The organism is Legionella quinlivanii (genome assembly GCF_003265995.1).
GTDB lineage: Bacteria > Pseudomonadota > Gammaproteobacteria > Legionellales > Legionellaceae > Legionella_C > Legionella_C quinlivanii_A.
Genome location: NZ_MVJN01000001.1, coordinates 115,344 through 173,014 on the forward strand (window position 1 = coordinate 115,344; position 57,671 = coordinate 173,014).

A 57,671-nucleotide genomic window follows, 5' to 3' on the forward strand; every position below is an offset into this window, starting at 1 on the left:
CTCTGTCAGTAGCGAGATAAGTCATCTGCTTCACTCGATCCATAATGGAATCAAAACTTGGACCCACATGAGCCTCGCAACCTACCGCATCGATACAGCGCTCCGGGCCATGCCCTCGGGTCATTACCATCAGCGCATCATAGACGTCTTCTTCCTGAAAATTGATGGTTTCCGCTCTGCCAAGATTTTCAGCCAGAGTCAGGCGCTCGGGAACACAGTCGATAGCAATTACACGCGCAGCACCAAGCATCCAGGCGCTTTGAATAGCAAATTGCCCCACAGGACCGCAGCCCCATACAGCGACTGTGTCGCCGGCCTGTATATCGCAATTTTCAGCCGCCATGTAACCAGTGGGAAATATGTCCGATAAAAACAGAAGTTTGTCATCAGCAATGTTATCAGGCACTTTGATAGGGCCTACAGTCGCAAAGGGCACCCTCACGAACTCTGCCTGCCCGCCTGAAAAGCCACCCAATAAGTGAGAATATCCAAACATGCCAGAAGGCGATTGGCCCATCTGATTTTTAGCCATTTCTGCATTGGGATTTGAGAGCTCGCAGCAGGCAAATAATTTTTTCTTGCAAAATTGACACTTTCCGCAGGAAATGGTGAATGGAACGACAACCTTGTCGCCAACTTTCAGCTTTTTATTTGCTGAACCTAATTCGACTACTTCCCCCATAAACTCATGACCTATCACATCACCCGATTCCATAGCAGGCATTAATCCATTGTACAAATGAAGGTCGGAGCCGCAGATTGCGGTTGCAGTGACACGAATAATTGCGTCCTGCTCATTAATGATTTCCGGATCAGGGACATTTTCAATACGTACATCCTTTTTTCCATGCCAGCAGATTGCTTTCATTTCAATTTCCTTATCGACTGAACCCAGTAGAAGTGGCGATTTTTGAAAAAACTGATATGGGAATAAAGAAGAGCAACAAAGTTCGCCCATATCTTTAACAGATAGGATATTTTTTGAATTATTGCAACTCAAACCCGAACGGTATATTGTAAATTGACAAAGCTTGCTTTAACTTTTAGCGTAATAGGGATGGGCAATAATGCTGCATATCACAAAAGATTTGGAATTTCCTGACTCCTTAGTTCCTTTATATAACAAAGCGATTAAATATGAGTGGATTTCATTGCTATATATGATAAGCACCACATTTTTTTCCTTTATCGTAATGTCCAATTCCCAAACAATGAAAACTATCTGGCTGGAAGATACTTTGGGTATTATTCCCCCCGCTTCATTTCTGGTAGCAAGCCGGATTATTCAATGGAAAGCCAACAAAAAATTTCCCTATGGTTACCATAAAATAACGGGCATGTCTTACTTTGCCAGTTCACTTGCTTTGTTTTTCCTGGGTGTATATTTACTGATTGATGGAAGCCTGGTGTTGCTCAAGAACGAGCATCCCAACATTCCGGATGTATCCTTTTCAGGTTATTCCATTTGGCTGGGCTATATCATGATTATTGCCCTTCTATGGTCAAGCCTGCCATCTACTATTCTCGGCCACCTTAAAATCCCCCTGTCGCTCAAGTTGTATGACAAAATATTATTTGCCGATTCCAAAATGAACAAAGCCAGTTGGATGAGCGGCTTTGCAAGCATTATTGGTATCATTGGTATTCGAATGGGATTCTGGTGGGCTGACGCAGGCATAGCCATTCTGATATCTTTTAGCATCATTAATGATGGTTATAGTAACCTGAAGAACTCCATATTGGATCTCATGGATGAGGTGCCTGAAACCATTGAAAAAAACAAAACGGATCCCCTTCTTTCCGAGGTGCGGGCCATAATTAAAAACGAAGACTGGGTTAAATCCTTTGAGATGCGATTTCGTGTAGTTGGCCATTTATTCTTTGGCGATATTTTTATTATTGCCAGAACAAAAACGGTTGCTGTTGAAAAAATTCAAAGTCTGCGCGACAAAATTGAAGATCGCAACTGGCGCTTGCATGATATTACAATCACCGTGTTACCTAAGTAACTTATGACCCGAAAATATCATCACAATGAACAGACATTTAAATTTTTGGTCAAACTGGCTGATGTGTTCTATGCTTAAAAGAGGAAAATAAAAAAACAAATACAATTAAGGAAATACTATCATGAGAACCCTACTCTTACTCATGTTAGCAGTAACGTCTTCCAGTTTTTCTCTCCCATCGCCCGTTCTCCACTCACAAAATCAAATTGAGCAAACTGTCTTTGAAGATATTATTTCTTTAATTAATCCTGAAGTGGATTTCCCTCCCCCACCAAGCCTTGGGGAAATTCAAAAAATGCTCAAAGAGCAGGCACCGGATTTACGGCCGGAAGTGGTGAGTAAAGTCCTGACCACCTTACGCTGCACACGTGAATTTAAACTGCCATACAATAGGAATATACTGACGGTCATCGATTACTCTCTGCCTTCAAGCGAGAAGCGTTTCTGGGTTTTTGACTTATCTCAGCAGCGATTATTATTTCATACCTACGTTTCGCATGGGATTACTTCCGGCAGCCTGAATACCAATTATTTTTCCAATAAATACAATAGTAAGGCAAGCAGCATCGGCGTTTACACGACTGATCAGGCTTACTATGGCCGCGAAGGATTATCCTTAAGACTGGATGGCCTTGATCGCGGATTCAATGACAATGCATCCAATCGCGCAGTGGTTATGCACGGTGGCTGGTATATGGCAGAAGATTTTATTAAAAAGTATGGCCGCCCGGGGCGAAGTTGGGGCTGTCCGGCTTTGCCAATGGATAAAACCGTTCCCATCATTAATACGATCAAGAATAAATCCCTGTTTGTCATTTACTATCCCAGTGACAGCTGGTTTGTTCGTTCCAAGTTTCTTAACTGCAGCCGGTTTAACCTGGCAAAGCAGGCTAAATCTGAACTTGAAATCAAGCCGGCGGAAGAAGAGCGTGAAGCCATTCTCTTTGTCGACAACAATAAGAACAGTTCTCGCCAGGAAGAGGAGCCTATTGCGGTCATTGATGCTGATAGTTATGTCCGTATTTTTAAAACCAAAGCGCCTCTGGAAAGAATGCTGCGACGACAAATCAATCACATGGAGTATATCGCCTTAAGCAATGCGGAATTCAACAGCCTCATTTCCAGTAATGACAAAGTTCTGAATGTCAATAATAATTTGGAGGAAGTGTCGTTTGTGATACCGGTTATCAAGATGGTCAGGGGCTATTATGAAACCGAAATGCATGTGGTTCCTTTGGGCAAAATAAAAAGTGTGGAGGTTAATTCAGATCCTTCGCGCACTGACGCTCTGGCCAAAAGCTATACGGTTCATTTTGATAATAAAACAGTGAATCTTAAGCCGAGCAACCAATTTATCCGCTGGCTGGGATTATAACATTAAGGATCGCTATGGAAACCGGAAGTAGTTGCAGCCTTTCAAGTTTTGATAATGTGGTGAATCGACGAATTGTCCTGGTTTTGCAGGGAGGCGGTGCGCTGGGTGCTTTTCAGGCTGGCGTGTACGAAACCCTTGAAAAAAACGATTATATTCCCAATTGGATAGGCGGAACTTCTATTGGAGCGATCAACGCCAGTATCATTGCCGGAAACCGTCCTGAAAACCGCTTAAAAAAATTGCAGCAATTCTGGCAAACGGTCACTCAACCGGATATCTTTCAATTCAGCGATGATATGTCCGAAGGGCTTCGACGTTTCTTCATGCAAATCCAGTTTCAAATGCTGATTCTCTCCGGGATCCCGGTTTTTTTTAAGCCGCAGATAAATAGCTTTCTCAGCTGGATGCAAGGAAGCTTCAACAGCTTTTATGATACGAGTCCATTACGCGATTTTTTAAACGAATTAATTGATTTTGACTATTTGAATCGCCAGGAAATACGGCTAAGTCTTGGAGCAACCAACCTGCATACCGGGCAAATTCGGTATTTTGATTCCCGATTTGAGAAAATTGGCCCTGAGCATGTAATGGCTAGCGGCGCCCTTCCTCCTGCATTTCCGCCTATCCTTATTGATAATGAATATTACTGGGATGGCGGTATTTACTCCAATACGCCTTTATCAATTGTCCTGGACGATTTTCCCCGCGTTAATTCGCTTTGTTTTATGGTTGATCTCTGGAGTCCTGAGGGCGCTCTGCCAGGAACCCTGGACGAGGTCCGCAAAAGAAATCTTGAAATTATTTATAGCAGCCGTTATGAAGAGCACCGAAAAAACTATGAGGCCATGCACAACATGCGTCGGGCTATTCGTGCTCTGTATAGTCAGTTACCCCCTGAGAAACAGCAGGATCCCGAAAATCTGAAATTAGTATCACTGGGATGCATTACCAGCATGGACATTGTACAAATCCAGTATGAACAAAAACCCTGGGAATCCTCAACCAAAGATGCTGATTTTAGCGCTTCATCCATTAAGTCACGCTGGGAACAAGGCAAATTAAAAACGCAAATGCTGCTTGATAAAAAAACATTTGCAGAGCCGCATCCCCCTAATGTAGGCGTAGTGATTCATCGATAAAAGCAGGCTGTTAAAATAACCAGGTTATTGTTATCCTAAAGCATACTCCATGCAGGGACCAAGTCATTTTGAAACCTAGTTTATCCAAGTTATCCGTTTTTATTGCGCTGATTTTGGCAGCAAATACTTTGGTTGCAGCAAACGGCCTCCAAAATTCTACGCATGCCCGCGAGGAACGCCACAATCTTCTGGGTGTATTTGTTGGCGGCCATTATGTTGAACATAACGATCATTTCACCTACGGTCTGGAATATCATCGCGTAGTTTCCTTTCCTTTCGGATTTAGTGTGATCGCTGAGAATACCCCTATCAATAAAGAGCACAATAGTGAAACCGAGTTTTTTGCATTAGCGACCTATAATTTTTTTGAATACTTCACAATGGGAGTGGGACCTGGAATCAAATACGAAAAAGAAGAACCTAACCGAATGCTGGGCCGGGTTACTCTTGGTCATATTTTTCATATCAAGCCCGACATGGAAATGACGCCGAATGTGGATTTTGATGTAAGTGAGAAAGGCGGCAGCAAATTTGTGTTTGGTGTTACGTTTGGAAAGCAGTTTTAATTTGGAGAGAGTTCAAATAAAAAATGAACTCGTCAGGTTAATGCCTTGACAGCTTGTCCAGGCGGTTTAATCCATTCAATAAAACCTCCAGCGCTCTTTTTCCCATTGGTTCCTGCGGGCAAAAAGAGATTGAAGCCGCAAAACCAATGTCATCCTCCAGCTGCTCCCAATGTTTAGCCTGATGCAGAATGGGTTCGATTTTTTTATAAAGTGCTTTCATTGCCATATCATCCACAGACAGGCTTCGATGCCGGGAGCGGGTCAGCATTGTCCATAAGCTTTGGTGTAAGGCATACTTCAAAATATAAATTGCCTCATCAAATCCCGGAAAATCATTTTCCAGATTGATAAATGAAGTCTCATTATAAAGGTGAGTGAATTGATAGTCATAGGAGGAAAACTCACTGTCAATCGTATCCTGAACCAGAGGACTGGAATATTGGCAGCGGAATAAATAAAGAATGCTCTCCCCGCTCGCATCCTCGGTGAGCCTGAAGCATCCCTGAAAAATAAACGGCTGCTTCCATACTGCGATCAATATCAGGGTTTCTATGGAGATTGCGGTTATTTTAGATTTATTGGCTACCAAAGAGGTAATTCCTTAGGCATACGCAGCCAGTTACTGTCGGGATAAGGGCAGGAGGCATCGATTGCATGCAAGGTATAGGCATGGCGGGATTTGCTCGAGTGATTGGCATCACTTTTATGCGGTAAACGACCATGAAGTACTACCAGGCTGCCTTTCTTTACTTCCAGAGGCATACTGTATTTGTCCTGCCAGATTAAGGGATAATAATCTTCAAACTCGATGGTATCTCCCTTTCTAATCATTTTTCTTGATAAGGGAATCGTTGCAGGACTTGGCATAACCTGCAAACAGCCATTCTCAAGTGTAGCATCCTCCAGAGCAAACCAGAACCCCAGAGCATCTTTCTGGCTATGTAAAAAAGTAGAATCCTGATGGCAGCCCACTTCACCGCCTATACCGGGTTGTTTAAACAGATACATTGATTGCAGCAAACCGGGTTTCTCAAATCCTAATTGATGGCAAATGGTTTTAAGACGCTCGCTTCTTGAATACAACCGGAATATCGGATCAAGCACATGCAGGGCGTGTCCAATTTTGTTTAAGGATTTTTCCAGTGGCTTGGTCATATTCCCCTGCTCGTCAAAAGCCTCCGGTTCAAAGAATAAACGAATTTTATCCCCCGAATTTAAAAAATACTCTGTTTTGGCATGATCCTGGGTTTCAGCCGTGAATACGGTCACCGGAATTTCCTGCTGATATTCATTAATTATAAAATTAACTCTATCGATGAGCGTTTCACAAATTGAAGGAGTAAAAAACTTTTCGATCACCAGATAGCCATTTGTGAGAAAATGATCAAGTTGCAGAGCCGACAATTCCATTACATACACCCCTTACAGCATTCCATGCTATTAACTACCTGTTATCATACTGAGTAAGCTTTTTATTAGCAAATTTAATAATATTCCAGAAGCCTTATTTTCAAGCTATACTAAGTGATAGGATTTTTTTTAGGCCACCCGTTTTATGAAAACATCAGGATTTACCCTCATTGAACTATTAATTGTTGTGGTGGTCATAGGAATTCTTGCCACCATTGCAGTTCCTGCTTATCAGGATTACACGATCAGATCGCGCGTCACTGAAGGGTTGAATTTAGCCAGTGCCGCAAAACTGGCAGTATCGGATACCACTCAGGTTAAAAACGGTGTGCTCCCGGCTGATAATAACGCGGCTGGGTACTCGCCTCCGGCGGCCACTCCTTCTGTTTCTTCCATTAACATTGCCAATGGCCTGATTACTATTGCCTATACCGCTTTAGCTGGCAATGGCACGATTATACTTACCCCCACGGTACAGTCCGCAGGCGAAATTACCTGGGATTGCAGAGGAGGCACTCTTCTCGATAAATACCGCCCTCCTATTTGCCGTGGAGGGAATGTGGCTCAGGGTGGAAGCAGCTCTGGAGGTGGAAATACCAGCTCTGGAAACTCTGGAAATAGCGGCGTTGGTCCAGGAAATAGCGGAGGAGCCGGCAACAGCGAAAACTCAAATTATAATCAAAATCCAGGTAACAATGGTAACAATGGTAACAATGGTAACAATGGTAACAATGGCAACAATGGCAACAATGGCAACAATGGCAACAATGGTAACAATGGTAACAACGGTAACAACGGGAATGGCATCAACAACGCCAATGAAAACGCCAGCTTTAACGAAAATACTAATGATAATTCCGGTAATTAGACTAGGCTCAAAGCAAGCAAGGAGGCCTCAATGAGAAAGCTCGGTTTACTAGCAGGTTTTTTATTTGCAGCAGTTACCTATGCCGCGGATGGGATCCCGGAAGTGCAGATTCAGGATCAGGATGCCGATCAGAGTCTTTGCGTACAAAAAATAGTACAAAAATGCATTAGCAAGTGTGACAGTGCCGGTGATAAGGATTGCGTACAGCTTTGTAATGAAAATGCGAAAAACGAGTGCCGTCAGGCAGGTGAATAGAACCAAGCAACTAACCTGTTGGGCGCTTTCGCCCGACATTTCTGCGAAACCATCTTATTCCCTTGATTTTGGTAAAAAATGAAATGTCGGGCGAAAGCGCCCGACCTACGGAATCTTACACTCCACAAACACTGGTATTAATCCCAACTTCCCCCATAACCGCTCTAACCAGATTCGCATCTTTTCCAAGATCATTTGCAGCGTAGATCACACCACAGGCTGCTTGTGTAAAATCCGTATTGGCTGTCCAGTAATGACTATTTGCCTGGATCATCAAATGATAGGCGTCTCTGATTGGCATTTTCTGTGACAATAGGAAAAAAGCCTTGTTGAAAATACCGCTGGCGCTGTGAACAAGATAGCTTTGCCTTTCCATTGGATTAGGAAATTGTTTTTGAACCGATGCAAGTAATTCGGAATAGCTAATACGGCAACTGGCCCCATTTTGCATGGCAACCGATCGATCCAGACAATCCGCGGAACTTCCATCCTCGGAAGGATTATCCATAAATCTTAAAGCCTTACCGTAAGAATCACGCACCACTGTTTCTCCAATTCCCCAGGTTATCTCGCCGTTATTTGCATATACTCTGCTATATAATTGCGGATAAGTTTCGAGAAGATAAGCACGAGAAGCCTGTCCCGCCATGTCTGACATCGATTCATTCAAAGCACCTGATTCATCATGATATTCAAGCCCTGCATGCTGTTCCGTAAAGCCGTGGGTCACTTCATGACCTGCAATGTCCAGGGAAACTAAAGGATAAAACTCATCGCCGTCACCAAATGACATGGTTTCTCCATCCCAGAAGGCGTTATCATAACTTTTGCCAAAATGAACCCGCATAATTAAGGTCATCGGTCTGCCATCCACCTGCTGCAAGGCAGGCAGGCTGTACCAATTCTTATACATATCTACAATCATATGTCCAAAGTAGTACGCATCATTACGAGTCCCATAAGCACCATTAGTCCACTCTTCCTGATTATCGCCGCAAAGATATTGAAACGGACGCAGATTTCTATTATCCCAGTCCCATTTTGAATTTAGATCAACCAGACGCACCACACTATCATCCATAATGCAGCGTTCACCCTGTTGCGCCACTTCCAGGCCAGGCAATCCGTCTTTGCCATACCAATATTCCTGAACTTTGCTATTCCCTCCCGCGCCAGTATCGGTGTAATTCTTAAGATTATTCCATTGGCTGATGATATTGCCGCGATGAGCATCGATCAGATAGACTGGTTGAGCAGGCTGCTTCTCTATATTCAGAGTATTAAAACGGGTTAAGTAGACAAGTTGCGGTTCATTATTGTCGCTAATCCGAATCTGCAGCTCAATTTTTTCCTGCTGAATTTCAGCGCCTGGATTGGCACCAAGATATTCCTTTTTAGCCAGCTCGAGCGCATTGCTCCTACTGATGGAAGCTTGTACATCCAGCTCGATATCCTCAATAAGCTGGCCATTTACCTGTGCCTGCTGACCCATACGCACTGAAGAGGCATTGCTGCCGATAACGATGGCTTGCCCGCCAATAACCGGCAAACCCTTATAGTATTGCTGATACCGGCTTACGGTATTCTTTTTTTCAATGGATTCACTGATTATTTTAAGCTCATCAATCGAAGGTGAAGCGGCATTGACTGCCCGTTTATTTTTAAACTGCTTTTCCAGTTTAAACTGGCCCAGATTGGATAAAGGGGCGTGATGTAAGTTTATCACTTCGGCAGCGCTAACACCTAAGGGAATTGACAGCGAAGAAATAACAAGCAATCGTTTCAACATTGATAGCCCTATATGTACAAAAACACTACTTTATCAAATTCAGGTTAATGTGCAAATAAAATAGTAACTTCCCAGTTGTGGGTAAGTTTGATTTTAATTCAATCAAATCGTCTCAACGTCATCCTGAACGCAGTGAAGGATCTCTTGAATCTGGCTCAGTTCCAAGCAGTTTGAGATCCTTCGCTACGCTCAGGATGACGTACCTGAAGAGCTCATAAAATAATCAGTTTTTAAGTTTCAATTTTCCATTCATAACCACACCACGAATCGAGGTCTGATCGCAGCAATAAATCAGAGTGGATAGACGATTCTGTCGACTGGTTGATTCAAGCCGCGGGTGCTTATTATTAATAACCAGACAATCCAGAAATGAACCCTTACTTAGAAAATCATATCCCCATGCTCCTTTTGCAAGTTGACCTCCTTTAAGCACCTGGTTGAATAATATATTGCCGCTATTACCTGCTTTACCCAGGCAAATCAAATTTCGTTTTCTGGCTAGTAAACGTTGTCCATAATCAAGCCAGCGCAACTCTTCAAAAGGGGAAAGGCCAATATGGCTGTCTGTGCCAATTGAGAAACATCCCTGATGCTCAAGATAGGGAATTAAAGGGAAGTAACCATCTCCCAAATTGCCTTCCGTTGAAGGACAGAGGACGACATTCGCTCCACTTAAAGCGAGCTGTTCTACTTCATACGGCACAAGATGAGTAGCATGCACCAGATTATAATGCTGATTTACTGCAACCGAATTTAATAACCATTCAACAGGTCGTAATCCCAGCACTTGCATACATTGCTCAACTTCCCCCGTCTGCTCGGCAATGTGCATATGAACAGGAACAGTTTGGTCGATGGATTGACTGAGCTCAATAATTTGCTCAGGAGAAACAGCGCGAATGGAATGAATGCCTACTCCAATGTTCGCTCTCGAATAATGGCTGCAAGCGGCTTTTGAAGCCTCGTATAACTTCCAGTAATCATTCAGGCTTTTGGATATAAACCGTCTCTGCTCGGGCTTAGCCGGATTTTTTAAATCATATTGCTGGTATAAAACCGGAATCAGAGTAATTGCGATGCCTGCCTGCTGTGCGGCAGAGACGAGACGCTCTCCCATTTCCGCGAGATTTCCGTAAGGTTTTCCATCCTTATCATGATGAAGATAATGAAACTCCACCACCGCCGTATACCCTTGTTGGACTAAGTCTCGATAGAGCCGAAAAGCAACGTCTTCCATTTTATCAGGAGTCATTTCCAAAGCACTGCGATACATCGCCTCGCGCCAGGTCCAAAAATCATCGCTTTGAGCCTCTTTGGAAAGGAATTCGGCAGTTCCGGCCATTGAATATTGAAATGCATGGGAATGAGCGTTGACAAAACCTGGGATAGCCCAACCTTTTATTTCCTCCACCTTCATTGACTCATCAGCAATGGCCGAGGTTTTCAGGATTTTTCCCTCGCTATCGAGATAAACATAATGATTATCGAGCCAATCATTTCCATCATACAAGCTTTCAAACTTTAAGAGGCGCATTGTAATTCCCAGACAGCCAAACTGATTTATTAGACTGTGGAATCATCAATTAATCAATGATCTTTTGCAATTTCATTATCAGAATTGTTAGGCTACACTTGAAGTACAACACTATTGAGCTATGCCACGTACCTTGGGAGAAACTGCCATTAAGTTAAGAAATTTTGTCATATCAGCAAAATGTTGCATAAACGAAGATAGGAACACAAAAACCGTCTTTGCGAGCGTCAGCGAAGCAATCCAGCTCCTAACTTTGTTCTAGTTCAAGTTGGATTGCTTCACTTCGTTCGCAAAGACAAGGGTTTCTATTTATGCAACGATGCCTTGCGGGGATGACAGTTTAAATATACATAACCCCTTCACTTAATGGCAGTTCCCCTGCGGGAATGACGAGATACTTATGAACTTTCATGAGTTGTCTACAACGATTTTATTAATTTCCAGTCTTCTTCTGGCGGTGAGCTTTTACAATTTTATTCTGAAAAAATTCGTGAAAGAGATCAATCATCACAAACTCTTATTTACTTCCGGTGTTTTTATTTTTTTCAGTGTCCTGTTTGCATTTGAAAGTACGATTACCAGTTGGGTTAATCATAAGGACACTCAATATTTTATTAAAATCGTACTGGAGTGTTTGTGGTGGTTTTCTCTTTTTTTCATCGTCAATCAGATTATTCATATTTTCATCTGGAAACGATTATTAAGGCAGTCAGGCATATTAATTCCCAAAATTTTTAAAGACCTGGTTTCCCTGCTCTTTCTAATCCTCACCGTAGCGGCCATTGTCCATTTTGTGTTTGCTAAATCTGTTTTTGGTATTTTTACCGCATCAGGCGTTATGGCTATTATTCTCGGCTACTCCGCTCAAGCTACGTTAAGCGATGTCTTTGCCGGTATCGGACTGAATACAACCAAACAATTCAGTGAGGGCGACTGGATTGTGGTCTATGGCGAAATGCAAACCCTTACCGGGAAAATTATTGATGTGAATTGGCGCTTTGTTAATTTACTTAATATTGAAGGAAATATTTTATCGATTCCCAACTCGGTGATCTCCCAGTTATTCATTGAAAACCTGTCTCAACCGCATGGTATCAACAAGCAATCGCTGACCATCTCAATCAGTCAGCCCCTCTCACCGTCTCGATTTAAAAATATTCTGGTTGAAACTGCTCTGCAGTCTTCCAAAGTGCGTAATGAACCTAAACCGCATGCGGCACTCATCGAGTGCAACCAGGATACAAGCACCTATCATCTGGAATACTCCACCTCGGAAGTTAATCCCATCCTCATTAAAGATGAAATCTATTCAGCGCTCTGGTATCGCTGTCTTCGCGACAATATCCTGTTAACCGGTCATAAACTGCCGGAGAAACCTGTACTTACTCATGATGAAATCAGCCAGTTTTTACGGCAAATTGATTTATTTCATTTTTTGCAAGAGGAAGAAATTGAGCTTCTGACTCAGCATAGCCGCTATGGACTCTATGGCCCCCCTGAACGGCTGCTCATTGAGGGGGAACACAATCACTCCCTTTTTCTTGTGTATAGCGGCTCAGCCTCTCTTTATATTAATAGCCAGACTGAAAAACCCGTGTTTTTTGAAGCCTATGAAACAGGGGATTATTTTGGCGAAATATCAATGCTCACCGGAGCGCCTTGTCGAGGTTCTCTTTTTATAGATGAAGAAAGCATAATTATTGAAGTCACCCATGGCAATATCGCCAAGCTATTTAAGCAAAGACCCGAGCTCATGGAGAAAATGAGCGCGGTGGTTGTAAAAGGCGTCAAAGCTATAGAAAATCTGCGGCATGCCCAAATTCCGGTTGAAGGAACGGACAGGCACAGCCTGTTACAAAGTTTGCTGGCGCATGTGCGCTATTTTTTCAAACATTAGGTCCTGAAGGCGGGCGCTCCGTTAGTAACCATTCGTCATGAGGATCCGGTGCTTTCTCCTCCTGAAAAAAGCTGCAACAAAGCCGGTCAAAAAACGAGGGCTCGGATTTCGTCAAATATTCTCTTTTTCTTCTAAGCGCTTCCATGTCTTGTTTAGAAACCCGTTCGGGTGCATTTTCCGGTGGACATTTTGCATAGTCAAACACAAAAAAATCCGCTGAGCATTTCGAATTTTTGATTACAAAATCGAGGACTTGCTGAGCGCTTGGCTCAAAATAACCCCCAAGTGTAGCCGCTTCCACCTGGTGCATGGGATCATATTTAACCTCTCCTTTAAAATATCTGGCTAGCTCGTTCTTATCATAGATATAATTGATTGGTTTGCCTCGGAGACAGACGGGCTCATTAGCAAGCTCCCATAATAATGGGCACTCAAGCCATCGGCTCTCAATATTGAGAGCTTCAAGAATATGAGAGAGAATTACCAAAGTTGTAGCAGCATTGGGTTCAATCACCACCACACCAAGAGGAACCGTGGATAAATCATATAGCCTTTTTCCTTTATCACCCTGTAAATAAACAAAGCTCACGGCAAATCATCCTTTATCGTTTTCAGCGATTATAAAAGGAATGATTAATTCTAGTCAATTAGAAAAATATTGCTCCTTTTGTACTATATATTGAGCTATTGATAAAACTCAATGCTCTATGCCTCTATGTAACTCCCCAGCTACGTCATCCTGAACGAAGTGAAGGATCTCTAACTGCTTAGAGCTGAGCCAGATTCGGGAGATCCTTCACTCCGTTCAGGATGACGTGAGACGATTTGATTGAATTAAAATCAAACTTATTCACAACCTGGGGAGTTACCCTCTATTTGAAATGTTAAAATAACGATAAATTTGAGTGAAATCCTGGCCATTCATTAAAAACCTGCACTATATTTAGACAATATATTCCATCAATTAACAATCAATAAGGCAGACATGGCATCGCAGGCAATTTCTGGTGAAGTACAGGCACTTCAAGGTTTGCTGGTTCGTACGAATGAGAACGGACAATGCAAGATTCTTAAACAAGGCTCCCTCATTCATGCAGGTGACACGCTGGTTCTACTGGGAGGCGGCGATTCCCTGATTAAGTTATTGTTCCAGCCAGCTATTTCGCTCCTGCCCGATCAGGCGTACAGCTTTCAGCTTAAAGGGATTTCCCCGCTTATAAATAAAGTACCGGAAACGCCGCTTGAGCAATTGTTAAATCAAACCCAACTGAAAAATGCGGACATCATTAAACTGATTGAACAATTAGAAGAGCCTGCCGCAGGAGACTCGCCGCTGCAAAGCGGCGGCGCCAGCTTCTACATCGATAAGCCGCTATTTAGCGCAGGACATGTGGGTGCCGGCTATGATACCCGCTTTGCGGAAAATAGTTCGCTTTTCAATATTGAACAAAATAATGTGCTATGGCTAAAAGATCCCAAACCGGAAGCGGGTCTCAGCTTAAATGACTCTGAATTAACACTCGATGAATCCATCACGGTCAAAAATGGGGATAACAATGTCGGTCAGAGTGATCTGGTGGATCCCTTTGGTTTTGGCAAGCCTATAAGCATCGCAGAAGGGAATATTTTGTCCTCTAGCAGCTCTCAATTTAATCAGAATGCCAGTGCAATCACCACCAGTTATGCACTGGAACTGGGTGAGTCTCCATCTGATTTGAAGGCCAGTGATGGCAGCCCAATCCAGCTGGTTCTCGAGAATAATCTGGTGTTAGGTAAAAGCGGTAATACCGTTGTTTTTGCAATTGGAATTGATGAGGGCAGCGGCAAAATCACCGTGGTTCAATATCACGGCTTATATCACAATGATCCCAACTCGCCCGATGAGAGCCTGTCACTGGCGAATCTGGTCAAAGCCAGCCTGACTTTAACGGATACCTCTGGTGATGTATCCAAGGCCACGGTCGAGATTGGCAGCAAAATTCATTTTGAAGATGATGCCCCCATCATTCAGAATGTTCAGCAGGCAAGCCTTGTCGATACGACCATCGGCCATCAGGTCATTAATGGAACTGTTCAGGTTGATTTCGGCAGTGACCTGGCAAAGGATTTAACCTTTAGCAGTGATGCGCTCAGGATTTTACAGTCCAGTCAACTGACGTCTAATGGGGAAGCACTTGTCTATACCTTGAGTCGTGACGGCCATAGTATTACCGCTACAGTTAAGGGTACCGATATCACTGTTTTTAAACTCAGTCTGTCCGCAGTTATCCCTAACGCGGAACAAATCCGCATGCCTACCTATCAGTTCCAATTATTTCAGGCATTGGATCAACCCGCCAATAAAATCACCCTGGGGATCCCGATTAAAGCGATTGATGCGGATAATGACATATCGCAAGGGCAAATTCGTATCACGATTACCGACGGCCCCGATGCAGCAGGCGGCAGCTCCTCTCTTCTAAGCTCGATTGAAGGTGATCTGGATGCGAGTGCAGGCGCTTATCCAGTCAGCACTAATCACAAATTCACTATCGAAGCCGGTGTCGACCGTCTTCTGCCTCAAAGCTTAAATTTTGCCAATGGCTTTCTTGATGCCCTCCTTCAGGAGTTTAATCAGGAAGTCACCGCCGGCGGCCTGCCCCTGCACATCAGTACCACAGTGGTTAACGGCGTCATCACCCTCACTGCATTGGATAGCGCTAACGAAGTAGTTTTCCAGCTTAAATTAACTCCGGTTAATGTGGGCCAAAATATCCAGGTCACTGCGGAATTGATTCAGTATAAGCCGCTCGATCATCAGCTAAATGGCGATAGCAATGGAATCATCAGACAGAATGGCAGCAGCATCGATTTTGATCTTAAGTTACAGGCCAAAGACAGTGATGGCGATTCCCTGCAAAACCCGGTCAATCTGCATGTACAGATCAATGATGCCAATCCTCCGGTGCTCGGTGAAGACCAAATGGCATTCACTGAATCTACCGTACAACAAGTGCTCTTGGGCCAGGTTCCTCTTGATTTGGGAAGTGACAGCATTGCCACAATGGTTTTTGAAGACAGTGCCGAAATGCAAAGCTCACTTACAGGCTTAACCAGCGGCGGGTTTCAAACGTCTTATCAAATCAATGGCAATGAACTTAGCATAAGAATTAATGACCCGCAAAGCTTAAGCAATGGTCAGGAATTACTGAAAGTGGTATTAAATACCGATGGCAGCTACACGGCCACACTGAAAGGTCCTTTTGATCAGATTAATGACATTGCTGAATTGATCCTGACCGTGCGAGCCACCGATAAAGATGGCGATCCAAGTAATCTTGGAGTTATTCATTTAACGATACAGGATGCGCCAAGCCAAAATTTCCCCACCCAGGCATCCACCTCACTAGTTGAAGGAGACTTGGCGCCTGGCACTTATCCAGTGACAAGTCCGGTCGCTGAATTTACTCTGCAAAGCAGCGGTGATCGCCTTCTCCCTGAGACAATCCGCTTTGATCCAGCCACCATCAATGATTTGCTGTCTGAACTCAGTCAGGAAATTAAAGTCGATGGTCAGCCTCTGGATTTTATTGTTCAGAATAATCAGATAATCGGCTCACTGAATGGAGCTGCGATTGTAATCATCAGCTTGAGTGCCGATCAAAGCAATAATCACTATAACGTCGATGGTCATTTAACTATCACCTTAAATGGACCGATTGATCACAATCAAACTAATAATACCGGGCTCGTTCATTTAGCAGGCGATCAGATTAGTATTCAGGTAGGCGTACAGATTACCGATGCCGATGGCGACTCTCTGGCCAATCCTGCGCAAATTATAGCTAACGTTGCCGATGGCGCCCCACCCCAGCTGATTCATGTAGAAGATATTAGTCTGGCAGAACCTGTAAGCACTGGCGCCACTTCAAGTTCAGCACATATTTTAATCGATATCGGCTCTGATGCGATTAAATCACTTACTTTTAATTATACCAATGGCGAAAACAGCGGCCTCTTTTCCGGAACCCATCCTGTATTGCTTGAAATTAACAATGGCGTCCTTCATGGCTATTATATTGAAAACGGGATTGAGGTCAGTGTTTTTAATGCGACAATCTCGAATCAGGGAAATCAGGCTGTCGTCAACTTTGAATTATATAAACCCATTGACCACACCCAACCCGGGCAAGACAGCGTCACCCTGCCCATCAAAATTATCGCTGTGGATACTGATGGCGACAGCGCCACTGTATCCGTTCCTGTACATATTACCGATTCCGTCGCTAATCCTCAGGCAGTTACCGCGACTGTTACTGAGGGAGAGACTGTCCTGGGTAATCTTTCCTCCTCTTATCAGCTCAATGTGGAAGGCGGACGTCTCTACAGTTTCACCGTAAATGGTACAACTTATACGTTTGACCCTGCCCACAGCAGTTTTACTGTATCAACAGATAAAGGTTTATTAACTGTCAACAGTGATGGCAGCTGGAACCTGCAAAGCCTCGATGGACTCGATCATGATTTTATACAACAACTTCCTGTGTCCTACACCGTTATTGATGGCGATGGGGATTTCGCCAGCAATTCATTGCTTATTACTATCACCGATGGCAGCCCGACGACTGGAGGACAAAGTCTGGCGACTTCAGTAGTCGAAGGCGATCTCGCCCCAATGACTTATCCGGTTACTGCCATTAGCCCCACACTGACAGTGGTCAATAACGGTTCTGATCCTTTTGATTTAGGTACTTTCGCCATTCAGAATCCAGCCGCATTGGCAGCTGAATTACAAGCTGACCTGCAATTTTTTAATTCTGTCACCGGTCAGACCGAATCGCTGGTGGCCACAGTGGGTAGCGATAGCATTGTTCTTCGTTCCAGCAGTGGTGAACTGGTTCTGGAAATCAGACTGGTTCCCGTAATTCAGGTAAATCAGGATTTGTCATTGACTCAAACGATTACTATTTATCAGCCGCTTTCTCATTTGCTCTCAAATAACAGCGGCGTAGTGACTCTGGGTAATGATCAGATTCAGATCAATTACCAGGTACAGGTCGCTGATATAGACGGGGATTTACTGGTTAATCCGCTTAACCTGTCTGCCACTATCAGCGATGGGGTCAATCCAGTAATTGATAATGCCGCCACCATTGTGCAGGATGGTTCAAGTGTAAGTTCAGGCACTCTGGACGTTAATATCGGCAGCGACCCAATCGCCAGTATCCGTTTTGATGTCAATCAACCGGCCTTAGCCAACCTGACCAGCAATGGCCACAGCACCACCACAACGGTCAGTGATCACAGCATCAAAATCTTTGATAATAACCAGCAATTGCTGGCTGAAATTACCCTGAATAATAATGGCAGCTATTCCGTCCAGTTAAATGGCCCTCTGGATCAGGGAGTTAATAATATTTTGAGCCTCCCTTTAAATGTTACTGCGACAGATAAAGATGGCGACAGCGACAGTGCTGTTTTGCAAGTGTCCATTCAGGATGGCGCCAATCCGCAAGGCGGCCAGGTGATTAACCTCGCGGTGACTGAAGGTGATTTATCAGCCGTTAATGGTTATCCGGTCAGCGATATGAAAAGTTTCACGGTGACTGCCGGCAGCGATCGCCTTTTACCGCAATCCATTGAAATCGACAGCAGCATTATCAATACGATTATTAATGAACTGAACAGCGAATTGAAATCTGGCGGTCAGCCCATTAATTTCACCTACGATGCCAATACTCATACCATCACTGGCAGTATTGGAAGTCTGACTGTTCTCAGCTTATCAATCACTGCAAGCCAAAGCAGTAATGGACAGGATGTTGATGTGACCACTCAGTTTATCCAATATCAACCCCTTGATCATTTAACAACTGGCAATAACACTGGCTATGTACAGGTTAATGGCAATAGCTTAAGTATTAATACCCCTATCCAGCTTAGCGACAGTGACGGCGACAAACTGGCCGCGCCGATTAATCTGACTACCACAGTCACTGACGGCGTTCTGCCGGTACTTTCTTATACTGGCGATATCGTGCTCACAGAACCTGTAAGCAGCACAGTGACCACAGGAACTACCACCCTGCTGGTGGATATCGGCTCAGATAGCATTAAAACTCTGGCTTTCAATTACATCAATGGTGAAAACAGCGGCCTGCTTTCCGGCGGACATCCAGTTTTACTTGAAGTGAACAATGGTGTGCTTCAGGGATATTATCTGGAAAACAACGTAAAGGTTTCCGTTTTTAATGCCACGCTTGGCAATCAGGGCGATGTCAGTTTTCAAATGTTGAAGCCCATTGATCATTCACAACCGGGTCAGGACAGCATCACCCTCCCTGTTCGAATTATTGCCGTGGACAGTGATGGCGATAGCACAACGCTCTCAATTCCAGTTCGAATTACTGACACCGTAGCTCATCCCCAGGCAGTCACTGCAACAGTCATTGAAGGGGATACTGTCCTCGGTAATCTTTCCTCTTCCTATCAGCTGAATGCGGAAGGCGGGCGCTTATACAGCTTCACTGTAAATGGAACCCAATATACTTTTGATGCCACTCATAGCAGTTATTCAGTTAGTACCGCAAAAGGCTTGCTGACAGTGAACAGTGACGGAAGCTGGAGCCTGCAGAGTGCTGATGGCCTTGATCATGATTTTGTCCAGCAATTGCCGATTATCTATACCGTTATCGACGGGGATGGTGACTTTGCCAGTAATTCACTGGTTATTAACATTACGGACGGCAGCCCGTCCAGCGGCGGGCAAACATTGGCCTCTGCGGTAGGTGAAGGTGATCTCTCGCCGCTCACTTATCCCGTCACTGTGATTAGCCCCACATTAACTGTAGTCAACAATGGCTCAGATCCCTTTGACTTAAGTACTTTCGCTATTCAGAATCCTGCCGCACTGGCAGCGGAACTACAGGCCGAAATTCAATATTTTAATCCCCTGACTGGCCAAACTGAAGCCGTTGTCGCCACTGTCAGCAATAACAGTATTGTGCTTCGTTCAACAAGCGGCGAGTTGGTTTTGGAAGTGAAATTAACACCCGCTATTCTGGCTAATCAGGATTTATCAATCAGTCAGATGATTACGCTGTATCAGCCTCTATCCCATATCACAGTCAATACTACTGGCGCAGTTGCGAATAGCCTTGATCAGATTCGCATTAACTATCAGGTGCAGATAGCCGATATTGATGGTGATTTACTGGTCAATCCAGTGAATGTGTCTGCTACCGTCTCCGATGGCGCTAATCCGATTATCAATGATGCCAACACCGTGGTTGTCGATGGTTCCAGTGTCAGTTCGGGAGTGATGGATTTTAATATCGGCAGCGATCCAATATCCAGTATCCGTTTCGCTACTAATCAACCCGCTTTAGCCAACCTGACTAGCAACGGATTAAGTACAACCACCAATGTCAGCTCGAACGCCATCAAGATAATGGATTCCAATCAGCAAATAATTGCTGAAATTATTTTAAATAATAACGGCAGCTATTCCGTTACTTTAAGTGGTCCTTTCGATCAGGCAGTCAATAATGTATTGAATATTCCTTTAAATGTCATTGCACAGGATAAAGACGGTGACCAGGATACTGCTATTCTTCGTGTTTCAATTAATGATGGCGCAAATCCGCAAGGCGGAAATGTGGTTAACCTCGCCGTGGTTGAAGGCAGTTTATCAGTAGCCAATGGCTATCCAGTCAGTGATGTTAAATCATTTACGATTACCGCAGGCAGTGATCGCCTGTTGCCGCAATCCATTCAGATTGACAGTACAGTTATCAATACCATTCTCAGTGAACTGGGCAGTGAATTAAAATCCAACGGCCAGACCATCACCTTTACCTACGACAGCAATACCCACGCCATTACCGGCAAGATTGGCAGCGATATTGTACTGACATTAACCGTCAACGCCACACAAAGCGGCAATGGTAAAGATGTGAATGTCACTACCACTTTTATTCAATACCAGCCACTGGATCATCTGCAAACAGGCAATGCGACCGGCTATGTAAGCATTAATGGCAGCACAATCACTATCAATACCCCTGTTCAAATCAGCGATAGCGATGGCGATAAACTGGTCGCTCCAGTTAATCTGACGACCACAGTCACTGATGGTCTTTTACCAGTGATTAATCCAATCCCTGCGATTACGGTTAAGGAAAGCGATATCAATGCCAGCACCGGCAACCATGCCGGCTCCACTGCTGCTTCAACCGGCGAAGCTGCAACCGGCAGCCTCTCTGTGCAAACAGGCAGCGATAAAGTAGTTAGCTATAGTATCGATGTGCAGGCCTTCAACTCAGGGGTTGATGGGCAATGGAAATCGGGCGGTGTTCCTATTGTACTGTCTTATGACGCGGTGAACGATATTTATCGCGGTACTGCCAATGGAGTGAGTAAATTTACTCTAAAAATGAATGCCTCCGGAACCTATACCTTTACTTTAACAGGTTCAATCGATCATCCTGTTGAGGCAGGTAAAAATAATCTGGATGTTATCTTCTCCGTCGTTGCCAAAGATGCTGACGGTGATATCAGTGCGGTCGCCAAACTACCGGTCACAGTACAGGATGACATTCCCGATGCAGTAAATACCTCGTTTTCTGCGATTACTGAAGGTGCAACTACTACAACAGTCGATTTATTGCCAACGGCTCGCGAAGGAGCTGACACAGGTAAAATCGTGTCCGTTTGGGATGGAAATACCCAGTACAATATTACCGGAACTGGCGATAATCAGATTACTCTGCATAACGATGCCAACGGCCAGGTTATTGGTGTTCTGCACGTTTTCGCCGATGGCCGCGTCTTTTTTGTGAGCAGTGCATCTATCGATCATGATGGTCTCAACCTGGTGAAGAATGTGCGCTTTGACGTACGGGATTTTGATGGTGATATCGATAATGCCAATATCACACTCACCATTAATGATAAAGCAGCAAGTATTGTCATCGCTGCTGCATCCGGCGTGGAAGATGTGGGACGTGACAGCAATGAAGTACTGGTGAATCCACAGGGCGGCATCCCCATCAATATGACCATTAATATAGGCGATTTTGATAATAATGAAAGTATTGGCAAAGTGCTTATTCAAGCGCCCGCAACCAGTTATGGTGATTTTTATTACAATGGTGTCCTGTTAACCACGGTCGTTGAGAGTGGTGTGACCTATTACGTGATTCCCCCGCAAGCCTTTAGCAGCACAGATCAGATCACTTACACGCTAAACGGCCTGACCTTTGTGCCTCGTGCGGATTTTTCAAGCTACACCGCCAATTTAAGCTTCAGCGTCAGAGCCACCGTAGACTATCAGGTGAATGGCAACACCCTTTCTAAAGCAGCCGTCACTGGAACTTTGAACATTGATGTGAAAGGGATCGCGGACGTCCCGGTCTGGGATCTGGCACAAACCACCCAGCATTCAGTCGGCACCGAGGATGCCGCTAATATCCCGCTGCAAATAAAGGCTGCTTTACAGGATACCGATGGCTCAGAAACCATCGATTATTATCTGGTTAAAATTACTTCAGGTAATGCCAGCCTGATTGGAACAGGCTTAACACCGGATGCGAATGGTTACTATAAGGTCAGCCCCGCCAATCTGGCCAGTCTGCAGATCGATCCGGCCACAGATTACAGCGGTATGGTCAAAGTTTCAGCGATTGCCGTAAGCAAGGAGAGTGCTAACTTCTTAAGCGGATTTCAATATGCTCAGTCTCAGCCGATTGAAGTAACCATTGATGTCAAACCCGTTGCGGATAATATTCAGTTAAATATCAATAAACCTTATGTGGTTTCCAATGAAGATGCCCCAATCAATCTGGGTAGTTTCATCAATGTGAGCAAAGCCGCTGATAATAGCGATCTGTCAGAAAATTCCTTTGTTCGCATTTCCAATCTTCCTGATGGCGCTTATTTTTCAATCAACGGAACGACCTTGAATGTGGCAGGACTAAGCGCCGGCGTGCACAATTTATCGATTACTTATACCGACAACCAGGGACAAAGCCATACGGTTCAGTATCAATATTACAAAGATGCCGTTGACAGCAGCAAAAACTATTATCAGTTTAATAATATCGATTTTCCCGATGTTCGCCTGCATCCTGTGCCTGAAAGTAACGTCGATTTCACAATTAAGGTGCAAGCGGTGGTTATTGACCAGGCCACTTTAAGTACGGGTGTGGAAACTGATACCAGGATTACCAGCGCACAGGATATTTTGATTAACCTCAAAGGAGTATCAGACGCTCCTGTCTTTGATGTGAGCAATACTTCATGGTCAGCAATCAGTAATGGTGTAGAAACCACCATTCCTGAAGATGGCCAGGCCCGGCTTGACTTTAAACTGCTTTCAGGAGAAAAAGCACTGGCTCCCACCGATACTTCAGAAACCATCACCATGGTGATTTCCAACCTCCCAGCAGGGGCTCAATTGCTGGATAGTAATGGAAATACCATAACTCTGACCTATGTAGGTCTGGATGCTAACGGTCAACCCAAATATGAAATAAATCTTTCCACACTGAGTGATTTAATAGTCATTCCGCCGCCAAACAGCACAGCGGATATGAGTCTGAATGCCCATATTGTGGTCACAGAAAACGATGGTAATTATCTCGTTACAGATAAACAAATCGTGATTCATGTGACACCGGTTATCGATGCCGGCGACTATGCGAGGAGTTCTGCCGGAGTGGAAGACGGCTTGACTACCGTGAACTGGCGCCCGCCTGCCTTTACTGATAGTCAGGAATTTATTTCAGGCCTTCGTATTGAAAATATTCCTTCAGGGGCGCAATTATTTATCAATGGTGTGGCTATTACCACGCTGGGTGATTCTTCAGTCACCTTAACAACAGCTCAATTGAATAGTTTGCTGCAGGGCCAATCCCTGCAAATACGAGCGGCTGAAGATTCGGATATGGATGTTAATCTTAAGGCCATTACCTCAGTCAGCCAGCAGGATGTCAATGGCAGTCCAACCGTTACTAAAGATATCGTGGGTGATCTTCATATTGATCTGCAGGCAGTGGTTGAGCCTGACGCGACACTGAACGTGCTCACCAATAATAACGTTCCAGTCAACAATATCAATGCTTTAAACGGCACCACGGTTAATTTATCCACTAATGCGTCCTCTCAGGGCCACTTAAACTTCCAGGATCTGGATCCCTCCAGTGCAGAAGTGATTCAAACGGTGGTAATCACTGGGTTGGGAAATCAATTTGTAGTCACTGGCGGAATTTACGATGGAGTAGGCAACTGGATAGTACCGGCCTCTGCTCTGGATAACCTGCAGATTACTTCCAAATTTGGCTACAACGGCTCAATTAATGTCACTTTCCATGCCCAGGTACGTGACCTGGGCGATAATAATGAGCAGGATATTAGTAATCCCGCCTTTCGCTCAACCACAGTGACCATGAATTTCACTGGCAGTGGGGGCGGACCTGGTGATCCACCTGTGGAAGCAGGCACTATTACCATTACCCCTGCAACGATTCACACTCAGGAAGATATACCTCAGTCTATCAGCAGTCAGCTTGCCTCCATGCTGTCATTGAGTAATGGCACTAGTGACGACGTCTACGCTCTGTTGATTCAAGGGCCTCTTCCCCAGGGATTTGTGCTCTCAGGAAGCGGAGTTATCTATGATTTCGTCAATGATCGCTATGTAATCCAGGTGAGTGCTGACTCTTTGGGTAACCTGAGCGTCGGAGAAGTTATCTTGCAAACGCCGGTTGACTATTCAGGCAGCCTGCCCTTTTCTTTAAATTGGGCCGCCGCGAACATGGCCAGTGGGGATAGCAATACGGGCAGCAGTTTTGTCTCAGCCCCCCTTGATGTCGCCCCAGTGGTTGACGTACCGGCCAATCCGGCAGTGACTGATCCCAATCACACACCCGCCGTCAGTTTACAGGTGGTTCAGACTGAAGGTTTGAATAGCGATAAGCAACCGGTGTCTGATGGCTCTGATGTGACTATTCCCAATGCGGCTTTCGAAGATGGGCTGGTTATTTTGCGGCTTAATGTGGCATCAGCGGATATTGACAGCAGCGAGCAGATTAATTCAGTTCAATTAAAAGTTGACCCTGCCAAAGGCTATTTTGTCGATAGCAATGGTTTGGCTTTACCAGTAGACGGCAATGGCTTTGTTACTGTCACTGTAAGCGATTTAAATCATCTGCAATTTAAACCGGTTAATGATTTCAGCGGCCAGGTCAGCGTCACAGCAGTTGTCAATTTGGTTGACAATGCACTCAATAGCCAGGGTCAGACAGTGACCGACAGCGCCAGTTACACCAAGGTGATGAATTTCGACGTTTTGCCAGTTAATGATCCGGTACATTTTGGCGGTCAGTTTAATTTCAGCGGCAATGAAGATGTGGTCGGAGGCATTCCCTTATCAGGAATGACCGTCAATACAACAGATACCGATGGATCTGAAAAAATTGTCTCTCTGGTCATTCGAGGTGTACCGGATGACTTTCTGATTAGCTCGGCTCAAAACATGGGCAATGGTGACTGGAAAATAACGGTCAATGCCGCCAGTTTTGACTTGTCCAGCATCAAAGTCATCGCTCCCGAGAACTTCAGCGGCAGCCTGGATCTGGAAGTTGTAGCCTTTACAAAAGAAGCGCTCGCCGCCCTGCCTGGTTCTGGCGGAAGTCATAGTATTCATCTCGATATTAACCCGGTCAGTGATCCGGTTGACATTATTGGCGCTGGAGCGGCCAGTACTGCCAGCGGTATTGAAAATGGGCAAATTAGTATCAATCTTAACTTTCAGGCTCGGGATAATGTAGACAGTTATAACGGCTCTGCGACCAATGTACAGGAGAATGGTCCGGAATCCTTACTCATCACCGTAAAAGGCGTACCCACTGGCTCAGAAATCCAGCTGCCAGCAGGAGTTAACGGCACACTGGAAAGCAAAGTCTATGACAATTCCAGCGGCGAATGGATCTGGACTTTTAAAGTCAATGCCTCAAATCTTGGCAGCATCATTTTCCTGCCTGGTGATTTTAACGGGAATGCAGAATTAACAATACAGGCACAAACCGTAGATAACCAGGCGGCTCCAGGAGCAGTTCGTGAAGTAAACGTAGCAGTGGATATTACCGCTGTTAATGATGCACCGGTTAATATCCATCCCGCATCATTTGACGCCCTGGAAGATCAAAGCGTCCTGCTTAACAATATTCAGATTAGTGATGTCGATGCGCGTGAAGCGAATGGCAATATGACCGTTACCCTCTCCGTTGAACATGGAATACTTACACTGACTGGCTCTTTAAGCGGTATTATGCTCACCGGCAACGGCAGCAATACAGTCACACTTGTTGGCCAACTGGATGCGATTAATCAGGCACTCAACGGAAACCTGCATTATCAAAGCAATTTAAACTATAACGGCTCAGACTCACTAGTCATTAATACCAATGACAATGGCAACTCCGGAGGACCTGCGCTTTCAGCAGTATCTACAGTGCCGATTAATATCGCAGCAGTTAATGATGCCCCAGTTAATATCACCCCCGCGATTCCTCTCGAGGCAGCAGAAGATCAGGTTCTGACTATCAATACCTTGAGAGTAAGCGATGTGGATGCCGGCTCAGGCGCGATAACTATCACTCTCAGTGTTGAACATGGTTTACTCAGTTTGGCTGGTAGTGCCGGCGGGGTTACTGTATCAGGTGAATTCACTAATCATCTGGTTTTAACAGGAAGCGTCAATGATCTGAATACCCTCCTTACCACAGGAGTTCAATATCAGGGTCTGGCCAATTATTTCGGGCCTGATGCCCTGACTATGACCAGTAATGATCTGGGTAATACCGGCGGTCCGGCACTAAGCGATACCGATATTGTAGATATTGTGGTCGCCGCACGAGCAGACAATCCGGAAATGACTATCCTCTATCATTCAGTAGTAGCAGCACTTGCCGTGCTTATTCCCTTAAATATTCAGGCAGAAGTTGTGAATCCTGCAGCCAATGAATTGAGGGTGCGCCTGGATGGCTTAGGCGATGCGATTCCCGTTGATGAAAACGGCAATCCTCTGGGTCAAATGCTGGCTCAAGGCTCCTGGGAAATTTCAGCCGGTCATTTGCAGCAATTACATCTGCAGAATGTAAGCGAAGGCGAACATACAATCACCGTAACCGCTATTTCGGATGTCGGCGATAATAACCCGCAGGAATCGGCTTCGCAGACTATTGATCTTAATGTGGTTAATTCAAGCCTCAATGATCTTCAGAATACTCAGGATGATCACAGCAATACGCATCTGGTCGGCTCTGAGCTGGAAGACGTCTTGCGAGGGGTCTTTGGCGATGACATGCTGGATGGAAAAGGCGGTAATGATCTATTAATAGGCGGTGATGGTAATGATATCCTCATCGGCGGTAAGGGCAATGATACACTCACTGGCGGCGCGGGCCATGATATCTTCCTCTGGCAGGCCAATGATCATGGGGTTGAAGGCAGTCCGGAACGTGATGTCATTACTGATTTTAATCCTCAGGAAGACAAGCTCGATTTATCACAATTACTCAGCGGTGAAAATGAGTCCAACCTGTCGCATTATCTTCACTTTGCCTATGATGCTGATTCAGACACCACTACTTTGTCGATTAGCTCACAGGGTCATTTTGATGGTACAGAAGTGACACCTTTGGACGTAACGGCCAAAACTGATCAGGAAATTGTGATTAACGGCGACCTGGTCGGACCTGCAACAACTCAGGCCGAGATTATTAATACCTTGTTTGCCGCCCAGCAAATTGTTGTGGATGTTTAGTGTCGTGCGCCTGGCATTTATTCTTCACAATCCTTACTGTCATTAAGTTAATGATAAATTGTATACATAACTGTCCTCCCCGCGAAGGCGGGGATCCATCTCTGAGCTCGCTATAATGCCGACTGAGGAATGGATTCCCGCCTTCGCGGGAATGACAAAATTCCCGTAACTTAATGGCAGTGGTACTTACAAAGCTCAATACACAGCCCGAGTGAACGCTTCCCTCTCGAAAGCCCCTATCAAGACACCCGATGAAACTGCAGGCTAACTTCAGCAGTCATCCCCGGCCCTACTGTCAATGTACCCTGAGCATCACCGCTATTTTCAGAGAAATTACCATCCATGCTGCCATATTCTGTATTAAAGGTTGCTACCCCATTGATACAGGTTCCGGTAAATTGATTCACCGTATGTTTAGGGCAAAAAAAGCTTCCGGAATCCTTATCCGCAACCACTTCAATATTAAAATGTTGTCCGCCATCAGCGCTTGTGATTGTGCCGGAACCATGATATTTACATTCGCCAATAAACCAGTTGGTCGCTTTTCCTGAGCCTGCCCATTGTCCAGCAATCAGCTGGCAGGCATCATTATCGGAGGAGTACAAAGTGAAATCGGCATGCGCCATGTTTGAAAAAGAAAAAGCTGCAGCTATAAATCCTGTTAATACATAATGTTTCATTTTCTGCCTTGAAAAAACTGACTTGTCAAGGCGATGATTATTACTCTATCGACCCGCTAATGCAATCAAAAATTGGGGGGGCCCTAAGGCCCCGGGAGAAAATTAATCGGCTGCTACATAGCGGCCATTTTCAATGTGATAGGCATGACCGTCTCTATAGACCACGCCTTTTTTCTGGAAAATCACCCTATCCGTTGCAGAAGCAACTCCGCCCACTACAACGCGAGTTCCTTTAACCACCACAGTACCTGATTTTTGAACTACAGTTCCGGTAGTGGATACCACTCTTGCGCCTGTTCCCATAACCGCGCTTCCTGTTTCATTCAGCGCATTCTGAGTACCGCAGCCTGTAAGCACAATAGACGCAGCTCCTGCCAGTGCGAAAATAACTTTTTTCATAGTTCCCTCCATTTTTTCCTTTTTATTTACTGCACCTAATCAAATATAGTACAAAAATCGAGATTGGATCCGGGCCGGGTTATTCCCTAAACTTAATATTATGAAAAAACTTTATACTATTGGACATTCCACTCACCCTCTTGAGGAGTTCATCGACATTCTTCACTACTTTGGCATTAAGCATGTGGTGGATATCCGCACGGTTCCACGCTCACGCCATGTACCCTGGTTCAATAAGGACAGCTTTGCAAATGCATTAAAAAAAGAAAATATTGCTTATAATCATCTCGATAAACTGGGCGGCCTGCGTAAAACATCCGCTTCATCCATTAATACCGGGTGGCATAATGCCAGTTTCAGAGGCTTTGCGGATTACATGCAGACCGCATCCTTTTTTGAAGGATTAAAAGAACTGCATACATTCATTCATTCTGATTATGGAACGGTGATTATGTGTGCTGAAGCGCTTCCATGGCGTTGCCACCGCTCACTTATCGGCGATGCCGAGCTTGTCAGGCATACTGAAGTTCTGAATATTTTTAATAAGGGAGAAGTAAAGCCGCATAAGCTGACCTCCTTTGCAGTAGTGAATAAACACAGCCGTCCTTATAAAGTTTTTTATCCCAAGCCAGTTGACTAAACAGAAGGCTCCTAGTCAAATAATCATTTCTGGTTAATCGAATATCTGCCCTGTGGACTCTACTCAACGTTCTTTATTGTCTTCTTTAGTTGCCTTAGGCCTTTTCCTTGCTACTTTGGGTAAAATTGAAAATATAAAGCTGGCTATTTTGGTACATCTCTTTATTTTCTTACTTGGAGGTCTTATTGTTTATGCCCTCTGCCTGTTTGATTTTTCGAGAAAGGCTTTTGCAAAGACTGGCAGCCTTCTTGGCAAGTCAGCAGCCATTCCTGAGTACCAATTATTGGGGGTGAGCGCAGTCCTGTTATTTTCAACTTGCTATTTTTTGTCGGGATCATTATTTAATCATCTCCCGGTAGAGATGGATTCTATGGCGCAATACGCAGGCGCAAAAATATTTTTAAGCGGTCATTGGACCTTGGCCAGTCATCCTCTGCGCGAATTTTTTGATACCCCCTGGTTTATCAATGATGGAAGGTTTTATACCTTCTACCCTCCCGGACATATGCTTCTGCTAGCCTTAGGTCATTTCTTTAATCAGCCGGCAATCATTAATCCACTCATAGCAGCTACTACATTGATTGCCAGTTACTATCTCGCCAAAGAGATTGGAGGAGGCTTTGCCGCCCGAATCTGTCTTTTTTTATTTATGGTTTCGCCTTTTATTGTTTTTCTTTCCTCTGAATTTGATAATCGGTCAACAGCACTTTTGGCCGCCACATTATTTGCCTTATTTTATATCCGGACAATCAAAACAAACGATGTGAGAAATGCAATTTTTGCGGGGCTTTCTTTGGGATATTATCTCATCACCCGCCCGCAATCGGCCCTTTTTTTCAGTCTGCCTTTTTTTGTTTACAGTCTCTGGATTCTGCTGTTTCAATTCAGGAAATATTTCAAATCGTTTGCCATGATGGGTCTGATTATTATGGCTTTTATGTTCTTTTTTCTGTATTACAATCAACAAACGACAGGGTCATATTTTCTAACTGGCTATCAGAAATATTTTGGAAAGCAGGTGGTGCCTGGAGAAGAATTATTGACGAATGACAGTTTTAATAACTTGAAAGCTCAAATTATCCGCGTGGTTGATTATATGCAGTTACTCCATAGACAGTTATTTGGCTGGCCAATTTCGTCGCTATTATTCGCATTTCTTCTCTTTTTTTTAGGCCTGGACAAGCCCTGGTGTCGATTGCTGGCGATGAGTTTTTTCAGCATCTATTTCAGTTTAATCCTTTCCGAATATACCTATGATATTTTCGGCCCCCGTTATTTATATGAAACTGCCAGTATTGTGATTATCCTTAACGCAATTTTTCTAAGTCGAATACCGGCCTTTTTCCGAAAACGGTTGCGGGTGAAATTATCGCTGAATGAATGGCGGGGAATTATTGCCCTGCTGCTTTGTTTTATGACCCTGACTGCTTCGTTTACGATTATTCCAGCCCGCTATCATCTGTATTCAGATAACTACCGTCAAAGCAATAAACAGCTTCTGCAAACAATTGATAAGAATACTGCCAAACCTGCGGTCGTTTTACTCAGTGAAGAGAATGATCGTCTGGCCACGATTTTTATGCAGCCCTGGTTTGATTCAAATCCAGTGATTGTGGCTAAGGACAGGAGAAGCGAAAATTACAGGATCATTCAATATTATCCAGAACGTAGTGTGTATGTATTAGATAAGAGCAAGCTTAGGCGCATTCAATGATCCTGCGTATCCGCCGTAGGTCGGGCGCTTCGCCCATAGCCGTCAGGCTAAGAAGTAATGTTATCCCCTCTCCCCCGCGCGCAGCGTGGGGGAGAGGGTAGGGTGAGGGGGTTAAAAAATTTATCACGTTAGTGATTCCATCTTGTTGTGGCAATAAACCATCGCCACAGAAATAGGATTAATGAATCGCTACGCGACCTTGTTTATAGCCCCTCTCCCTAACCCTCTCCCCCACGCTGCGCGCGGTGGAGAGGGGATCAGATATTTTTAGCCTGACGGCTATGGGCGAAGCGCCCGACCTACGTACTATTAAGCCGAGGGACTTAGAAGTGAGGATACCTTTCAACTCGCATAATGCATCGGCTTTATCAGGATGAGAAATGAGGGAATATTAATATTAAGTAACAACAGACACAATAAAATTAACAGAATTAACAACACAATAAAAATCTTGTTAAAAATTAATTTTTCAGGATAAATAATATCAAAATTATGCTCTAATCCCATCAGAAAATACCAACCCATCCATCCAATAAGAAAAGGCATCAGGATGATGAGTTCTGCTTTGTACTTTAACATTAAAATCGTGATACCAAATATGGTCAGCAAGCCATAAATAAAAGCCGATAGTATAAGCGTATTGGTGGTATATAGTGCATAGGATTTTCGATAAGCAATAGCTGAATCCCGGTTCTGAAAAATACGATATTCAGCTACCCGTTTCATGCTCATGGTAAACGCCCCAATCGCCCAGGTGGTAAGAATCAGCGACGAAGGTGGCAAATAGTGTGGGAGGATGCATAACCAGCCAATTATCACGCGCAGCGGGTAATTGACTGACTCCAGCAACACATCAATATAAGCAACGTCTTTTAAGCGAACAGGCGGTATATTATATAACCAGGCCAGTATCAGATAAACAACCAGAACCATCAGAATATTTGCATGAGCTGTCATGCTTAAGCCCAACGCCAGAAGAAAGAGTGCACAATACTCAAAAATAATCAGCGGTTTTTTAGTCTGGATTTTTGCCAATGCGCGATCCTTTTTTACAGGATGAAACTTATCTGTGTTTCGATCAAGGTATTCATTCAATACATAATTCGCTGATGACGCAGCACAGAGTGCAAAAAATACACTAATACACTGCAGCCAATGAACAGGGGCTGAGAATTGGCTAAAAATGGCTGCCAATGCAGCGCCTGCGAACATTAGTAAATTTTTGGGCCAGTTATCAATACGAGCAATGGATAAATAAGCATTCATATTACTTTTTTTCTCGCAATAATCATCCAGGAATCACGAAGATTTAGGGGGACCACCCAGCGTTTGAAACATCCCAGGCGACTCAGACGCTCCATAAAAGGTAAATAATTATTTAAACGCTTTAAAAGATAGTCCATTGAAAAATACCAGGAAGGTCTTTTCCATTTAATGATTTCCAGATTGCTCTTTTCAGCTGCTAAACGCAAGGTTTTTCGATTAAAATAGCTGAGATGGGCTACCCGATAATGCCACCATTTTTTATTTAATAATCTGGCCGCCAGAGAGGAAACATCAGGCGTTACAATGACTGCAATCCCCTCATTAGTCAGATGTTGGCTGATATCAGTCATCATCTGAACAGGATTTTCAACATGCTCCAGGACATCAATTAAGGTAATTATGTCATATTGACTGTTGACAGCAGCACCTGGAAAACTACCCGAATAAACAGGCAGCCCCTTTGATTTGGCCCTTTCCACAAACCACTCGCAAATCTCGATCCCACTCGCGTCAAATCCCTTATTTAATCCTTCATCTACAAGGATACCAATGCCTGCCCCGATGTCGAGTAACTTCCCTTCGCGTTTAAAATGAATGATTGTTTTAAGTAGTTTTTGTGCCTGAAGTCTTCGGGGTTCCTGTGACTCTTCATAGGGTTTGTCCGTCATTGACGCATAATAAGAATTGATCGCCTGTGCTTCAGGACAAAATAGAAAATCGCAGGCCTGGCATTGATAAATGCTTAAACTGGTACCGTAGTCAGAGTCAGTCACCGTAAAATGATTGCTCTTAAGTGATTCCGGAGAAATCCCCCGTCTTTTTAATACAAGCGTCCTGCTATTACATAGCCAGCACCTGAAATTATTTTTATTATTCATGAAGGCTCAATTGGGTAATCAGCAGGATTATAACAGGTTTTGTTTTAATAGCTTAGCTTGCTGGTGGCTTGAGCGAGTTTTCAGGAGGATTTTTGGCAACCGTCTGATCCACGATTTTTTTTAATATGTGATCATCCCGTGTAGCGAGGCCTTCTCCATATTTTTCTTTAATTCCTTGTTTCCAGTCGTTCAGGAACTCCTCGGCGATTGTTTTGAGAGGCTCCCCTGTGGCTTTACTTTTTTCCAACAGATAGACATCAAGGAATTGCCTGATTGGAATTCGATATTTTTTGACCAGCAAAATGATGTCCAAGCTTGATTTTGGTTTGTTTACGATCTCACGAGCAAGCGTACTAGCTTCTCCTTTTAGGTCTCTCATTATTACTCCCTATGAACTAAGAATTCCATTATGAGTAATAATAGTACATATTTTCAAGAGGGATAGCTGAGTTATTCTTTCCAGGCTTTTTCCAAAGCACTCAAATCCAGCTTTTTCATCTTTAGAAGCGCTGCCATCACCCGATCAGATTTTGATCTGTCTCTATCCTGAATCCATTCGTTTAATATTTCAGGAACGATTTGCCAGGATAGTCCATATTTATCTTTCAGCCAGCCACAGACTTGTGCCGATTCATCGCCATCTTTACTCAAATGATCCCAGTAGTAATCAATTTCTTCCTGGGTTTTGCAATAAACCTGTAATGAAACGGCAGCATTGAATTGAAATACAGGGCCGCCATTCAATGCAGTAAATCGTTGGCCATTGAGCTTAAATTCGATAGTCATGACGGTGCCAGCAGGCATACCATGCTGATCCTGCCCTACATTGCCATAATGACTTATCTGGCAAATTTCGGCATCGGGAAATATTGATAAATAAAAATTAACCGCTTCTTCGGCATTTTTATCAAACCATAAACAGGGAATTATTTTTTGCATTCGTTGTCCTTTAAAAAAAAGGAGGCATTCGCCTCCTTTTTATCAGGGGGAGATTAATTAAAGCGCCAGGAAGCAACACCCATCACACCATTTTGCTGTACTCTATCAGCCAGTTGACCAATATAGTTGAGCGTCAGGGTGACGGATTTGGCAGGAACCAATACATCGATTCCAGCATTAATTGCCAGGGCATTTCTTGCAATGGGGTTACCTGAAACCGTGAATGCGCCACCCTCAGGGAAACTGAAGGTCGCATAGGGATTCAGATTATCATAGGCATGATTCCAGCCCAGCATTCCATGACCGGTGATGTTATAGGTATCCCTTTGTACCAGGAAAGGAGTCGCTCTGGCACCCAGAGTGGTGAAGGCAATATTCTGATGATGTGCCCAACCATTCAGCGCAGTGATTCCACCTCTTTCATGAATTGTGTCGGTAGAAACATTAATGTCGCTTAACCTGGCAAAAGGTTCTAGCTGCCATGAGTTATCGAGTGCGTAAGCTGCTTCCAGGAATGCCTGCGCCGTGTTTCCGTTATAATCGGCACGCAGATACTCATCGACACGCGGGAAGACTACATGTCTTGCCGAGTCGAATTCATTCCATCCGTAGGCACCGCCCGCGCGAACTACCCAGCGATCCATTCGCGCACTACCATAAAGACCCAGGTAGTAAGTGTCCACATCCACAACGGAGTTACGCTGACTGACCTTGTTTCTTAATTCGCTGTAGCCACCGAAAACACCCACGCGCGTCACATCAGTATTGGCGTCGGCACCGATGAAAATACCACCGCTATTGACTCGAACCCGAGCATAGTTATTGGTACCATCACGATGTCCCCAGTTACCCACTCCTTCAGCCCAGAAATTGATTGCACCATAGGGACGATTCGGATCTTTCTGATAGTCCATTGGCGAGGTCAATCGATTTAACATAGTATTTTCAACAAACTGACCAGCAGTGATAAGGCTTGAAGTCACTGACGCCAGGGCTTCGCCTGAAAGACTGTTTAAGGCTTCCTGCGCACTCTGAATAGTTGGAAGATTTAAAATCAGCGTTTTTAACAAGCTGCTATCGGGTAAGGACTCAAGGGCATTACCTACAGCCGATTGATTAGGCGAGGTTGCGACACCTGAAATCGGTAAAGCAGTACGTCCAATTTGCAGATTGACATTATTGGGACCATACAGCAGGTTGAAGCTTAAGAATGGCAACACTGGCAAGGTACCTGCAAATGTTCCGGAAACACCACCGGTTGCAGTCAAAATACCATAGGTACCCATTACAAAGGGCAAGCCATTGACACTGATGACGTTCACTAAGCCACCATTCAAAATAGCACTTCCTGCCACCTGAATTAAATCGGATTGACCGAATGGGTTGACCTGTACTTCAAAAATGGAACCAGGATTCTGGATTAAATCCCCTAATACATTGAGCGTTCCAATACCCAATCCCAAGCCTGGTGCGATAGTGCCGTTAATTATTGCATCGCCGCCTACCGTGCCAACACCTTCCAAACGAGCGCCGAGATTGACGAGAACGTCGCCTCCAACACTGCCATTAAGCTGCAAAAGCCCCTCATTAACGGTTGTAGTTCCTGTGAAAGGATTAATTCCATTCAATATCAGACTGCCCGGGCCATTTTTTATCAAATCACCGGTTCCATCAATGGAGCCGCCGAAAATGCCAGCACCGATGCCTGCGATAATCAAGTCATTTGCACCGAGAAGAATCTGGCTGCCGCCTACGCCGTTCAGATTGCCAATTAGTTGCGCACCAAGAGCGGCAGATATATCCAGAGTTGCGCCTGGCTGGGTTAGATTGAGAGGACCATTTGCAGAAAGGCTTCCTCCTGCACCGACCGCCAGAGTACCCTCAGCAATATTGGTTCCACCAGTATTCGTTGACGCACCGGTTAATAGTAACACTCCTGCACCTGCTTTAGTCAGAGCGCCTGTACCGCTTATACCGCCTGATAAAGTCAAGAGTGGCTCAGTAACCAGCGCGGTTAATCCACCCGCAGCTAAAAGAATGGGATTGGCTAAATCAAGAGCGGTTACAGCAGGCTGAATGATACCGCCATTGCCGGTAATCAAGCCAAATCCGAGGGAGGTATTGGTATCGATAATCGCATTACCACCATTTAATACCGCATCGAAATAGCTGCCAGGACCGGAGACATTCCAGGTGCCGCTGTTAAGGACTAAATGTTGAAAATTGATATAAGTACCAGAAGGTGCCGAGCCTACTCCAGCAGTTCCTGAGCCAGTTCCTGTTACGGAGTTTTGTAGAATTAAGGTGTTATTACCGCCAAAACCGCCGTCAATGACGCCTGTTGGTGCAAATAATACGCCTAAACCTAAAACAGGCAGATAAATACCCAGACCAGTGCCGGTTACTGTCGAACCAGTTACGGCGGTAAAGGTATTGACACTATTCTCTCCCATTGAGAGACCGCCAAAAATGCTGCCGCTGTTGATAAAGGTATTTCCCTGGCCGGCTGTGCCATTGGATTGAAATGCCATACGGCCAATGATCGTGCCCGTATTAGTGCCGTTGACTTTAGCACCGCCATAAGCGGCTAATACAGGGATATCATCAGGAAATAGCACCGCCCCAATTAAAGGAACGCCATTGATCAAACCATTATTGACTATGTTGGTTACACCACCAACCCCATTTTGCACGGCAAGCGCCATACCGGTTAAATCAGCAAGATTGACACCAAGCAGCCCGCTGGTACCTCTCATAATGCCATTGTTAGTCACGTTGACAGTGCTGGGATTGGCATTGCCAATATATGTGCCTGTGGAAAGAACGGTCAATAAACCCAGTAATGAGGGGTCGATGATGCCGCTGTTGTTTAACGTAATATTATTTCCTGGCAGAGCCAAAGCAGTTCCGCCCAAACCGAGAAGAACACTGAGATAAGCACCGCTATCTACATTAACAGTCAGGTTATTTGCAGCGGAAAAAAATGAAGGCGCTAATGGATCAGTTGGAGGAAGACAGGTTACCACATCGCCATTTTGAGGAAACGCTGGAATACAATAGGCATTAGCGGTGTTGGTATTCAATAATCCGGCACAGGTAGCGGCCAGTATACTCATGCAAAGTTTGTTTAACTTTCCTGAGCGCGGTTTTTGATCAGTTACATCTCGATTAGAAGCTTTTATTTTCATGAACATTCCTTGTTTAAAAAATACTGACTTCAACTGCGATAAAACTAATAGTCCGTCAATGACTATAAAAGAAATTTATGCATCAATCTATAGGTATTTTCAATTAGGCAAAATAGGTGAACTCATTGCTGCCAGGAAGTTCTGCTGAGTTTAGATCAAGCAGATCATTTATTGAGACAGGACCACTTTTATATAACACTTGAGCCAGTTCATCATCACAGTGTTGCACATTTGAAATCTGTTCAGGGCTAGCACTCACCTCTGGCGGATCGATTGGCGTCAAGGGTTGAAAAAAGGATGGCGCAGCATAAGGCTTTATATTCAAGTGCAAAACACAACTATCAACTATTTTCTGCCAGGAGTGAAACACGCCACGATTATGCTGGTGAAATTGAAAGAAGAATTGTGGATTGAGTTCGGCTATCGCCATTCCCAATATTATATCCACATCGTGTATTGTTTCATGTTTCGCCAAAACCTCGTCAATTTTTGAAAACAGTAAATCCAGTTGAAAATAATTGCTGAAGCCATGTAATTGGCTGCAGGTTTTGACAATCCAGGACATGTTATCGTTTAGATTGCTTCCTGGAGGTAATTTATCCAGTATACCCAGCAAAATATGCGCACTTTCTGCACGAATAAATAGCATTGCCTCTTTTGCAAATCGCAAATTAGCCGCTGTAATTTTGTTATAATATTCAAAATAGACCAATGAGCTGGGAAGACGAGTTTCTACCTGGACACGCCGGTTGAATGAAGATTGTAACACAAGGCTAGGGCTGGCAACTAACACATAATAAGCTTGCCCATTTATTATTTTCTTTTCAAAGTAATGAGAGAAAAGGAGCACTTTGCTTTCAGACATGAAGAATGTCTGACTGCCTTTAATAGAATTTTGAGTTTTATTTTTCATTGATAAAAAGCTGAATGACTAATTTTGAACAATAAAGCGCATTATATTATCTTTTGGAATAGAAAAATATATAATCGCTATGATAATGATCAGTTAATAACGCCTTATCTTCTTAAACGTGAGAGGTGTTAAATCAACCCTCTCCCTAACCCTCACTGCCATTAAGTTAAGGACTTCTGTCATTCCCGCGAAATGCGGGAATCTATTCCTCAGTCGGCATTGTGGCTTGCTCAGAGATGGATCCCCGCCTTTCGCGGGGATGACAGCTTAATATACAATTGAGCTTAACTTAATGGCAGTGACCCTAACCCCTCTCCAAACCTGGAGGGGTTTCACGAGAGTCTTCATCAGACTGTGTCATGTCATCTCGAACGCAGTGAGAGATCTCCGAATGCTGGCACAAACCATGATTAAGGAGATCTCTCACTGCGTTCGAGATGACGGCTTCCTGGTTTAAAATCAACTTTCCATGATTTTCTGAAAAGCCTGTAGAAACCCGTTCAGACTATGATAGCGAGAGGCCGTAAGAAGTTCAGCAGTCAAAGTTTTGCCTGAAGCATCAAGAATTTTACTCAAAGAGTCTCCAGGTCCCAGATCCACAATTAAATCATACTGATATTCTTTGATTAAGTTGCAGACATTAAACCAGTCCAGGCATTCCTGCAACTCCAGACCCAGCAAATCCCTTTCCTCTTCAGCTTTGTAAATTTTCCTTAACTTCAAAGGGCTGATAACAGGATATTGCATGACATCAGCCTGAAAATGACCATTTAAAAAATGCTGAAACTCAACACTGGCCTGCCTGTAGAAAGGAGTATGTGAGGGCAACTGAATATTTAAAAATTTTATAAGCCTCAGACCTTTTGTTGATAGCCTTGAAGCAAGGCGTTTTAAATCAGCACATTTTCCACCAATTACCAGATGCTGAGGCGAATTGATAATCGCTATATAGCAATGATATTCGGCTATCAATATTTGAATAGCCTTCCAGTCAAACTCTCCTTTAGCGGTGATTAAATCATAATCCTCTGCTCCAGAGACTAAGGTATTCATTAACTGGCTTCGATGATGAAGCAGTTCTATTATTAGTTCAGGACTGGCATTGATGCTTGCTAAAAATGCGCTGGCTTCTCCCAGACTGTAGCCAGCCAGTTCGACCTGATGATTATTCAGCAGGGATTGTATTCTTGAAAATAAAATCAGCTGATAACAGCCAATAATAATCTGTACCCATCGAGGATTATCAATAGGGAGAGGCTGTGATAATAAATCCAGTTGTGCCAGAGAAGAAAAGGTTCCAAGTAAATCGTCAGCCTCATCATCCTGTTGAAAAAAATCAAAAAGCGTATTGTTCTGATACCCCTGCCCCGCAAAAAGGAATAGAATTCTCACGATTGCCTTCCAAAAATCTGCCGAAGAAAAAAGAGCAAACCCAACATATCGGCTACTCCCCCTGGACTAATATTGGCCTTTGAAAACAAGCGATGCAAATCATCAGCTGCGCGGATAGACTGTTCACGATTATTCGCTGAAATACTTTGCCGGATATGGCCGCGGGCAAAAGCCAATCCCTCAGGACCTGTGCGGTACAAGACATTGATATCATCCAGGTTCAACAAAAAGTGCTGATAGGCCAGCAAGCCAAAAAACAGGCTATCTCCCTGGATTGGAGATAGCTCTGCATAAGCATCAAATACCAGTGCATATCCATCGATGGCTATTTGTCTTGCATCATTGACTGCGTATTTTTGTCTGACCACAACACCGTGAGTATTCAGGTTAGTATGCTCTTTCTGCAAATATTCAGCCCATTGTTCGATTATTGCCGATTGCAGATCCCATAAAGAAAACTGGCGGAAACGCTGGCTCAGATTGCAAATGGTCGCACATAAGATACCCATTGAGAAAATTGCACCGCGGTGGGTATTAATTCCTCCGGTAATCGACTGCATGGTCTTTTCCGCCTTGATTCCCAGCGGTACCAGATTTCGCGGAGCTAAATCCTCGGCAGCATGGCGACCCAAATGAACAAAATAATGTCTTAAACCGAACAAACTGCGAAAGAATAAACTGCCATCCATATCCGAATGCGCACCGCTGTCAACAAAACTTACCAGTCCTGGTTTGGGATATAAAGCCACTTCATCATATAAGGCTCGCACCGCTCTTTTGGCAAAATAGCGGGCAATCTGCGAAATGCTAGTTAAGGAGTGATGGAAATGAGGCATACAGATTGTCTCTTTTTAGCAGGCTCAACTCATGGATTGATTTAAACAAGAGGGATTCCCCGGATTGTTGCAATAATTCCCTCCAGGAGCAGTCGCCTAGTCCCGCAAAACGGATTTCTCCGTCAATCCTTTGTTGTGGAAATCGTGCCTGTAATTGGGCGTACAGGCTTTTTAAAGCCGATAAGGACTGCTCCTTATAGTCAATTAACAAATCCAGATCGGACTCCGCTTGAACATAGGGCTCTTTTGTCAGATACTGCCAGCAATAAGAGCCATAGACCTTAATTTCATAATCCAAATCCGGAAAAAGCTCCCTTAAGTCAGGAAGCTCGCTGACTCGGCTTATCGCTGAACAGGATAGAATAAAACTGGCGCGTATTTTCTTTACCTGCTCAGCCTGAAAATAAGGAATGGCCAGCTGGATCTGATGGACAGCAAGATCTGGAGGCTGGCGGGTCATAATTAGTGGATAGCCGCATCCTTGCCAATGTTTAAACAGGCTTAGGTTTTCCGGTGAACAATTGATATCCGGTGCTGCCTGCTTATCGAGATAGCATAAATTATGTCTTAGATACCTCATAGATTTTCAATACTTTTTATAATATCGTAAGCTTCTTTTCGCCCGCCATATAATTTGCCAAGTTTCGCGCGGTTATCTTCTTTAATCTCTGGATCTTGCAAACAATTTAACAACTCGCTGGCAACATCATCAATAACCAGCACCTTATGTAATCCTCCCAGACTGTGGAAATTCTCAACTCCCGGAGCAAAAACAGGGGAATTTTCGCTAATCTTTCTTAGTATATCGATATCGATTTTAGTGACCCTGGCCATCCCTTCCAGCCACATAACTGCGAGTTGAGTTCCTTCCAAAGCATAGATACGATCAGCCATCATGCCAAAAGCGATAAAACTCCCTCCAATCGCCTGATTATAGACCAGAGTAATCAAGGGATTGCCTGTTTCACGCGCCAAATGCAAACACTTTAGCAAATGGGCAAAACAGGCATACATTCCTAGCCATTCATCCCGCATGGATAATTTTTGTCCTGTCACATTGGTGAGTAACACAATGGGATCTGTATTGTTGCTTTTGATAATCGACAGGACATGGCTTGCCATTTCCATCGCCTCATCGACACCGAAATCCGTGTCCTCTACCGTACCCAGTATATTAAATCGCCTGCCTTGAATGATTCCGCTTCCATGAACCACGTGTTGATTAATCTCTGTTTCGCTGCTGTCAAAGCATTTTTCCAATAGATCTTTCAATGAAATTTTATTGCTGGACATGTCGATCTTCCTTAGCCAAAGCTAAAAACTGCTCATCCGAACAATTAAACACATCCTGCGCGTAAACGTCTGGATGATATTGTTTTAGCCACTCGCCTTCTTCCTGACAATTACCCGCAGATGAAATTCGTTTTTGCAGAAATTCATGCTCCGCAAGCAGGGAATTCAAATCCAGACCTTGCCTATTAGCTGATTTCATACATCGTTTGATAGCGTCTAAAACCGCTGACATTTTATGGCCGCTGTATTCCTGAGCCGCTTTTTGCAGGTATCGCGTTCGACCACCATAAACTCGCCATACCAGGGGGCGGTTACCGCTGTCAAAGACCTCAGCTCCTTTCACTGCCTGAATAACTTCTGCACCGGACACACCGATACGGGCATTCTGACTGACAATTAATGAATCCAGTGTGCCGCTGATAATGCCCATGCCGCCATAGGCCCCATTATTTCCACAAATCACACCAATTGTTTTTATTCCTGCAGTTCGGGCGTCAAGAATGGCACGAATGATTTCGGAAATTTCAATTTCACCGACATTGGCTTCCTGTAAGCGAACACCTCCACTGTCGATTAACAACAATATGGTTGACAGCCCCTGCCTGATAGCATAACGAATCAGTCCAATGAGCTTCGCACCATGTACTTCCCCTACTGCACCGCCAAGAAAATCTTTTTGCTGGGCAGCAATTGCTACTCTCTCTCCATCGATTGAGGCTGTTCCAATCACCAGGCCGTCATCACTCTCGACTTGTATCTCAAGCTGTGGCAATGTCGGGCTCGGCGTATTTTGTTCCAGCAGAAACTCCTGGAAGCTGTTTTTATCTACCAGAGAATAAATACGGTAACGAGCTGTTGCCTCGGCATAATTATCTTTAGTTTGATAGCCAGTTTGATAGGTTTCGATGGCCTGCCGCAGGCGCAATGAAACCACAGGAGGAGTGGCACCGGCATCATTCAGGCAAATAGTAAGCCCGGCATAGGGATAATCCTCGACGAAACACTCAATAACCGCATCCCAGGTCGGTTTAAAACCGGATACCGCGGTGTTGACCTCGATTGTAGTCTGTTTTTTATTGCCAGCCGCTTTGACAATCACTTCGAGATTTCCGGAACCTGCAACCCCGACTTTGATTAATGGGGCTTCTGGAAGCGTTTGTGACAGATCAAAGCTATATTGATACTTTTCCATAATTCCTACCAACTTCTGAATTTATTGGGAGGACAATACAGTCCTTTTGAGATTTCAACCAAATCATGAATAGTTTTAGCCGCCAAAAGATCGCGGTCCGCCTCTTTTAACGAAATACCAAGATCTTCCGGGCGCTTTATAATACCGCGCGAGCGAAGTTCATCCACCTTCGTTTTATCGCGTCCTAATCCCATTGGGGTATATCCGGCCACACCGCGAACCGCTTGCTCACGCTCATCCGCATTACGGCATAAAAGAAGATTCGCTATCCCCTCTTCTGTGACGACATGGGAGATATCATCGCCATAAATCATAATAGGCGGTAAATCGGCATTCATTTCTTTCTGTAATTCCCAGGCATCCAGTTTTTCAACGAAAGTCGGCTTTCCGGCACTCTGAAATGTTTCCACCATTTGAATCACCAGTTTGCGGCCGCGTGGCATCGCCTGAGGATCATGGCTATATTTTTCCTGACCCGCCTTAAGCCAGGCGAAAGAAGAATGACGCCGCCCCAATGTATCGCAACCCATATTCGGTGCGCCGCCAAATCCGGCGATGCGTCCTTTGGTGGCTGTTGAACTATTAGCCTGTGCATCCATTTGCAAGGTAGCGCCAATAAATACATCGCAGGCATAATGGCCGGCTAGCTGACCGAACAGTCGATTGGAACGCAATGAACCATCTCGTCCCGTAAAAAACACATCGCTACGCGCCCGCACATAGTCGTTCATCCCTACCTCACCGCCTACACAGAAAATAGAACTGACAAACCCGCTCTCGATAGCAGGAATTAAGGTGGGTAAGGGATTAACCATCCAGTGCTGGCAAATCTGGCCTTTTAAGCCCAGGGCATTGGCATAGGTAGGAAGAATAAGCTCAATAGCACAGGTATTGAAACCGACACCGTGGTTCAGACGATTCACCTGATAAGGGGCATAAATCCCCTTAATCACCATCATTGCCATCAGTATTTTAACTTCATCAATTTGAGCGGGATCGCGAGTGAATAAAGGTTCGATATAGGAAGGCGTTGGCGCCTTGACAATCACATCCACCCAATCTCCGGGAATATCGACTCTGGGCAATTGCTCGACAATTTCATTGACCTGGACAATTACCAGCCCATTTTTAAAGGCCGTTGCCTCGACAATACTCGGCGTTTCCTCAGTATTGGGCCCCGTGTATAAATTGCCCGCATGATCCGCTTTGTCGGCCGTGATCAGTGCGACATTGGGCGTTAAATCCATCGCATAGCGGGCATAAAGCTCATTATAAGTATGAATATTGCCAATTTTTAACTGGCTTCGCTGAATCATGATTGCAAGACGCGTAGCCTGGGGTCCGGCGAAGGCGAAATCAATTTTTTCAGCGATTTCCCGTTCAAATAAGTCAAGATGTTCCGCCAGGGTTACCGCCGATTGAATCATGTGCAGCTTATACACTTTTTTCGGATTCACCGCACATAAACTGCGGGCTAAAAAATCAGCCTGCTTCTGGTTATCCCCTTCCAGACAGACTTTGTCATATGGCCTGATGGCCGCTTCGAGCAAAGGCAGAATATTTTTGATAGAGGTAATCTTGCCATTTTCCAAAAATGGCCTGATATCGCGAAGTCTGGCTTCATAATCCTGTCGATTCTTATTCCAATCCATAGTTTTTCATAAGCAGCGGTTTGTCATTTACTGTAGCATGAATCGATTACAGCAGAAAGCAAAGCCTTAAAGAATCCCCGATCCTTATTTTCGACCAGGGCTGTAATCGGGGGGTATTTCTTTATGTATCTTTTGGCGTGTTCTTACTGGAGCGGCCCTCTCATTTGCTTGAATGGACGCAGGGGATTCGGTTTGGGGCAGCTCTTGCAAGTTCGATTCTTTTTTAGCTGCCTGCTTTCTTTTTTTGTTTTGTCCACTGAAAAACGTTGGGTCAGTATTGTGTCGGCCAGGAGTACGCTGGCGTTTAGCTTCTCTTGGTGGAACATTGCCCTCCTCCTTCGTCTGAGTTGTTGCAGGCGACGTTTCCTTGCTGCTCTTAAGCTTGTCATGCTGGGTCAATTCTTTCAATAGCTTATTAATCTCCGCCGAATAGACGAAGGATTTTTGTGCAATTTTATTCAGGATCACCTGGCAGTGCGCCCATTTTTCCTCTGCTATCAGTGAAGAAAATTTTTCAGAGGCGCTGTTTTTGTGATTAAGAAGTTTGGATAATGCGGACGGCCTCATATCCTTTATTAGCTCTTCAAGACAATCTGTCGTTTTTAGCCGCAATGCCCAGTCAAAAACAGTCAGCCCATCATCATCTTCAAGCATGAGGTTGACTTTTTCTTTTCTGAATAATTCAATAATTTTTCGTCTTGATTTGGCATCACCGGAACTCACTCCATAATATTCCCCGGCCATTACCATATGAAAACTGGATAAGCCAGCTCTTCGAGACTGCATGGCAGGATCCGCCTTCATTTTTAATAATGCCTCGACTCCTTCTGCGAGCCCCATATAGGAAGCTATCATTAAACTGCTGAGCCGCTCTGTGGTGCTATTCTCCTGCAATTCATTTTCGGGGGTGATAAACAAAACAGGAAGATCCGGATGTTCGAGAGTTCTTACCTCCTTTTTCCCTGCCAGAATATCCGCTAAAGCGATGGGCAGAATAGCTTTTTCGACCACATCAAAATACAAACCATTTAATTCACCAGGAGTCTCTTCGCTTTCCCCTTTATTATGAAATAAAACGGCTGTCTTTGAATATTCCTGCTGATATTTGTGAAGCAGTTGCTGTGAATTATAGGGTCCATCGGAATGATGCAGGAAGACTCTTTGAATATCCCCATAATCATAGTCGTCTGAATAATTAACCAGGATCTGTTCTCCAGGCTCGATATCCCTTATCGCCATCACGACTATTTCAAAACTAACCTTTCCATCTTCTGTCCTGATTGGCCGCTTGCGAAATTCCGCATTCGGTGTATGTTTACTCTCATTGAAAAATCGGGCAACGTTTCCGGAAAGCCTGGCATCAATAATTGTTTTTGATTGGCCAAGCCGCATGAAATAATGCGTGTTCAGTTCCTCTTTTGGGAGGCTGTTTGCATCATCCTCAGTAATTTTCGCTCCCTCGTAGACACAGAAAATTTCTTTGGCTTTTATTCTTGTTCTGGCCAGAACGCCTTTCCCTCCGAATAACAAATTGATACCAGTGACATCCAGTTTGGAGTCCAGATCGGCGTCATTATGCTTATAGGTAAAATTTTCCTCTGCAGCCAACTGCTTTTGATGGTCCTCGATGTCCATATGAAATACCAGTGGTTCCTTAAAAGCTGATCCCGAAAGCCTGTCGAAATCAACTTCCTTATCTAATGAAACCAAAGGCGGGTTTTCTTTTGCAGGAGCAGTGATTTGATCTTCATCATCTATCTCTTCTATCACTTCCTTGATTTCCTGTACTTCTTGTTGAATGACAACCGAAGCCGCGCCTTTTTCTTCTATCGTTTCTCTTTCTTTAGTAATTGGTTGAGCAGGCGCAACAGGAGTTTGAGTCCTGGGGCTATTGAAAATAGCTATCATCTGAGGCGTATTAGCGTACACGGACTTCCACAGCTGCATATTGATTAAAAAAAGATGATTTGGTAATTGATAAAAAGAAGTCACCCTGTCGCCCTTTAACAGCTCCTTATCTTCTTCTGATTCTACTTTTACCAGTTGCTCAGAATGATTTCTCGACAAAGTTTCCTTGGTACTGACTAAATCATATGCCATTGTTATCAGCGCTTTGGCGTGCAAAAGCTTTCCTTGAATCGACTCTTCTTTTATCCTGCTGCCTAAAGGCGTATTGCCTGGGAGACGTTTTACCGTGTCCATGGAAGCGGTAACAGTAATAGTTGATTTAAGTAATCCCTCAGCCGCTTTCACAAGTGCAAAAAAAAGGCTGACTTTATCAAGAATGATTCTGCTAATCCTGTCATTTTGAACGACTAGAGGAATGGTTGATTTTAGCCCAGTGTAAAGCGAGATAATCTTCTGATAATCTGCACAGGCAGCATCTGTTAAATCCCAATCCTCTATTGCATAATGCTTTTTCAATTCATAAAACACGATAAACTCGAGAATTGCTGAGATGGGTACTTCCGGGTGTTGTTTTGTTATTTCATCAACCACCTTGTCATCAAATGAAAGCGTGTCAATCATAAATAAATCCATCAATCTAATTGCCTTAAATTATAACACAAAGCAAAAAATTGGTACGATAAGTACTTAAAATATCAGAAGTGTTATCTGTTGGAGATCCCTCGCTTCGCTCGGGATGACCTGGGGTTTAGCTCGGATGACCTGGGTTTAGCTCGTATGACCTGGGTTTAGCTTGTATGACCTGGGTTTAGCTCGGAATACCGAGGGTTTACGTTAGTAATCGACAAAACAAGTTAACTTGCTTAAGCTGCTCAAGTGAAACGGCACTCGCATCAGGTAGCGAAGGGGAGTAAACAACGATTGCCAGACATTTAGCCCTTGATACCGCCACATTTAGCCGATTCTTATCCAGCAGAAAGTTTAAACCGCGTGGTGATTCTTCCCCATCACTGGCGCACATGCTAAGAAATACAATGGCTTCTTCCTGCCCCTGGAAGCGATCCACAGTTCCCACTTTGGCTTTTGGCCCTAAACTGAATTGAAGTTTATTGACCTGATGATTATAGGGTGCCACAAATAACATATCGTTCCAGCTGATGGTTCTTCGTGTACCATCAGTTTCAATATAGGTTCGTCCGCATAATTGCTGAGCCAGTGTTTTAATAACCTCTACCTCTTCTTCACTCGCCTGAGTATTGCCTTCATGAACAACGGGCACCGCAATAATTCCCGCCTCTATATCTAAAATCCCTTCATAGGTTTCAGGCACTTCAACAATGCGTTTGTGATTAAAAGGCGCGGTCTCGAGTTTACCCTCATAAATCATTTCACTGATAAACGCATTGACAGCCGGGTGCATACGATAGGTCGTACCAAGAAAAATACCGCATTCCTCTGAAATCGTAGGGCTATGATGGAGTAAATAATCCAGAATTGAAGAACCGCTTTCTTCCGGATGATTTCCCTGACAAGGCTGCGGCAATTGCATCTGATCACCCATTAAAATAATATTACGGGCGGACTGACTCATTGCGATTAAATTAGCGACGCTCACCTGCCCTGCCTCATCAACAAACAGATAATCAAACTGCGCCTCCAATTCCACTCTGGAAAAGCCCCAGGCTGTTGAGCCGATAACGCAAGCGTCCTGCAGCTCATCAATCATGTCCTTATTTTTTACCAGTTTAATATTTAATCGCTCCAGCATGCCATCGCTGTCCTTCGTGGAAACAAAATGCCCTTTAATCCCGTTTTCCTGACAATATTCCGCGCTACAGCAAAGCAAGTGATTCAAGGCCTTGTAGGCATTCGAAGTCACTCCAATTTTCTTACCCTGCATCAGCAATTCAGCGATGATATGTTTGGCAGTATACGTCTTCCCTGCTCCTGGCGGGCCCTGAATAACCAGATAACTGTTATCAAGATTTAAGACTGCATCAATTATTTGCTTTAATCGGGTTGCCGGATCATGGCTTGGCGCGATAGCCTGCCCCGGGAGTCTGTTTTTTATGCGCGGATAGGCTCGGCTTAAAAAATCCCCGATCGCCGTATTAAAGAGTTGATTCTCTATAAACCTGCTGGCCTGTGCATAAATTGCAGCAGGAATTGGATCGGGATTAATATAGTCATCCGGGATAAGCGTAATGGTTTCATCAAGAGCCTCCTTCATCTGCAGCGTGATAAATCCTTCATTAATTCGACTGCCTTCCTTTTCGAGAGTCACTTTCAGATTTCTTCCATCAGCACCCTTTTTCCCTAACACATAATAAGAACTTGAATTGGCTTTGAACTCCTGCCTTGAGTCAAACTGGTATTCATAAGCCAGATTTCTTGACTTTGGTGTGGGTAAATAAGGCTCCTTCCCGGTTCGAGAGCATAAAGCCAGGCATTCAATATCTTCCAGCAGCTCTTCTTCATTCATGTCCATTCGTTCATACAACTTCCAGATTAGCGGTTTCCTTTCCCGACGATGGAACTCGAGACACCATGCGAGTAATCTCGCGATAGCGGCTTCTTCGGGCAGGCTCTTTTGTATCAGTGTTTCTGAATGATCCAGCAATTCATTACGCAATGTAATCGCCTGTGTCACTGCCTCTTTAAGTTCAGGATCCACCAATTCATTGTTTCCGGAATAATTAATTCCAGCTGCTGATTGCCTGTCTCTTAACCAGTCCACCAGCTCCTGGGTTGAATCGCAATCATCGCGATTATAGTCCCGAATCGATTTCAGGATTTTCGAGGAATGCCAGTCATGGCCATCAGGATTTTCTCGCCAATGCTCATAAACTGCCACTGAATCACCGCCACTCGCCACCTCAGTCTCTCTTTTGGGGCGATAAAGATGTTCTATATTTTTTATTGAATAACGTGGCTCGCCCACCAGCAGTGCATTTTTCACAATTTTATATAAATCGACAAAAACCCCATTACGAAGCAGTTGATCCACCTCGTATTCGCAAATGCCATAACGTCCCATTAAACGACGGCAGGCACTGATTTCATAACTGGCATAATGATAGATGTGCATGGCGGGATCCTGAATCCATCGCTGGTACACCCATTGTATAAAGCGGTTAAAACAATCCTTTTCCTCTTCTGCGTCATGCGCCCAGAAATCCTTGTATTGTCTGCTGCCATCTTCAGCAAAATAAGTGACTCCCCAAAGGTATTCCAAACCGCCCTCATATAAGGGATCGCCCTCGATATCAAAAAACACATCGGTCTTACAGGCTGGCGGCAGTAAATAGAAACCCGTATCCTCAGGATGCTCCAGAATCCTGAACAAGGGAATTTCTTTATTTTGACTGGCCTTCTGAATAGCGGCCTGAGCTTTTAGACGCGCCAATGTTTGCCTGTTGATTCCTTTCACATTATCTCCAGACTCAATCAGACTTTGCATGGTCGAAATCCCTGCTTTCTGCAGTTTTCTGATATGGGTTTTGCGAATATTGGCAACCTGGGCCAGATGATCCTGCTGGAAGAATATCTGCTTTGCATAGGCGCTCCATCGCTCATAAGAGCCTGACAGGGAAGGATCAGGACATTGATCAGGATTGAACCCTGAGTGTGCCGCCAGAAATTTCTTTTTTAAATGCAGGTAATAATAAATATATTCCCTGAGTGCAAGACGTTTATGTTCTCCTGAACCCAAAGAAACAACGATATTTTCCGGTCTTTTTCCCTGGATAGTTTCCAGCATTTCAGAATAACAGCAGAGCTGTAAAATAAACTCTGGCTTCACTGATTTTGCCAGCTTGCTGTCCCAGACTTCATAATGATAGTCACCCAATACGCTTTGTCCGGTGACCTTGACCAGAAAATCAGCACGCCCTTTGAACGGAATTAATGCCAGTGGAGCCTGATAAATTACATCAGCTCCAGCCCGCATCGCCTCGATGCTATCCTCTATACGATTGCTATCCGCGAGATTCGTCACACGAAGACCCTGGGCTTCAAATTTCAGCAGTTCCCCTAATTCATGGAGCACTCCCTCTTTCTGCAAAACAGCAGTCATCGAATCATTGGCATCCGGCTCTGGAGATAGCTCAGGATGGGTTACATGAAGATGCTCCATCCAGGAAGCGAAAGGACTTTTGCTAAAAAGACTTAAATCGGAAGGAGAGAAAATCAGTTCCCCGGCTTGCAGATGCATGGAATACTCCGGTTTATTAGATAAAGAAGCGTACGTCATCCTGAGCGTAGCGAAGGATCTCAAACTGCTTGGAACGGAGCCAGATTCAGGAGATCCTTCACTGCGTTCAGGATGACGGAGACGAACCACCACAACGTTAGGAGCTGGGTTGCTTCACTTCGTTGCAAAGACGACAGGTTAGTTTATTAGTTTTATTCATGCAACAACACCTGACAAGCTGTGGCTAATCAAAAGACTGAGGCTTGGCTCTGGATTGTTTAAGTTGGCCCTGTCTGGACTTTTCGTCCAGCATTTTCTGCTTTGAGCGCCGTGAACGCCGCCTTTTCTGCCGCTTTAATTTTTCAATGTGCTGCTGCTTTTTTGATTTCTCATCGCTGATTAAGGCATTTAATTTTTCGCAGATTCTCATCCTGGCAAAATAGCGGTTGTCCTCGCGGCTTCGTGCATCCTGGCATTTGACCTCAATACCGGAGGGCAGATGTTTAAGATAAACCGTCGAAGCTGTTTTATGTAATTTTTGCCCGCCCTTGCCGCTGCCAATAATAAACTTTTCCTGCAAATCGCAGTCACTGATTCCAAGTCTTTCCATCCACTCGCTTAAACTGTTCCACTTGTCATTGTTAATCATAATTGTCTCAACGTCATCCTGAACGCAGTGAAGGATCTCCTGAATCTGGCTCCATTCCAAGCAGCTTGAGATCCTTCGCTACGCTCAGGATGACGTACCTGGGAGTTGCTCATTTTCTAAAGATAATTCGGCCAGCCCAATGATCAACGTCATCCTGAACGAAGTGAAGGATCTCCTGAATCTGGCTCCGTTCCAAGCAGCTTGAGAGCCTTCGCTACGCTTAGGATGACGTACCTGGGAGTTACTCATTTTCTAAAGACAATTCGGCCAGCTCAATGATCTGCTGGTAATAATGGTTATATTGATCTGAATCAAGAGTCGAGTAATTCAGATTTTTAAGTAAACTGGTTAACTTGACGAAATAGTTTCGAGCCGTTTCTTTATCTTCAAACTCATAATCCTTATTCATTATATCAATAAGCAGGTTAAATAAAACTTTTTGTCTGGTAATCGGTGCAGAAACATCGACCGGATCATAGGCATCCTGCTGTAAATAAACCATATCAAGCATCAGCGATTTTTGGTAATCGATATAATCGGACATGGTGATGCCCTCTTCTCCAGTGACTTGCATCATATTAAAAATGTCCTGTCCACGGTGCAATAAACTGCTTGCCTGTTCCACTTTCGCAATCCAGCCTGGCTCAAGATTATTTTCAAACCAGGATTTTAACTGCTCGACATAGCGTGACCAGGAAATCAAGGGATCAACCGCCGGGTAAAATCGTTTGTACGCACGATCATAACTTAAACCAAGAAACGTTTTCACCGCACTTAATGTGGATTGGGTCACTGGCTCCTCAAAATTTCCCCCTGCCGGCGACACCGTTCCGACAATGGTTAAACTGCCAGTGGAATGATCAGGACATTCAACAATACCAGCCCGCTCATACAATCCATGAATACTGCTATTTAAATAAGCCGGGAAACCTTCCTCGCCGGGTATTTCCTCCATACGACCCGAGGTTTCCCGCATCGCCTGCGCCCATCGGGACGTTGAGTCGGCAATCAGTAATACATTAAATCCCATCTGTCGATAATATTCACCCAGTGTGATGCCGGTATAAATAGACGCCTCCCTGGCCGCTACCGGCATGGAAGAGGTATTGCAAATAATAATGGTTCTATCCATCAGACTACCGCCTGATTTGGGATCAATTAATTTGGGGAATTCGGTGATTGTTTCAACCACCTCTCCCGCCCTTTCGCCGCAGGCCACCACAATGACAATATCAACGTCTGAATAACGGGCTATTAAATTTTGCAAAACGGTTTTACCCGCTCCGAAGGGGCCGGGAATACAAGCGGTTCCTCCTCTGGCAATCGGGAAAAACGTGTCAATCAATCGTAAACTGGTCATCATCGGTTCGGAGGGATACAAGCGCTTAGTCAGATTTTTACGCATCAAAGCCTGAGATATTGACATCCGCACCGGCCATCGCTGAATCATACAGATTTCATGGCTGCGATTATCAGGATCAACCAGTTTTGCAATCGGGGTTTCAACCGTAAAAGCACCTTGCTGTATCCACTCGACTCTGAGCTGACTTCCTAAATCAAAGGGAACCATAATTTTATGGGTTAATCGGCCCTCCTGCACCAAACCAAGCACGCTGCCTGCCGAAACCATATCTCCTGATTTGACCGCGGCTGAAAAAACCCATTTCTTATTAAAATCGAGCGGGTTTTCGCGCACACCGCGAGGAAGAAAATACCCGTACTCCTCTGCAAAGTCCTTCAATGGATTTTGTAAACCGTCATAGACCATTCCAAGCAATCCCGGACCTAAAACAACTGAAAGTTGTTTCCCGGTCTGTAGAACTGCATCACCCACTGCAATGCCATTGGTCTCCTCAAACACTTGCGCAATCGCCGTATTGCCTCGGACATGAAGAATTTCCGCCATAATTTCTTCTTTATGTGCAGACTCCTCTTGTCGAGGGCAAATATAGATAATTTCATTTTTTACCAGTGCCTGCTCTCCTGTCCTTTCGAGATGGACAATTCCTTCCTGAATAGCAATGACTTTCGCTTGAGCAGTATTCATAATTGATCCTTTATTCTTTTGTTTTTCTCATCCAGTTCAGTTTCGACACGTTGTATCAACTGCTCCACCTCATCCAGGAGATTATTACTGCGAAAACCTGACCAATAGTTAATTACATTCCAGCGCAGCAGATAAATAACCAATGCCTCGAAATCAAAATAATGTCCCGTCTCAATTTTAGCGAGATAATTCCACACCTCATTTAAAACAAACTCTTCAACTGCCACGGTATTATTTTTGCTGATTTCCATGCTGATTTCTGGTAACCAGGGATAGACGTTTTTTAATCCAAAATCCAAAACATCCCATTGATTATCCAGACGTTTTCGCCAGCGTCCAATCCAATATTGTTCAGGATTTTCAGGCCGGTTTTGACGCGCATTTCGCATTCGGATTGCCGCTAAAATACTGCGGAAATCGAGAAACCATCGTAGCAGGTTTTGAATTAAATCAGAGGATTGCGTATGCAGCGCCTGATATTGGACCTTGGTATCCTCTACGGATTGATCTGGGCTGTACCAACTTTTCCACGATACATTTTCAATCGCGTAAAGCAGATTCAATTGCTCTTCAGGAAGGAGTCTAAAGCGCTTTTCCAACTGCAGTCTTGAAATCGGCAGGTTTTCAATTTTAAAATCAGCCGGCATGCGAGGCAGGCTCGTAACCAGCATATAGAATGGCGTACTCATTGCAGCAAGCCTTCGAGAAGTGCTCGAAATCGGGGTTGCATATGTTTAACTAACAGACAGCTGACCGCTTCTTCACTAAGGTCTAAAACAATGTCTTCTTCAATCAGGTGAACTTTAATACCAGCAGGGTTCTTCGCATCGGGATTGATAGTGACACTCATCCCAGCCTTAAGCATCTGATGAGTAATGGATTGCACCAGTTCCTTCAGAGAATCATTCTCCAGCAGTTTGGGATTTTTACGAATTTCTTCAAAACTCAAGACTTTTTCTGGTAATTGAATATTCACTTCCTTTGCTGCAAAGCCGTGTAACTGTTCTTTGGTATCCTGGGCAATCAGAACAATGAGTTCTCGCAAAAGCGCCTCATTATTTAGTTCCTTATGCACAATTCGCCCCACTTCCTCCGCAAAGCGATGCATCAGATTCTGCCTCAATTCCAAACGCATATTGCGGGCAGCCAGTTGCAGTGCATCTTCGGCGGCTTTCTTTTCGCGAAGGATTTGCTGATGCGCGTCTTCTATCAGGCGCTTTGATTTTAATTGAGCTTCATTTAACAATTCACTTGCTCTTTTTTTGGCAGTATTGATTATATTATCCGCTTCTTCTTTACCCGCGTTCACCCCTTCCTGCTTCAATTGAGCGATTAAACTTTCAATGTTCTGAGAAATAATTGAGGGCGCTTTATCTTGTTTAGCATCCATGAATAGCTCCTATAATCCAGTGCTCAATACCAGAGCAAATACGAAGATAAATACTGCAAATCCTTCGACAATGGCAGCTGGAGCAATGGATAAACCAAAAATTTCCGGCTTGTTTTTAGTGGCATTAATGGCGCTGGCGCAACAAATACCCTGCTGAATAGCACAAAGCATAAGCGCGATACCGCTTAGGATGCCTATTCCAAATAATCCTCCCGCTATTCCGGGAGTAGGCGTTCGATTTAATGAAAACATGATCACAATCCCCATGATAGCCTGGGTTGAGGGAAGAACAGAGACGCCGATGTATTTCCCATAGCCCCCTTCCATATCGAGCATCGCGCCAATGGCAGCCTGCCCCGCTATCGCACAGCCGTAAATACTGCCAATCGTGGCTAAAGCCATTGGCGCGGTGATTCCAATCCATCCCAGCATCAACATTAAATCATTCATGCGATATCTCCTGCTTTTTAAACGGCTGATAGTTATATCCATCTTCTTTGACTGACCATTTGAAAAACTCAATGTAATTCAAACGAAGCCCATGAATTACGGCGCCCATAAGACATAAAACAAAATTCAGGCATTGGCCCAGCAATAAAACCAGTCCCGCTAAAAGCCAACTTGTTTCGGCAATATGTGATGCCATCGTATTAAAGGTTAATGCCAGAGAAGCACCTGCGAGTCCCAGCGCAAATAAGCGCAGGTAACTCAGAATATCTCCAAACAGGGAGGGGATTTCAGTTAAGGCTGTTAAGCCATGAAACCCTCTGAGAAGTAATCCCTTAACACTGTTCACCGGGGTGTTCGATGCAAAAAACAGCATCATTAACAAACTTAAAACTAATAAACTGATACCCACGGTCACAATATTAGTATTCTGATTCATCAGCCCATAGGCCCAAATCAGAGCTGAAATGATGAATATTATGATGCCGATGGCCTTGACCCGCTCGCAAAAGTCGCTGCTAAACCAGGCACGCATGCCGCTGGCTATGCAAATATGAAGGCAGCCAATCACAATCACCAACGTCATCATCGATTTAAAATTCTGGATGTTAATCACTTTGAATTGGGCTAATAAACTTCCCGTTTTAGGTTCCAGGCCCCAATAACTGCCAAGCAGCATTCCATAGATGATAGAAAATGCGCTCAGTGTGACGAGCAAAGGTCTGAGCCAGGTTAACGACTCGCGTTTCCCCAAAGGTTTCCAGCTCAACACAGTGATGACAGCCAGAATGATTCCATAACCCGCATCCGCTAAAATCATAGCGAAAAAAACAGAAAAGGAGAAAAACACCATGATGGAGGGATCAAGGGCACGATAACCCGGCGTTTGATAAAAATTAACCAGCTTTTGACCGCCCTCCAGTAATGGCGGACTCTGCAAGAGTGTCGGAGGCATTTCATCAGCAGAGGGCTCTTCGATAGCCAGACCCAATTCCTGTTGCCTACAGAATTCTTCGAGAGCAGGCACTTTCGATTGAGGTACCCATCCCTGCAGAAAAAAGAATTTTTTATTGTCATCGATTTGATTGAGAGCCTGATTAAACTGGCTGCGATCGGCAAATGCCGCAATCTCTCGCGATAATAAAAAACGATAACGAGTCAGATTGCGGCGTTCATCAATCAAATCATCGATTTGTTCATTCACATCTTCCAACTGGTTTTGCAAGACCTCAAGCCCAATAGCTCCTGTATGACTGCGCAGTGAACAGAAAGCCTCTCCCTGAGGTTCTTCCCGAGCCAATAAAACAAGAAATATATAGCGATTGTCGCGATACACTTCCTGAACAATTTTATCTTTTGGGATTAAAGCCGCCTCTTTATAAGTCAGTTTATAAAACCATAATTTAATCCCACCTAGCTGTGACTCGTCCGGTAAGTGAAAATTACCCCATTTCGATAATTCATGGATACGATCGCTCAAGCGATCACGCTGATCAATCAACTCCTTCATGTGTTTCTGATTTGCCAAAATGGACTGTACAATTTCATCTGGATTGAATTGTCTCCACTGTAAACGCTGACGGCCCTGTTCCGGACAATCCTTGAGATAGCGAAGTGCGGTGTTGAATTGGTCCAGCAGGCTGGTTGAAGGACTGGTTAAAGCGCTGTTATCCTTTGTTTTGACTGAAATTAAGTGAATACAACCCAGGGTCTGTAATTGATCAACTAAAGCATTTTTATTGCGGCTGCTTCCAAAAATGGATAATTTCTTAAAGGTGACAATGCTCATAGCATCTCCCTTTTCCTCTTGGCAATTTTTGAGCTGACCACTGCTGCTCGCTCATTATCGGCCAGGAAAATCTGGATCAGCCGAATTTGTTTTAAGGCATCAGGAATGAGTACCTTTTCAAACAGATTTTTTCGCTGAGTAACCGTTTTGATGGCTTTGGCCAGAATCTCTTGCTGCAATAGCAAGGTTCTCATTTGCAAACGAATGCTGACAAGCTCAGAGATAGCTTGAATCGCCGCTTCAAACCAGTGAGGCGTATTGAGCCAGGCATAATCATCGACAGTATATTTAACCGATTTAAAAACCGGCATATTTACCCCGGCAATATTTTCCTCGGCGATATCCACGGCATCCACATGAATCATTTGCCTAATCTCAGTGATCATTCCCGAGACCATCGGCAAATTATTTTTTATATGTTCTTTTAAATGAACTTCTGTTTCTTTCAATTGTTTGATGTTTTCGTCAATATGCACACGAACTGAAAGCAGTTTTTTTCTTTTTAATTCCAGAGAAGGTAGATAGCGCTGATAGTTCTTCAGATTTTTTCGCTGCAGGCTCAAGGCGCTTTTATTCAGTTTGACTTGCGTCATTTCCTTCTCCTGGCACTTGAACTTTG

At 44.2% G+C, this 57,671-nt stretch carries 39 protein-coding genes and 1 pseudogene (2 of these 40 cut by a window edge); 10 read left to right on the forward strand and 30 right to left on the reverse strand.

Translation table 11 applies throughout. The features are described from left to right. Positions 1–958: the 5' portion of a zinc-dependent alcohol dehydrogenase gene (locus B1207_RS00530; protein WP_216362441.1), read on the reverse strand. 305 nt of this gene lie to the left of the window's left edge; the window shows 958 of its 1,263 coding nt (coding positions 1–958); its start codon is at positions 956–958; its stop codon lies off the left edge, out of view. A gap of 109 nt (positions 959–1,067) precedes the next feature. Here B1207_RS00530 and B1207_RS00535 point away from each other — a divergent pair, with 109 nt between their 5' ends. From B1207_RS00535 to B1207_RS00550, 4 genes are all read left to right on the forward strand, one after another. Beyond that, complete coding sequence (locus B1207_RS00535) at positions 1,068–2,009, forward strand: cation transporter (RefSeq protein WP_112218053.1); 942 nt, start codon at positions 1,068–1,070, stop codon at positions 2,007–2,009. Positions 2,010–2,130: 121 nt separating this feature from the next. Further along, positions 2,131–3,384: a murein L,D-transpeptidase catalytic domain family protein gene (locus B1207_RS00540; protein WP_112218054.1), complete on the forward strand. Its 1,254-nt coding sequence runs from the start codon at positions 2,131–2,133 to the stop codon at positions 3,382–3,384. A gap of 14 nt (positions 3,385–3,398) precedes the next feature. Further along, positions 3,399–4,523, forward strand: coding sequence for a patatin-like phospholipase family protein (locus B1207_RS00545; RefSeq protein ID WP_112218055.1), 1,125 nt, complete (start codon positions 3,399–3,401; stop codon positions 4,521–4,523). A 68-nt stretch (positions 4,524–4,591) separates the two neighbouring features. Then, positions 4,592–5,089 carry a hypothetical protein gene (locus B1207_RS00550; RefSeq protein ID WP_253255749.1) on the forward strand — a complete coding sequence of 166 codons (498 nt, stop codon included), beginning with the start codon at positions 4,592–4,594 and terminating at the stop codon, positions 5,087–5,089. A 37-nt stretch (positions 5,090–5,126) separates the two neighbouring features. On the opposite strand, the gene B1207_RS00555 is transcribed toward B1207_RS00550, so the two are convergent. Next, positions 5,127–5,678, reverse strand: coding sequence for a hypothetical protein (locus tag B1207_RS00555; RefSeq protein ID WP_112218056.1), 552 nt, complete (start codon positions 5,676–5,678; stop codon positions 5,127–5,129). After that, positions 5,672–6,499, reverse strand: a complete 828-nt coding sequence (locus B1207_RS00560) for a phytanoyl-CoA dioxygenase family protein (RefSeq protein WP_112218057.1) — start codon at positions 6,497–6,499, stop codon at positions 5,672–5,674. Before B1207_RS00560 ends, B1207_RS00555 begins: the two co-directional genes overlap by 7 nt. Positions 6,500–6,644: 145 nt before the next feature. Between B1207_RS00560 and B1207_RS16165 the strand changes: the two are divergent. Together B1207_RS16165 and B1207_RS00570 are read left to right on the forward strand one after the other, a co-directional pair. Continuing rightward, a pseudogene (locus B1207_RS16165) lies at positions 6,645–7,049 on the forward strand (pilin); the annotation flags it as partial. Positions 7,050–7,397: 348 nt separating this feature from the next. Further along, positions 7,398–7,622 carry a hypothetical protein gene (locus tag B1207_RS00570; RefSeq protein ID WP_112218058.1) on the forward strand — a complete coding sequence of 75 codons (225 nt, stop codon included), beginning with the start codon at positions 7,398–7,400 and terminating at the stop codon, positions 7,620–7,622. A gap of 115 nt (positions 7,623–7,737) precedes the next feature. On the opposite strand, the gene B1207_RS00575 is transcribed toward B1207_RS00570, so the two are convergent. Further along, entirely contained in the window at positions 7,738–9,411 is a 1,674-nt protein-coding gene (locus B1207_RS00575) for a M4 family metallopeptidase (protein WP_112218059.1), read from the reverse strand. Between the two features lie 223 nt (positions 9,412–9,634). After that, positions 9,635–10,945: a formimidoylglutamate deiminase gene (hutF, locus tag B1207_RS00580; protein ID WP_112218060.1), complete on the reverse strand. Its 1,311-nt coding sequence runs from the start codon at positions 10,943–10,945 to the stop codon at positions 9,635–9,637. A 400-nt stretch (positions 10,946–11,345) separates the two neighbouring features. On the opposite strand from hutF, the gene B1207_RS00585 reads away from it, so the two are divergent. After that, positions 11,346–12,842: a mechanosensitive ion channel domain-containing protein gene (locus B1207_RS00585; RefSeq protein ID WP_112218061.1), complete on the forward strand. Its 1,497-nt coding sequence runs from the start codon at positions 11,346–11,348 to the stop codon at positions 12,840–12,842. On the opposite strand, the gene B1207_RS00590 is transcribed toward B1207_RS00585, so the two are convergent. Continuing rightward, a complete protein-coding gene (locus B1207_RS00590) occupies positions 12,832–13,431 on the reverse strand; it encodes a hypothetical protein (RefSeq protein ID WP_112218062.1) in 600 nt (199 codons plus the stop codon). The genes B1207_RS00585 and B1207_RS00590 overlap by 11 nt on opposite strands. A 396-nt stretch (positions 13,432–13,827) precedes the next feature. On the opposite strand from B1207_RS00590, the gene B1207_RS00595 reads away from it, so the two are divergent. Then, complete coding sequence (locus B1207_RS00595) at positions 13,828–27,648, forward strand: T1SS-143 repeat domain-containing protein (RefSeq protein ID WP_112218063.1); 13,821 nt, start codon at positions 13,828–13,830, stop codon at positions 27,646–27,648. Positions 27,649–27,887: 239 nt separating this feature from the next. On the opposite strand, the gene B1207_RS00600 is transcribed toward B1207_RS00595, so the two are convergent. Both B1207_RS00600 and B1207_RS00605 read right to left on the reverse strand, forming a co-directional pair. After that, positions 27,888–28,328, reverse strand: coding sequence for a hypothetical protein (locus B1207_RS00600; RefSeq protein ID WP_112218064.1), 441 nt, complete (start codon positions 28,326–28,328; stop codon positions 27,888–27,890). A gap of 102 nt (positions 28,329–28,430) precedes the next feature. Continuing rightward, on the reverse strand, positions 28,431–28,727 hold the full coding sequence (locus tag B1207_RS00605) for a hypothetical protein (RefSeq protein WP_112218065.1): 297 nt from the start codon (positions 28,725–28,727) through the stop codon (positions 28,431–28,433). A 100-nt stretch (positions 28,728–28,827) separates the two neighbouring features. Between B1207_RS00605 and B1207_RS00610 the strand changes: the two genes are divergently transcribed. Further along, positions 28,828–29,367 (forward strand): DUF488 domain-containing protein, encoded by a 540-nt coding sequence (locus tag B1207_RS00610; RefSeq protein ID WP_112218066.1) that lies wholly within the window; start codon positions 28,828–28,830, stop codon positions 29,365–29,367. Between the two features lie 52 nt (positions 29,368–29,419). Beyond that, on the forward strand, positions 29,420–31,081 hold the full coding sequence (locus tag B1207_RS00615; protein ID WP_146739991.1) for a glycosyltransferase family 39 protein: 1,662 nt from the start codon (positions 29,420–29,422) through the stop codon (positions 31,079–31,081). Between the two features lie 342 nt (positions 31,082–31,423). On the opposite strand, the gene B1207_RS00620 is transcribed toward B1207_RS00615, so the two are convergent. From B1207_RS00620 to B1207_RS00725, 22 genes are all read right to left on the reverse strand, one after another. Continuing rightward, positions 31,424–32,347, reverse strand: coding sequence for a UbiA family prenyltransferase (locus B1207_RS00620; protein WP_112218068.1), 924 nt, complete (start codon positions 32,345–32,347; stop codon positions 31,424–31,426). Next, positions 32,344–33,225, reverse strand: a complete 882-nt coding sequence (locus tag B1207_RS00625; RefSeq protein ID WP_112218069.1) for a class I SAM-dependent methyltransferase — start codon at positions 33,223–33,225, stop codon at positions 32,344–32,346. Before B1207_RS00625 ends, B1207_RS00620 begins: the two co-directional genes overlap by 4 nt. 52 nt (positions 33,226–33,277) lie before the next feature. Next, entirely contained in the window at positions 33,278–33,604 is a 327-nt protein-coding gene (locus B1207_RS00630; RefSeq protein WP_112218070.1) for a hypothetical protein, read from the reverse strand. 71 nt (positions 33,605–33,675) lie between these two features. Further along, positions 33,676–34,164: a VOC family protein gene (locus B1207_RS00635; protein WP_112218071.1), complete on the reverse strand. Its 489-nt coding sequence runs from the start codon at positions 34,162–34,164 to the stop codon at positions 33,676–33,678. Positions 34,165–34,217: 53 nt separating this feature from the next. Continuing rightward, entirely contained in the window at positions 34,218–37,352 is a 3,135-nt protein-coding gene (locus tag B1207_RS00640) for an autotransporter outer membrane beta-barrel domain-containing protein (RefSeq protein WP_172458046.1), read from the reverse strand. Between the two features lie 103 nt (positions 37,353–37,455). After that, positions 37,456–38,265, reverse strand: a complete 810-nt coding sequence (locus B1207_RS00645) for a hypothetical protein (protein ID WP_112218073.1) — start codon at positions 38,263–38,265, stop codon at positions 37,456–37,458. A gap of 459 nt (positions 38,266–38,724) precedes the next feature. After that, positions 38,725–39,657, reverse strand: a complete 933-nt coding sequence (locus B1207_RS00650) for a malonate decarboxylase subunit epsilon (protein WP_112218074.1) — start codon at positions 39,655–39,657, stop codon at positions 38,725–38,727. Continuing rightward, a complete protein-coding gene (locus B1207_RS00655) occupies positions 39,654–40,493 on the reverse strand; it encodes a triphosphoribosyl-dephospho-CoA synthase MdcB (protein WP_112218075.1) in 840 nt (279 codons plus the stop codon). The genes B1207_RS00650 and B1207_RS00655 overlap by 4 nt, the downstream gene beginning before the upstream one ends. Further along, the gene (locus B1207_RS00660) at positions 40,465–41,073 is read right to left on the reverse strand and encodes a malonate decarboxylase holo-[acyl-carrier-protein] synthase (RefSeq protein WP_112218076.1); all 609 of its coding nucleotides are present in this window, start codon (positions 41,071–41,073) and stop codon (positions 40,465–40,467) included. The genes B1207_RS00655 and B1207_RS00660 overlap by 29 nt, the downstream gene beginning before the upstream one ends. Further along, positions 41,070–41,786, reverse strand: a complete 717-nt coding sequence (gene mdcE / locus B1207_RS00665) for a biotin-independent malonate decarboxylase subunit gamma (protein ID WP_112218077.1) — start codon at positions 41,784–41,786, stop codon at positions 41,070–41,072. The genes B1207_RS00660 and mdcE overlap by 4 nt, the downstream gene beginning before the upstream one ends. Then, positions 41,773–42,978, reverse strand: coding sequence for a biotin-independent malonate decarboxylase subunit beta (gene mdcD / locus B1207_RS00670; RefSeq protein ID WP_112218078.1), 1,206 nt, complete (start codon positions 42,976–42,978; stop codon positions 41,773–41,775). The genes mdcE and mdcD overlap by 14 nt, the downstream gene beginning before the upstream one ends. A 5-nt stretch (positions 42,979–42,983) precedes the next feature. Continuing rightward, positions 42,984–44,630 (reverse strand): malonate decarboxylase subunit alpha, encoded by a 1,647-nt coding sequence (gene mdcA, locus B1207_RS00675; protein WP_112218079.1) that lies wholly within the window; start codon positions 44,628–44,630, stop codon positions 42,984–42,986. An 84-nt stretch (positions 44,631–44,714) separates the two neighbouring features. Then, the gene (locus B1207_RS00680; RefSeq protein WP_172458048.1) at positions 44,715–47,159 is read right to left on the reverse strand and encodes an SET domain-containing protein-lysine N-methyltransferase; all 2,445 of its coding nucleotides are present in this window, start codon (positions 47,157–47,159) and stop codon (positions 44,715–44,717) included. 208 nt (positions 47,160–47,367) lie between these two features. After that, complete coding sequence (locus B1207_RS00685) at positions 47,368–50,751, reverse strand: TM0106 family RecB-like putative nuclease (protein WP_112218081.1); 3,384 nt, start codon at positions 50,749–50,751, stop codon at positions 47,368–47,370. Between the two features lie 223 nt (positions 50,752–50,974). Then, complete coding sequence (locus B1207_RS00690) at positions 50,975–51,379, reverse strand: peptide chain release factor family protein (protein ID WP_112218323.1); 405 nt, start codon at positions 51,377–51,379, stop codon at positions 50,975–50,977. Positions 51,380–51,620: 241 nt separating this feature from the next. Continuing rightward, positions 51,621–53,426, reverse strand: a complete 1,806-nt coding sequence (locus B1207_RS00695) for a V-type ATP synthase subunit A (protein ID WP_112218082.1) — start codon at positions 53,424–53,426, stop codon at positions 51,621–51,623. Next, positions 53,423–54,115, reverse strand: a complete 693-nt coding sequence (locus tag B1207_RS00700) for a DUF2764 family protein (protein ID WP_112218083.1) — start codon at positions 54,113–54,115, stop codon at positions 53,423–53,425. Before B1207_RS00700 ends, B1207_RS00695 begins: the two co-directional genes overlap by 4 nt. Continuing rightward, entirely contained in the window at positions 54,112–54,816 is a 705-nt protein-coding gene (locus B1207_RS00705) for a hypothetical protein (protein ID WP_112218084.1), read from the reverse strand. Before B1207_RS00705 ends, B1207_RS00700 begins: the two co-directional genes overlap by 4 nt. Positions 54,817–54,825: 9 nt before the next feature. Beyond that, complete coding sequence (locus tag B1207_RS00710; RefSeq protein WP_112218085.1) at positions 54,826–55,266, reverse strand: ATP synthase subunit C; 441 nt, start codon at positions 55,264–55,266, stop codon at positions 54,826–54,828. Next, on the reverse strand, positions 55,259–57,052 hold the full coding sequence (locus tag B1207_RS00715) for a V-type ATP synthase subunit I (RefSeq protein WP_112218086.1): 1,794 nt from the start codon (positions 57,050–57,052) through the stop codon (positions 55,259–55,261). Before B1207_RS00715 ends, B1207_RS00710 begins: the two co-directional genes overlap by 8 nt. Next, entirely contained in the window at positions 57,049–57,645 is a 597-nt protein-coding gene (locus tag B1207_RS00720; protein ID WP_112218087.1) for a V-type ATP synthase subunit D, read from the reverse strand. Before B1207_RS00720 ends, B1207_RS00715 begins: the two co-directional genes overlap by 4 nt. Then, positions 57,623–57,671 carry the 3' portion of a V-type ATP synthase subunit B gene (locus B1207_RS00725; protein WP_112218324.1) on the reverse strand. Its footprint extends 1,322 nt past the window's final position, so 49 of the gene's 1,371 nt are visible here — the last part of the coding sequence; its start codon lies off the right edge, out of view — the gene reads right to left on this strand; the stop codon is at positions 57,623–57,625. Before B1207_RS00725 ends, B1207_RS00720 begins: the two co-directional genes overlap by 23 nt.

What these genes read in the sequence shown, in the direction of transcription:
- B1207_RS00535 (WP_112218053.1), top strand. Translation starts at nt 1,068, where the DNA reads ATGCTGCATATCACAAAAGATTTGGAATTTCCTGACTCCTTAGTTCCT.
- B1207_RS00540 (WP_112218054.1), top strand. Translation starts at nt 2,131, where the DNA reads ATGAGAACCCTACTCTTACTCATGTTAGCAGTAACGTCTTCCAGTTTT.
- B1207_RS00545 (WP_112218055.1), top strand. Translation starts at nt 3,399, where the DNA reads ATGGAAACCGGAAGTAGTTGCAGCCTTTCAAGTTTTGATAATGTGGTG.
- B1207_RS00560 (WP_112218057.1), bottom strand. Translation starts at nt 6,499, where the DNA reads ATGGAATTGTCGGCTCTGCAACTTGATCATTTTCTCACAAATGGCTAT.
- B1207_RS00570 (WP_112218058.1), top strand. Translation starts at nt 7,398, where the DNA reads ATGAGAAAGCTCGGTTTACTAGCAGGTTTTTTATTTGCAGCAGTTACC.
- B1207_RS00575 (WP_112218059.1), bottom strand. Translation starts at nt 9,411, where the DNA reads ATGTTGAAACGATTGCTTGTTATTTCTTCGCTGTCAATTCCCTTAGGT.
- hutF (WP_112218060.1), bottom strand. Translation starts at nt 10,945, where the DNA reads ATGCGCCTCTTAAAGTTTGAAAGCTTGTATGATGGAAATGATTGGCTC.
- B1207_RS00585 (WP_112218061.1), top strand. Translation starts at nt 11,346, where the DNA reads ATGAACTTTCATGAGTTGTCTACAACGATTTTATTAATTTCCAGTCTT.
- B1207_RS00595 (WP_112218063.1), top strand. Translation starts at nt 13,828, where the DNA reads ATGGCATCGCAGGCAATTTCTGGTGAAGTACAGGCACTTCAAGGTTTG.
- B1207_RS00600 (WP_112218064.1), bottom strand. Translation starts at nt 28,328, where the DNA reads ATGAAACATTATGTATTAACAGGATTTATAGCTGCAGCTTTTTCTTTT.
- B1207_RS00605 (WP_112218065.1), bottom strand. Translation starts at nt 28,727, where the DNA reads ATGAAAAAAGTTATTTTCGCACTGGCAGGAGCTGCGTCTATTGTGCTT.
- B1207_RS00610 (WP_112218066.1), top strand. Translation starts at nt 28,828, where the DNA reads ATGAAAAAACTTTATACTATTGGACATTCCACTCACCCTCTTGAGGAG.
- B1207_RS00620 (WP_112218068.1), bottom strand. Translation starts at nt 32,347, where the DNA reads ATGAATGCTTATTTATCCATTGCTCGTATTGATAACTGGCCCAAAAAT.
- B1207_RS00625 (WP_112218069.1), bottom strand. Translation starts at nt 33,225, where the DNA reads ATGAATAATAAAAATAATTTCAGGTGCTGGCTATGTAATAGCAGGACG.
- B1207_RS00630 (WP_112218070.1), bottom strand. Translation starts at nt 33,604, where the DNA reads ATGAGAGACCTAAAAGGAGAAGCTAGTACGCTTGCTCGTGAGATCGTA.
- B1207_RS00635 (WP_112218071.1), bottom strand. Translation starts at nt 34,164, where the DNA reads ATGCAAAAAATAATTCCCTGTTTATGGTTTGATAAAAATGCCGAAGAA.
- B1207_RS00640 (WP_172458046.1), bottom strand. Translation starts at nt 37,352, where the DNA reads ATGAAAATAAAAGCTTCTAATCGAGATGTAACTGATCAAAAACCGCGC.
- B1207_RS00645 (WP_112218073.1), bottom strand. Translation starts at nt 38,265, where the DNA reads ATGAAAAATAAAACTCAAAATTCTATTAAAGGCAGTCAGACATTCTTC.
- B1207_RS00655 (WP_112218075.1), bottom strand. Translation starts at nt 40,493, where the DNA reads ATGCCTCATTTCCATCACTCCTTAACTAGCATTTCGCAGATTGCCCGC.
- B1207_RS00660 (WP_112218076.1), bottom strand. Translation starts at nt 41,073, where the DNA reads ATGAGGTATCTAAGACATAATTTATGCTATCTCGATAAGCAGGCAGCA.
- mdcE (WP_112218077.1), bottom strand. Translation starts at nt 41,786, where the DNA reads ATGTCCAGCAATAAAATTTCATTGAAAGATCTATTGGAAAAATGCTTT.
- mdcD (WP_112218078.1), bottom strand. Translation starts at nt 42,978, where the DNA reads ATGGAAAAGTATCAATATAGCTTTGATCTGTCACAAACGCTTCCAGAA.
- mdcA (WP_112218079.1), bottom strand. Translation starts at nt 44,630, where the DNA reads ATGGATTGGAATAAGAATCGACAGGATTATGAAGCCAGACTTCGCGAT.
- B1207_RS00680 (WP_172458048.1), bottom strand. Translation starts at nt 47,159, where the DNA reads ATGATTGACACGCTTTCATTTGATGACAAGGTGGTTGATGAAATAACA.
- B1207_RS00685 (WP_112218081.1), bottom strand. Translation starts at nt 50,751, where the DNA reads ATGCATCTGCAAGCCGGGGAACTGATTTTCTCTCCTTCCGATTTAAGT.
- B1207_RS00690 (WP_112218323.1), bottom strand. Translation starts at nt 51,379, where the DNA reads ATGATTAACAATGACAAGTGGAACAGTTTAAGCGAGTGGATGGAAAGA.
- B1207_RS00695 (WP_112218082.1), bottom strand. Translation starts at nt 53,426, where the DNA reads ATGAATACTGCTCAAGCGAAAGTCATTGCTATTCAGGAAGGAATTGTC.
- B1207_RS00700 (WP_112218083.1), bottom strand. Translation starts at nt 54,115, where the DNA reads ATGAGTACGCCATTCTATATGCTGGTTACGAGCCTGCCTCGCATGCCG.
- B1207_RS00705 (WP_112218084.1), bottom strand. Translation starts at nt 54,816, where the DNA reads ATGGATGCTAAACAAGATAAAGCGCCCTCAATTATTTCTCAGAACATT.
- B1207_RS00710 (WP_112218085.1), bottom strand. Translation starts at nt 55,266, where the DNA reads ATGAATGATTTAATGTTGATGCTGGGATGGATTGGAATCACCGCGCCA.
- B1207_RS00715 (WP_112218086.1), bottom strand. Translation starts at nt 57,052, where the DNA reads ATGAGCATTGTCACCTTTAAGAAATTATCCATTTTTGGAAGCAGCCGC.
- B1207_RS00720 (WP_112218087.1), bottom strand. Translation starts at nt 57,645, where the DNA reads ATGACGCAAGTCAAACTGAATAAAAGCGCCTTGAGCCTGCAGCGAAAA.